This is a genomic window from Acinetobacter sp. UBA3106 (genome assembly GCA_002365595.1).
In the GTDB taxonomy this organism is placed as follows: Bacteria; Pseudomonadota; Gammaproteobacteria; order Pseudomonadales; family Moraxellaceae; genus Acinetobacter.
Map to the genome: position 1 here is coordinate 157,866 of DFAM01000015.1, position 55,031 is coordinate 212,896.

Here is a 55,031-nt window from a genome sequence, read left to right on the forward strand (position 1 = left end):
TGGTATTGCCTTTGCTGTTGTGGATCTTTGGCAAGATGAGTCCGATCACGTTCTTTAAAGGTACACGCGCTGCGCTGATTACCGCATTTGCGACCAGTTCCAGTTCGGCCACCATGCCCTTGTCGATGAAATGCGCGCAGGAAAATTTAAAGGTACGTCCACAAACCGCAGGCTTTGTGATTCCTTTGGGCACTCAGCTCAACATGGATGGTACGGCGTTGTATGAAGCTGCCGCGGCTTTGTTTATTGCCAACCTGATGGGGCTGGATTTAAGTATCGGTCAGCAACTGATTGTCTGTGCAACCGCCATGATTGCTTCTTTGGGTGCGCCAGGAATTCCAAGTGCAGGTATGGTGACCATGATTATGGTCTTGCAATCAGTCGGTCTGCCGGCGGAAGCGATTGCAATCTTGCTGCCGATTGACCGTTTGCTGGATACTGTCCGTACCGTGGTCAATGTTCAGGGAGATATGATGATTAGTGTGGTGGTGGATCGTTATAGCCGTGAACCGGAAGTGTCCTAATCCGTTTCCCAGCTGGGATTAAACACAATTTCCCAGACATGACCGTCGGGGTCTTGAAAATAACCCACATAGCCGCCGTAAAAGGTGGCCTGTGCGGGTTTAATGATTCTGGCGCCGGCATGTGCTGCCTGAGCCATGACCTGATCGACTTCCAGTGAGCTATAGACATTATGTCCCAAGATCATTTGCGTCGGACACATCGGGCTGGACTCCAGCCCGGTATCATGCTGAATGCTGCTTTGCGGCCATAACGCCAGTTTCAGACCTGATTGCAGTTCAATAAAGGCCACAGCGCCATATTCAAATTCCTGCCCCGTGATTCCTTCACTGGCGAAGCCCAAACCTTTACGATAAAAATGCAAAGATGCTTCCAGGTCACGCACGCCCAGAGTAATGACTGAAATCCGTGCTCGCATGCAGTTTCCTTGTAGTTGTTTACATCTGCTTTTATCTTAAAACAAATCAAAAATAGGGCATAAAGCCCTACTGTGTGGAAATTGTATATTGGCATTTAAGTGCCAAAGAATGGCTAGATAAATGACTAGACCACTTTGAGTTTGGCTGCACGTTTGGCAGCAGGGGAGCGGTTCAGGTAAGCAATGGCATCTTCAGTTTTGGCTTCGTGCAGTGGATCGTACCACGGCATCAAATAACCCAGTTGTTGTGAAACCAGCCAAAATGGACTTGGCATTAAATTGTTGTCACGCTGGGCAATGGCATACCATTCACGCCAGATCCATGGTTTGTATACCGCAGGGCGGATAGACTGAAAACGTGGATCCTGCTTGAGCAGATGAGCAGTCCCATCGACCCATAAACCAATCACCGCCACAATGACAATCACGCTTAAATAATAACGGGCAATATAGCCGCCACCTAAATGACGGTACAAATCAAAGGCAACCGTGCGATGTTCAATTTCTTCTGCGCCGTGCCATTTAATCAGATCCAGCATAGCCGGATCAGCGCCCAGTTTTTCCCACTCCTGGTTGTACAGCGCATATTTCCCCAGCACGCAGGTCATGTGTTCCACGGTGGCGATAATCCCAAGTCGGAACAGGTCCCATTGATGTTCAAGCAATTGAGGAACTTTTAAACCTAAAGGCTGATCGGCAAGTAATTTGGTGAACAGGAAATTCATTACATCCAGATTACGCTGGATATCAATGTTGCGTACGGTTAAATATTCTTTATTGGCCGAGTTGTGTGCCTGTGCATGCATGGCTTCCTGACGGACAAAGGCTTGTACATCCTGTTTCAGTTTTTCATCCTGAATTTTCGGCAAAACCTTGTTATATAAACGACAGAACCAGAATTCGCCCGCAGGCAAAATCATATTAATTTCATTAATGAAATAGCTGACATAAGGCTGATTGGGAATCCAGTCAATCGGAGTGTCTTGCCACTCGAATTTTACTTTACGCGGATGAATATGATAGGCAATGGATGAGCCGAGTCTGGAGCTTTTTAAACGGGAGAGAAGTTTCATCATACAGTCCTTATTGTTTTGCCATGCAATGCCGCAGGTTTGCTAAAGATCAGTATGAAAAAAATGTCCTGCATTGTGATTAGCAATACAGGACATGGAAATATCAATTGATGATGATCTTTGTCGGACAATCGATCTCAATCAGAACCGATCAATCGGCTTGTCGACTCTCATCGGTTGCATCTTCGGCAATTTCGGTTTCACACTCATCCTCTAATACTTCTAAAGATTCGAGAGGTTCATCCAGATCATTAAGTTCATCGGCAGTGGCTTCAGGAATGCTGTCCAGATCAAATTGTGCGGATTGCTCTAGGGTAAAGTTCAATCGGCCACCCATCACGCTGGCCAATTCTTCCAGACCTTGCTTGTTCAGTGAGGAGAACAATTGAATGGAGAAATCAAGCTTCATCTTTTTCAATGCCGCTTTTACTTCCTGTAAGGCTTTTGATGCCGGCCCACGATTCAGTTTGTCTGATTTGGTCAGCAATACATGTACGAACAATTTACGTGAATAAGCCCATTCCAGCATCATCACATCAAAATGTTGCAGCGGATGGCGGATATCCATCAGCAGCACCAGACCTTGCAAACTCTGACGATGAATCAGATAGTTTTCCAGCTCTTTTTGCCACACAATTTTCATGGATTCCGGTACAGCGGCATAACCATAACCTGGTAAATCGACCAGACGCTGGTCTGGATTACCGAGGCTAAAGAAGTTGATCATTTGGGTACGACCGGGTTTTTTAGAGGCACGTGCCAACTGCTTTTGGTTAGTTAAGGCATTAATGGCGCTAGATTTCCCGGCGTTTGAGCGTCCAGCAAATGCCACTTCATAGCCAGTGTCTTCAACACACAGGCTTAGCTTCGGTGCACTCATTAAAAATTCGGCTTTACGCAACCAGTTCAACGCGCGAACAGAGTACTCAGTAATGGCAGGATCAACTTTTTTCTCATAGCTGATCTTTTGCTTAGGCGCATTGGCTGTCTTACTGTTTTTGGATTTTCCTCTGCTGTGATGCATAACTCAACTTCAATAAATGATCTACAAGCACACATTATAAAGGAAGTCGTTCAGGCAAGCGAACTTTGCAAGCGAAAGACAGGGAATTAAAGATTGATCATCTGAATAGGAGAGTGGGTCGTGTACTTTGCAGCGGGTGCAGTATTTAACACTTGTCCCAGCGTATATTGGTCCAAACTAAGATAAAACTGCTCCAAAGCCTGATCTAGAATACCCTTTAGTCCACACTGACTGCGCAGTACGCAGGGTGGAGTATTACATTCTACAATCTGGTTTTCACCTTGCAGGATGCGTACGATCTGACCGAGGTTCAGTTCAAGCGCCTGCGGGTTGAGCCGGATGCCGCCACCTTTGCCGCGGGTCGTAATCAGCCAATCCTGTTTGCCCATAAAGTGCACAATTTTCACTAAATGATTTTGAGAAACATGCAGATCCTGAGCAATTTCCGCGATGGTATAAGGCATATCCCTAGGCTGGGAAATATACATTAAAACTCGCAGGGCATAATCAGTAAATTTATTAAGTTGCATGAAGTCTTTAAAGGGTGGAGAAAGATAGATAGAGTAACTTGAAAGTCCCCCGAAAGGAACTTTCAATAATACAAAATTAATTACTTATTAAGTGCTTAGCCTTTAACCGGTGCAGAAACCTGAACCACATCACCAGCTTTGTAATTTTCAAGCAAAATGTTGGCAACAGAATATTCTGTATGATTGACTTCAGGTTTTACATCAAAAACAAATTGATCTGCTGATTGGGTCTCAGCAAAAGTAAATTGTTGCGGCTGTTGAATATTATGTCCAGGCACTTGAACTTTAACTGAAATATAGCTACCTGTTTCAGCACCCACAACAGGCTGGCCATCTTGTGCTTTTAAAGTAAAGCGTTTGCCGCTGTCAGTTGCTTCAACTGCAGCAATTTCAAAGGCACGCCATCCAGCCCAACCGCCATTTTGTGCAGCCAAACTTTCATATTTTTGTTTTTCCACCCCAGCTAGAATGCCTGCCAATTGCATATAAGCTTCTTTCCAGGCCGCAATCAGATCAGAATCCATCGGCACATTTAAAACTTCACTAATCGAGTTCAGTAAGTTATCACCTACAATGGCATATTGTTCTGGCTGAATATCCAGGCTGACATGTTTAGTGGTGATGTGTTCAATCGCTTTCGCCAGTACGCCCGGATTTTCAATATGTTCTGCATAAGCCAATACTGCTGCAGCAAGAGCACGTGGCTGACGGCCAGTACTTTGATGATCCAGGTTAAAAACATTTTTAAGATCTGGATTGTTGGTCAACATGCGGTTATAGAAATAACTAGTCAGTGCAACGCCGTTTTCACGTAGTACAGGAACAGTTGATTTTACGAGTTCGATGTGTTGTGGAGTCATGTTGTAAGTTCTATCTGAGTTATAAGATGTATTTAAAATACATTTTATAAACTGCTTTGACAATAGGGTTACATGATAAAACCATAAAAAAATTATGGAATATAAGAATATCCCATAATTTGTTCATTGTTAATCAGATTATTAAATTATCGCTTACCAAACAGCGAACCCAGTAAACCGCGAACAATCTTTTGTCCTGTACTGCCACCCAGACTGCGTGCAGCACTTTTGGCGAAATTTCCCACAATATCCTGAGTGAATTTTTCACATTGTTTTGCTGCGCGTTCAGCCTCTTTTTGTTGCTCGCGTGCCAAGCGCTCTTGCTCACGGGCTTGCTGCTTGGCATAAGTTTCTGCTTCTTTGGCTTGTTGCTTGGCTAAGGTTTCTTGTTGTTTAGCCTGTAGTTTGGCTTGCTCATCAGTCATAGCCTGTTGCTGACGCTGCTCAACTTTCTGTTGCAACATTTCAAAGGCACTTTCACGATCCAGGTTCTGTTCATAAATGCCTGCAATCACACTGCTGCTGATCAGAACTTTGCGTTCTTCAGGAGTAATCGGGCTAAAGGAAGAGTGGGGTGGCATGACCCAGCCACGCTCGACCATTTGTGGCGTGCCTTGTTCATCCAGACAACTAATCAGCGCTTCACCGACGCCCAGTTCGGTAATCGCCTGATCGACTTTAAATTCAGGATTGGCACGGAAAGTATCTGCTGCAGTTTTGACTGCTTTTTGATCTTTGGGAGTAAAGGCGCGAAGGGCATGCTGCACCCGGTTGCCGAGTTGGCCCAATACGCTTTCCGGTAAATCCAGCGGATTTTGCGTGACAAAGTAAATGCCGACACCTTTGGAACGAATCAGGCGCACCACCTGTTCAATTTTCTCTTGGAGTGCAGCACTGGCATTATCAAACAGTAAATGCGCTTCATCAAAGAAGAACACCAGTTTCGGTTTATCCATATCACCGACTTCAGGCAGCTGTTCAAATAGTTCAGACAACATCCACAGCAGGAAAGTGGCGTACAGTTTGGGTGTGTTCATCAGTTGATCTGCAGCCAGTAAATTGATGTTGCCATGTCCCTGGCTATCGGTCTGGATAAAATCCATGATGTCTAATGCAGGTTCACCAAAGAATTTGTCACCGCCCTGATCGGCCAATGCCAGTAAAGTACGTTGAATGGCGCCTAAACTTGCCGGTGAAAGATTGCCATATTCCGCTTTAAATTCGGCTGCATGTTCACTGACATAAGTCAGCATCGACTTTAAGTCTTTGAAGTCAATCAGCAATAAACCCTGATCATCGGCAATACGGAACAATGCGGAAAGCACACCTTCCTGGGTATCATTCAGATTCAGCATTTGCGCCAGTAATAGCGGTCCAATTTCAGAAACTGTGGTGCGAATCGGGTGACCCTGCTCGCCGAACAAATCCCAAAACACCACGGGAGATGCGGCAAAGGGAATTGATTCAATATTTAAGCTTTTGATACGTGCATCAAATTTCGGGTTGCTTTCGCCTGCTTTGGCTAGGCTGGAAACATCACCTTTGGCATCGGCGAGAAAAACAGGTACACCGATACGGGAAAAACTTTCTGCCAATACCTTTAAGGTCACGGTTTTCCCGGTTCCAGTCGCTCCGGCAATCAAACCATGACGGTTGGCAAACTGTGAATGTAAAACAATGTCTTGTGTGGGATCGGCAGTTTTCTTTGCAATAACGATTGGTGTACCCATAGCTTTTCCTGTTATTTATTATTCATTTTTAAGTTTTTTCATTTGTTCTAGTGCATGCTGAATATCTTGAACTAAATCTTCCGGATGTTCCAGTCCGATACAGAAACGAACCAGCAAGCCGTCTTTTAAGTGTGAATGTTCCAGCACACGCATGTCTTTTAAGTTATATAGCATGACCAGACTGACCGGCCCACCCCAGCTAAAGCCCAGCTTAAACAGTTCCAGTGCATCGCAGAATCTTCGAATATCTTCTAAACTATATTCAGCTTTAAAAATCACGCTAACCAGACCGGCACTGTGTTCTTGCTTGCAAATTTCTTTCCAATGTTGATGTCCTGCGGATTCAGCATCGGCAGGATGTAACACCTGTACAAATTCAGCTTGCTGTTTTAACCAGGCCAATAAGGTTAGAGCACTTTGGGATTGATGCTGATAACGCAGTTGCATGGATGCCAGACTGCGCTGTACCTGTGCCACATCATCACCTGATACGCTAATGCCCTGAATGGCATGCATGCGGAATAACTGGTGATGCAGTTTTTTGTTACGGGTCACCACAGAACCCATCAAGATGTCACCGCCACCGCTTGGGTATTTGGTCAGCGCGTGCACAGTCATATCCACTGCCAAATGCTCATCGCCAAAATCAAAGGCATTAAAAGCCAACCCTGCACCCCAGGTATTGTCCAGAGCGGTCAGAATATTGTGCGCTTTGGCTTTTTTCACCAGCCCGGTTAAATCGGGAAATTCCAACGTGACGGAACCTGCTGCTTCTAACCAGATCAGTTTGGCTTTATCGGTAGGCTGGAAAGTCGTCGCATCAATTGAATTATAGACTTTTACTGTAATGCCATAACGCGTTTCCAGGTTACGTAGGTGTTCCATATTTGGTCCATAGATGTTATCTGCAACCCAGACTTCATCGTCCTGACTTAAGAAACAGGAATTCACCAGGTTAATTGCCGATAAACCGCTTGGCGCGAGCAGGCAATATTGTCCACCTTCGATCTGCGCAATGTTATCGCCTAAAGTAAAGGTGGTAGGCGTGCCATGCGTGCCATAACTATAGTCATAGTCATCGCTCCAATGGCGATTAAACAGTGCATCGGTGTTATTGAAAATAATGGTCGATGCACGAAACAAGGGAGGTTGAACAGTAGAAATATATTGGGGGGCTTTTCGTGGTGCATGAATCAGGGCGGTTTGAGGATTTTTTTTCAAGATGCAGCTCTAAGTTGTATCAAAATTGCTCTTAGCTTAAGAGAAACGCAGCAATTAGGCTATATAAATGCCGAAATGTATAGAAACGTTAATACGAACATAAAGTTGGCTTCATTCTTGCTAAACCTATAGCAGTGCTAGAACAATAGGCGGAGGCGCATGAAGTCGCATTTGAAAGTACATTATTTTCAGCATATTGCTGGTGAAGGGTTCGGCAGTTGTTATCAATTTTTAAAACAGCACCAAGCTAAAATTAGTGCAACGGAATTTTTTGCTTTACCCGTGGATCGACCGCTGGATATAGAAGCTTTACCACAAGTAGAAGATGTTGATTTACTCATCATCATGGGTGGGGCAATGAGTGTGAATGATGAAGCTAATTATCCCTGGTTAAAGGTGGAAAAACGCTGGATCAGACGTTACTTGTCAATGGGAAAGCCAGCCATTGGGTTGTGTCTAGGGGGGCAGTTGATTGCCAATGCTTTGGGGGCAGCGGTCAGACGCAATGAACAGCAAGAATTAGGGTTGACCGAGGTACGTAGGGTTCAGCATGTGCCTGACGAGTGCTTTGTGTTGCCGGAACAATTTAAAGTCATGCAATGGCATAGTGAAACGTTTGAAATTCCGAGAGGGGCGATTCATCTGGCTGAAAATGATATTTGTCGCAATCAAATGTATCAAATTGGAAAAAATGTTCTGGGATTTCAATTTCATCCTGAAATTACTCCAGAGGTACTGCAACTTTTTTTAGAAAATGATCAGGAGCTAGAGAGTTTTTCCGGTAAATATGTACAAACAGAACGTCAGTTAAAAAGTATGTCTAAAAATGACTTTATTAAAGGAAATCAAATACTAAACCAAGCAATCGAGTACGTTCTACAAAAAACAACCTGCTGACTTATTTTTAAACAAAAGGTTAAATTGATAAACGGAAAAAAACAGTAAAAAGTTGAAAAGAGATTTGCTTAAGCGTTAAACAATAGCTATAATGAGCGACCCTTTGATGAAAGGGGGTTGACTACGAATAAAGTAGTTAACATCGTGACAGTCGTGGCATCGATCATGACCTTAGTGATAATTCACTGCTCTTGACACTTGCCCACATTAAAGTGGGGTGAGATGCGTCAAGGGTGATTCTTTATATATTTGGCTTGGAGTTAACTGGTATGTCTAACCAGAGAATTCGTATCCGTCTTAAGTCTTTTGATCACCGTCTAATTGATCAATCAGCTCAAGAGATCGTAGAAACAGCAAAACGTACTGGCGCACAAGTTTGTGGTCCAATCCCGATGCCTACTCGCATCGAACGTTTTAACGTTTTAACATCACCACACGTTAACAAAGATGCGCGTGACCAATACGAGATCCGCACTTACAAACGTTTGATCGACATCGTTCAACCTACAGATAAAACTGTTGATGCATTGATGAAGTTAGATCTTGCAGCTGGTGTTGATGTTCAGATCGCTTTGGGTTAAGGCTTTCGGTTAATTAACGCTCTAAGTTAATTAGGCCGCTTTTTTAGAGGTTTATGCACATGGCTATTGGTTTAGTCGGTCGCAAGTGCGGTATGACTCGTATCTTTACAGATGCTGGTGTTTCTGTGCCTGTAACAGTGATTGAGGTTGATCCTAACCGCATCACTCAAATCAAAACGCTTGAAACTGATGGTTATCAAGCGATTCAAATCACTACTGGTGAACGTCGCGAATCTCGCGTAACTAACGCTCAGAAAGGTCACTTCGCTAAAGCGGGTGTTGCTGCTGGTCGTCTAGTTCAAGAATTCCGTGCTACAGAAGCTGATCTTGAAGGTCGTGAAGTTGGTGGTTCTCTTACTGTTGAATTGTTCTCGGTTGGTCAAGTTGTTGACGTAACTGGTCAATCTAAAGGTAAAGGTTTCCAAGGTGGTGTTAAGCGTTGGAATTTCCGTACGCAAGACGCAACTCACGGTAACTCACTTTCTCACCGTGTTCTAGGTTCTACTGGTCAAAACCAGACTCCTGGTCGCGTGTTCAAAGGCAAAAAAATGGCTGGCCATTTAGGTGCTGAACGCGTAACTGTACAGGGTCTTGAAATCGTTTCTATCGACACTGAACGTTCAGTTCTTGTTGTTAAAGGCGCGATTCCTGGTGCTACTGGTGGCGACGTTATCGTTCGTCCTACGATCAAGGCCTGAGGGGAAATATTGTGAATTTAAATACTGTTTCCGGCTCTGCTGTTGAATTATCTGAAGTTGCTTTCGGTCGTGAATTTAACGAAGCTCTTGTACACCAAGTTGTTACAGCTTACTTAGCTGGTGGTCGTCAAGGTTCGAAAGCTCAGAAATCACGTGCTGATGTATCTGGCGGTGGTAAAAAACCATTCCGTCAAAAAGGTACTGGCCGTGCGCGTGCTGGTTCTATTCGTAGCCCGATCTGGGTTGGTGGTGGTAAAACTTTTGCCGCTCGTCCACAAGATTGGTCTCAAAAAGTTAACCGTAAAATGTACCGCGGTGCTATGCAATGCATCCTAGCTGAACTTGTTCGTCAAGATCGCTTGATTTTAGTTGAAGAGTTTGCTGTTGCAGCTCCAAAAACTAAAGAATTGCTTGCAAAACTTAACGACTTGAATGCTACTCGTGCATTAATCGTTACTGATGCTGTTGATGAGAACTTGTATCTTGCTGCACGTAACATTCCACACGTTGATGTGGTTGATGCTGCTGCAATTGATCCTGTTAGCTTGATCGCGTTCGACAAAGTTGTTATGTCTGTAGCTGCTGCTAAGAAAATTGAGGTAGAACTCGGATGAACAACGAACGTATCTATCAAGTCCTACAAGGACCTGTATTCTCAGAAAAAGCACAAGTTTTAGGTGAAGCTGCTGGTGTTCAAGTTTTTAAAGTTGCACTTGATGCAAATAAACTTGAAATCAAAAAAGCAGTGGAACAACTCTTTGGTGTTCAAGTTGTTAAAGTTAACACTACGATCACTAAAGGTAAGACTAAACGCTTTGGTAAAACATTAGGACGTCGTTCTGATGTTAAAAAAGCATACGTCACCCTGAAAGCTGGCCAAGATGTTGAAATGGCTGACTTGGGCGATACCGCTGAAAGCGCAGCGGAATAAGGACGAGAATTATGCCTATTCAAAAATGTAAGCCAACGTCACCAGGACGTCGCTTTGTAGAGAAAGTCGTTCACGACCATCTTCACAAAGGCGCACCTTATGCTCCGTTGGTTGAAGCTAAAAAACGTACTGGTGGTCGTAATAATAACGGTCACATTACAACTCGTCACGTTGGTGGTGGTCATAAACAACACTACCGTCTTGTCGACTTCAAACGTAACAAAGACGGCATTCCAGCTGTAGTTGAACGTATTGAATACGATCCTAACCGTACAGCTCATATTGCTTTATTGAAATATGCTGACGGTGAACGTCGTTACATCATTGCGCCTAAAGGTTTGCGTGCTGGTGATAAAGTACAATCTGGTAACGATGCTCCAATTCGTCCAGGTAACTGCTTACCACTTCGTAACATGCCTATCGGTTCTACTCTTCACAACATCGAACTTAAAATCGGTAAAGGCGCGCAATTAGCTCGTTCAGCTGGTACTTCTGTTCAGTTGTTGGGTCGTGACGGTTCTTACGCTATCGTTCGTTTACGTTCTGGTGAAATGCGTAAAATTCACGTTGAATGCCGTGCTGTTTTGGGTGAAGTTTCTAACTCAGAAAGCAACCTTCGTTCACTAGGTAAAGCTGGTGCATCACGCTGGCGTGGTGTTCGTCCTACCGTTCGTGGTATGGCGATGAACCCGGTTGACCATCCACATGGTGGTGGTGAAGGGCGTAACAAAGGTATTCAACCTGTAAGCCCATGGGGTCAAAAAGCTAAAGGGTACAAGACACGTACCAATAAGCGTACGACTAAGATGATTATTCGCGACCGTCGCGTTAAGTAACAAGTAAAGGAATCTGACAATGCCTCGTTCTCTGAAAAAAGGCCCATTCGTCGATGCGCACTTGTTCGCTAAGGTTGAAGCGGCTATCGCGGCTAATAACCGCAAGCCGATCAAAACTTGGTCGCGTCGTTCGATGATTCTCCCAGATTTTGTTGGTTTAACAATTTCTGTTCATAATGGTCGTAACCATGTTCCAGTGATTGTATCTGAACACATGGTTGGTCATAAACTCGGTGAATTCGCGCCAACTCGTACCTATCGTGGTCACGGTGTTGACAAGAAATCTAAACGTTAAGGTGCGATGATGGAAGTTACTGCTAAATTACGCGGTGCCGCTATCTCGGCACAAAAAGCTCGTTTGGTTGCAGATCTAATCCGTGGCAAATCTGTTGCTCACGCTTTAAATATCTTGAACTTCAGCAACAAAAAAGCTGCAGTTTTAGTTAAAAAAGCGTTGGAATCTGCAATTGCAAACGCTGAACATAATAACAGTTTAGATGTAGACGACCTTAAAGTTGCTACGATTTACGTTGATGAGGGCATCAGCCTTAAACGTATTATGCCACGTGCTAAAGGCCGTGCAGATCGTATCACTAAGCGTACTTGTCACATCACCGTTAAGGTAGGGGTTTGATATGGGTCAGAAGGTTCATCCAATCGGTATCCGCCTAGGTGTTGTGAAACGTCATAACGCTAACTGGTATGCGAATCCGAAACAATACGCTGAATACTTGCTTAAAGATTTGCAAGTTCGTGAGTTTTTAATCAAAAAACTTAAGAATGCAATGATCAGCAATATTCTTATCGAACGTCCAACAGGCGCTGCTAAAATTACCATTAGCACTGCTCGTCCTGGTATCGTTATCGGTAAAAAAGGCGAAGATATTGAAAAATTACAACGCGAATTAACATCTATTATGGGTGTTCCTGCGCAAGTAAGCATCAACGAAATCGATCGCCCAGACTTAGACGCTCGTCTAGTTGCTGAAGCTATCGCTTCTCAATTAGAAAAACGTGTAATGTTCCGTCGTGCTATGAAGCGTGCGGTTCAAAACTCTATGCGTGCTGGTGCTAAAGGTATCAAAGTTGAAGTTTCTGGCCGTTTAGGTGGTGCTGAGATTGCCCGTACTGAATGGTATCGTGAAGGTCGTGTACCTTTGCATACTCTTCGTGCAGACATCGACTACGCTACTATGCGTGCTGAAACAACTTACGGTACGATTGGTGTTAAAGTTTGGATTTTCCGTGGCGAGATCTTAGGTGGCATGAAACAAGTCATGAACCCTGCTCCTGCTGAAGAACGTCCAGCTAAACGTGGTCGCGGTCGTGGTGAAGGTCAAGAGCGTCGTGGTCGTCGCAATGATCGTTCTGCTGAAAAAGGAGAATAATCCATGTTGCAACCTAAACGTACTAAGTTCCGTAAGGTTCAAAAGGGCCGTAACACTGGTCTAGCGCATCGTGGTAGCACTGTTTCTTTCGGTTCTATCGCACTTAAATCTATCGAGCGTGGTCAAATGACAGCTCGTCAAATTGAAGCTGCGCGTCGTACAATCAGCCGTCGTGTAAAACGTGGTGGTAAGATCTTTATCCGTGTATTCCCGGACAAACCAATTACTGAAAAACCATTAGAAGTTCGTATGGGTAAAGGTAAAGGTTCTGTAGAGTACTGGGTTTGCCAAATCAAACCAGGTAAGATCTTGTACGAAATGGAAGGTGTAAGCGAAGAATTGGCACGTGAAGCGTTTACGCTTGCGGCTGCTAAACTTCCGTTTAAAACCACTATCGTGACTCGGACGGTAATGTAATGAAAACTAAAGATCTACGTGAAAAATCGGTAGAAGAGTTGACAGCTTTGCTTGATGAGCAACAGCTTAACCAATTCCGTCTTCGTATGGCTAAAGCAACTGGTCAATTGGGTAAATCGCATGAAGTTGCGCTTACTCGTAAGACTATTGCTCGTATTAAGACACTCCTTACCGAAAAACAGGGGAACGGACAATGAGTGAACAAACAGTTCGCACGTTAACCGGCAAAGTCGTAAGCGACAAAATGGACAAGTCTATTGTTGTGCTTATTGAACGCCGCGTTCAACACCCGTTGTATGGCAAATCAATCCGCCGTTCAACTAAATTACACGCTCATGATGAGAACAATGTTGCTAAAACTGGCGACGTAGTGACCATTAAAGAAAGCCGCCCAATTTCTAAAACTAAAGCTTGGGCTTTAGTGGAAGTTATTGAAGCAGCTGCTGAGTAATTAGACGTTCTTGTTGCATCATTGGTCAATTTCGAGTACTCTTTGAGCCTTTCGAAATGTGACCGGTGATGCTCGGTTTTGGAGTAGGGCAATGATTCAAACCGAAAGTATGCTCGACGTAGCAGACAACAGTGGTGCTCGCCGCGTACAATGTATTAAAGTACTTGGTGGTTCACATCGTCGTTATGCTTCTGTTGGCGACATTATTAAAGTTACTGTAAAAGAAGCTATTCCACGCGCACGTGTTAAAAAAGGTGACGTGATGAATGCTGTAGTTGTACGTACAAAATTTGGTATCCGTCGTCCAGACGGTTCAGTAATTCGTTTCGACGATAACGCTGCTGTAATTTTGAACAACAACAAAGCGCCGATTGCAACTCGTATTTTCGGACCAGTGACTCGTGAACTTCGTACTGAACAGTTCATGAAAATCATTTCATTGGCTCCTGAAGTTCTATAAGAGGCACTCATGGCTAAGATTAAAAAAGGCGATCAAGTAATTGTGATCGCAGGTAAAGAAAAAGGCAAACAGGGTACTGTATTGTCAGTTTCTAATGACCGCGTTAAGGTTGAAGGCCTTAACTTGGTGAAGAAGCATCAAAAGCCGAATCGAGCTACTGGCGCTGAAGGCGGCATCGTAACTCAAGAAGCTGAGCTTCATATCTCTAACGTGGCAATTTTTAATGCTACAACCCAAAAGGCTGACCGTGTTGGTTACCAAACGATTGAAGGCGTGAAAACTCGCGTATTCAAATCTAACGGTGAATCAGTGGCGGTAGCGAAGTAATAGGTTGAAATAGGCAATGGCCAGACTTAAAACACGTTACAACGACGTACTTAAAGCTCAGTTACAAGAGCAATTGGGCGTTAAAAATGTGATGGAGATTCCTCGCATCACTAAAATCACCATTAACATGGGTGTTGGTGCAGCATCAGCTGACAAGAAATTGTTAGATGGCGCTCTTTCTGATATGCAAGCGATTGCTGGTCAAAAACCAGTTCTTACTCTAGCTCGTAAATCAATTGCTGGTTTCAAAATCCGTGATGGTTGGCCGATTGGTTGTAAAGTTACTTTACGCGGCGAACAAATGTACGAATTCTTAGACCGATTGATCTCTATCGCGATCCCTCGTATTCGTGACTTCCGCGGTTTTTCTGCGAAATCATTTGATGGTCGTGGTAACTATTCGATGGGTTTGAAGGAACAAATCATGTTCCCTGAAATCGATTTCGATAAGATTGATCGTATTCGTGGTATGGATATTACCGTTACTACGACTGCTCGCACCGATGACGAAGGCCGTGCGCTTATGCGTGCATTTGGCTTCCCGTTCAAATAAGAGGTCGATATGGCTAAGAAAGGTATGATTAATCGCGAATTGAAACGCGAAAAAACAGTTGCTAAATTTGCTGCAAAACGTGCTGAATTAAAAGCTATGATTGCAAATGTAAATGCGAGCGACGAAGAACGTTTCGATGCGATGATGAAGTTACAGGCATTACCACGTAATGCATCTCCAGTACGTCTTCGTAACCGTTGTGGTTTAACTGGTCGTCCTCATGGTTACTTCCGTAAGTTCGGTCTAAGCCGTAACAAATTACGCGATACAGTAATGCAAGGTGATGTACCGGGCGTTGTTAAGGCAAGCTGGTAAGGAGCACTATAAATGAGTATGCAAGATACCGTTGCCGACATGCTAACCCGTGTTCGTAACGCACAAATGGCAAAGAAACAAACTGTTTCTATGCCAAATTCTAAGTTGAAGGTTGCTATTGCAAACGTTCTTCAACAAGAAGGTTATATTTCAAACGTAGAAGTTGCAGATGCTGAAGGCAAACCAACTTTGACAATTACGTTAAAATATTTTGAAGGCAAACCAGTTATCGAAACTGTGAAACGCGTAAGCCGTCCAGGTCTACGTCAGTATCGCGGTAAAGATGCACTTCCTAGCGTTAAGCAAGGTTTAGGTATTGCAATTGTTTCTACAAGCAAAGGCATCATGACTGATCGCGCTGCACGTGCTGCGGGCATCGGTGGTGAAGTTATTGCTTTTGTTTCTTAATAGGTGATTCCTCATGTCTCGTGTGGCTAAAGCCCCAGTAACTGTACCTAACGGTGTAACAGTTACTCAGAACGGCCGGCAGGTCGAAGTGAAAGGCAGTAAAGGTACATTGTCTTTCAACCTGCATGCGCTGGTCGAGCTAAAACAGGAAGAAGGTCAACTTCAAATTGCTCCTAAAGCTGAGTCGAAAGACGCTTGGATGCAAGCTGGTACTGCTCGCGCTGTGTTAAACAACCTTGTAAAAGGTGTTAGCGAAGGTTTCGAACGCAAGTTACAACTTATCGGTGTTGGTTATAAAGCTGCGGTTAAAGGTAACGTTGTTAACCTTAACCTTGGTTTCTCTCACCCGATCGATTACAACCTTCCAGAAGGTGTAACTGCTGAAACTCCTACTGCAACTGAAATTATTCTTAAATCTGCTGATAAAGCAGCTTTAGGTCAAGTTGCTGCAGATATCCGTGGTTACCGTCCACCAGAGCCTTATAAAGGTAAAGGTGTTCGTTATTCTGACGAAGTTGTACTTCGTAAAGAAGCTAAGAAGAAATAAGGCGCGAGGTTCTTATGAACGAAAAGAAACAATCCCGTTTGCGTCGTGCGAAAAGCACACGCTTGCACATTCGTGCATTGGGTGCGACTCGTTTGTGTGTAAACCGCACACCGCGTCACATCTATGCTCAAGTTATCTCAGCAGATGGTGGCAAAGTTTTAGCGCAAGCTTCAACTTTAGATGCTACTTTACGTGCTGGTACAACTGGTAACGTTGATGCAGCGACTAAAGTAGGTGCTTTAATCGCAGAACGTGCTAAAGCAGCTGGCGTTACTAAAGTTGCATTTGACCGTTCTGGTTTCAAATATCATGGTCGTATCAAAGCCTTGGCTGATGCTGCTCGTGAAAACGGCTTGGAGTTCTAATCATGGCTAAAGTTGAACAAAACGAAGGTCTTGTTGAAAAGCTGGTTGCCGTTGATCGTGTAGCCAAAGTTGTTAAGGGTGGTCGTATCTTCTCTTTCACAGCATTAACTGTTGTGGGTGATGGGAATGGTCGCGTAGGTTTTGGTCGTGGTAAAGCACGTGAAGTTCCAGCTGCTATTTCTAAAGCACTTGAAGCTGCTCGTCGTAACATGATTACTGTTGAGCTTGTTAACGGTACTGTACAACACCCTATTAATGCTCGTCACGGTGCAAGCCGCGTTTACATGCAACCTGCTTCTGAAGGTACTGGTGTAATTGCTGGTGGTGCTATGCGTGCAGTTCTAGAAGCTGTTGGCGTACATAACGTATTGACAAAATGCTATGGTTCTACAAACGCTGCTAACGTAGTAAACGCAACATTCAAAGGTTTGCGTGACATGACTTCTCCTGAGAAAGTCGCTGCGAAACGTGGTCTTTCAGTAGAACAAATTCAAGGGTAATCAATCATGAAAACGATTAAAGTTACCCAGACTAAATCTTCTGCGCACCGCTTGAAAAATCACAAGCTTAGCCTTAAAGGTTTAGGTCTGCGTCGTATTGGTCATACTGTAGAAGTGCAAGATACGCCTTCTAACCGCGGTATGATCAACCAAGTCTACTATATGGTTAGTGTAGAGGAATAAGCCATGACTCTGCGTTTAAATACTATCGCACCTGCAGAAGGTGCTAAACGTGACAACCTTCGTTTAGGCCGTGGTATCGGTTCTGGCGTTGGCAAGACTGGTGGCCGTGGTGTCAAAGGTCAAAAATCACGTAAGAGCGGTGGCGTACGTCCAGGTTTCGAAGGTGGTCAAACTGCGTTATATCGTCGTTTACCTAAATTCGGCTTCACTAGCCAACTTGCTTTAAAAACTGCTGAAGTACGTTTATCAGAGCTTGCTAAAGTTGAAGGTGATATCATTTCACTTGAAACTTTAAAAGCTGCCAATGTTGTACGTAAAGATATGACTCGTGCTCGTATCGTACTTTCTGGTGATATTACTCGTGCATTCACTATCCAAGGTGTTGCTGTGACTAAAGGCGCTAAAGCTGCTGTAGAAGCTGCTGGCGGTAAAGTCGAGGAGTAATCGCTAGTGTCTATGTCTCCTAGTTCTTCAGGTCATGTCAACATGATGAAAGGCCAACCGTTTCATGTGAAATATCGTGAAATTATTCGTCGATTAATGTTTTTGGTTGGCGCATTATTGGTCTTTCGACTAGGGGCACATATTCCACTGCCGGGTATTGATAATGTCGCTTTAGAACGTTTTTTCAAAGCTAATGAAGGTACTTTCTTAGGTTTGTTTAATATGTTCTCTGGCGGAGCATTAGAGCGAATGTCAATTCTTGCGTTGGGGATCATGCCATATATCTCTGCTTCGATTATCGTGCAGTTGATGTCTACAGTGGTTCCTTCGCTGGAAGCTTTAAAGAAAGAAGGCGAGCAGGGTAAGCGTAAGATTAATCAATATACGCGTTACGGCACGTTATTACTTGCATTGGTTCAAGGTGTAGGTATGTGTGCTGGTCTCATTAGCCAAGGAATTACCTTGACTTCAGGACTAGCTTTTTACATTCCTGCCGTAACCTCGTTGGTTGCAGGCACCATGTTCTTAATGTGGTTGGGAGAGCAGATTACCGAACGCGGTGTTGGTAATGGTATCTCTATGATCATTTTTGCAGGTATCGTTGCTGGTTTGCCAAATATTGTAATTCAAGCATTCACTTCGGTGGATAACGGTCAATCAAGCTTAATTGGTTTGGCTGTATTTGGATTACTCTCAATTGCAGTTCTTGCTGCGATTGTATTTATTGAAAAGGCTCAACGTCGTATACCGGTTAACTATGCTCAAAAGCAACAAGGGCGTCGCGTATTCACTGCACAGCAGACACATTTGCCATTGAAATTGAATATGGCAGGGGTTATCCCAGCAATTTTCGCTAGTTCGTTATTGCTATTCCCTGCAAGTTTAGGTCAATGGTTGGGTAGTTCTGATCCAAATGCAGGAATCGTAAAGCGTAGCCTACAAGATTTGGCATTGGTATTATCGCCTGGACAACCTTTGTACTTGGTGCTCTTCGGTGCGTTAATTATCTTTTTCTGTTATTTCTATACTGCACTTGTGTTCAGTCCTAAAGAAGTATCAGAGAACTTGAAACGCAGCGGAGCTTATGTACCTGGTATTCGCCCAGGTGAGCAAACTGCTCGTTACTTAGATCATATTCTTAATCGTTTGACGTTTATTGGTGCAATTTATATTACGGTCATCTGTTTGATGCCAATGATTCTGCAAAGTTCTTTTGGTATTCCATTCCATTTGGGTGGGACATCTTTGCTGATCGTAGTGGTTGTTGTGATGGACTTTATGGCTCAGCTACAAGCTCATCTCACTTCGCACCAGTATGACAATCAAACGTTAATGAGAAAAACGACTGCTCATCCTAAAGGATAAGCGCACTTGAGGTTTCATCATGAAAGTACAAGCTTCTGTTAAAAAAATTTGTGGTAGCTGTAAAGTTATCCGTCGTAATGGGGTTATCCGCGTGATTTGTAGCGCTGAACCTCGTCATAAGCAGCGTCAAGGTTAATCTGATCAAGACCTGTTGATTTCAGTAGGCTAATTAGGTTATTATCCGCCCCTCAAGATATTTGTGGGGCGGTTGATTATCTCTACTGCCTTTTTGGAGAAAGTGAATGGCTCGTATTGCCGGTGTAAACATTCCGGATAACAAGCATGCTGTTATCTCCCTCACGTATATTTTTGGTATCGGTCGCCACACTGCTAAGAACATCTTAGCTGCTGCTGGTATTGCACCAACTACTAAGATCCGTGAATTGGATGATGCTCAGCTTGATGCGATTCGTGCAGAAATTACCAAGGTTCCGACCGAAGGTGATTTACGTCGCGAAATTTCCATGAACATTAAACGTTTAATGGATTTAGGCTGCTACCGCGGTCTTCGTCATCGTCGCAGCTTGCCTGTCCGTGGACAACGCACCAAAACTAACGCACGTACCCGTAAAGGTCCGCGCAAACCTATTAAGAAATAAGATTTCTGGAAGCTAAAAGATGGCTAAAGATACTCGCACACGCAAGAAGGTCACTCGTACCGTCTCTGAAGGTGTTGCACACATTCACGCTTCTTTTAATAACACCATTGTGACTATTACCGATCGTCAAGGTAATGCACTGGCTTGGGCCACTTCAGGTGGACAAGGCTTCCGTGGATCACGTAAATCAACTCCGTTTGCTGCTCAGGTAGCTGCTGAAGTTGCTGGTAAAGCAGCTTTAGATTACGGTTTGAAAAACTTGGACGTCCTTGTAAAAGGTCCTGGTCCTGGTCGTGAGTCTGCGGTTCGTGCTTTAGGTGCAGTGGGTTATAAAATTAACAGCATTACCGATGTGACGCCAATCCCGCACAACGGTTGTCGTCCACCTAAAAAACGTCGCGTGTAAGGAGAAACATTCATGGCTCGTTATATTGGTCCAAAATGCAAACTCTCTCGCCGCGAAGGGACAGACCTGCAACTTAAATCAGGCGTTAAACCGTTTGACGTTAAGACAAAAAAACATGCTAAAGCTCCTGGCCAACACGGTGGAGCTCGTGGCAGCAAACAATCTGAGTACTCACTACAATTACGTGAAAAACAAAAAGTACGTCGTATGTACGGTGTGTTAGAACGTCAATTTAGTAACTACTATAAAGAAGCTGCTCGTGTGAAAGGCGCAACAGGTGAAAACTTGTTGAAATTGCTTGAAAGCCGTCTTGATAACGTAGTTTATCGCATGGGTTTTGGTTCTACACGTGCAGAAGCTCGTCAGCTTGTATCTCACCGTAGCATTACTTTGAATGGTCGTCGTGTTAACATCGCGTCTATCCAAGTTAAAGCTGGTGATGTAATCGCGGTTCACGAAGGTGCTAAACAACAATTACGTATTAAAAGCGCAATTGAATTGGCTGCTCAACGTGGTATCCCTTCTTGGATGGAAGTTGACCATTCAAAACTAGAAGGTACGTTTAAAGCTGCACCGGATCGTTCTGATTTACCTGCTGAAATCAACGAAAGCTTGATTGTAGAATTGTATTCTAAATAATCCTTGAGGTAGCAATAATGACGCGTACTGCAAATGAGTTTCTAACTCCGCAAGCGATCAAGGTCGAAGCGGCTAGCGGGACCTCGGCAAAAGTGATTCTGGAACCATTAGAGCGTGGCTTTGGTCATACTCTAGGTAATGCTTTACGTCGTATCCTTCTTTCTTCTTTACCTGGCGCTGCTGTGGTAGAAGTTGAAATAGAAGGGGTTGAGCACGAGTACAGTACCTTAGAAGGCTTGCAGCAGGACATCGTCGAGCTCTTGCTGAACCTAAAAGGATTGTCGATTAAGCTGTTCGATCAAAACGAAGCATATTTGACATTAGAAAAACAAGGTCCAGGCGATGTAACTGCTGCTGATCTTCGTTTACCTCATAATGTTGAAGTGGTAAACCCTGAGCATTTGATTGGCACTTTAAGTGCCTCAGGCAATTTAAAAATGCGCCTGAAAGTTTCTCAAGGTCGCGGTTATGAAACTTCTGACTCACGTTTCCCAGAAGGCGAGACTCGCCCGGTGGGTCGTTTACAGTTAGATGCTTCTTATAGCCCAATCAAGCGCGTGTCTTACACAGTGGAAAACGCTCGTGTAGAACAACGTACTGACCTTGATAAATTGATCATTGATCTTGAAACTAACGGTACAGTTGATCCTGAAGAAGCAATCCGCAAAGCGGCAACAATCTTGCAACAACAAATTGCAATTTTTGTTGATCTTCAGAAAGATCAAGCTCCTGTTGCTCAAGAGCCTCGCGAAGAAGTGGATCCAATCTTGCTTCGTCCAGTAGATGATCTAGAGCTTACTGTTCGTTCTGCTAACTGTTTGAAAGCAGAAAATATTTACTACATCGGTGATTTGGTTCAACGTACTGAAGTGGAGTTGTTGAAAACTCCTAACTTAGGTAAAAAATCGTTAACTGAAATCAAAGATGTTCTGGCATCGAAAGGCTTGCAATTGGGCATGCGTTTAGAGAACTGGCCACCGGCTAGCCTCCGCATGGACGATCGCTTTGCTTATCGTAGTCGTTAATTAAGTAGGACTATCACCATGCGTCATCGTAATAGTGGTGTGAAATTAGGCCGTACAAGCAGTCATCGTAAAGCGATGTTCCAAAACATGGCTAACTCTTTGTTTGAGCACGAGTTGATTAAAACAACTGTGCCTAAAGCTAAAGAGTTACGTCGTGTAGCTGAGCCTTTAATCACTTTAGCTAAAAACGATACTGTTGCAAACCGTCGTTTAGCGTTTGCTCGTACTCGTTCAGCAGCAACTGTTGGTAAATTATTTACCGTTCTTGGCCCTCGTTACAAAGAACGTAACGGCGGTTATCTACGTGTTCTTAAAGCGGGCTTCCGTGCAGGTGATGCTGCACCGATGGCTTACGTTGAGCTAGTAGATCGCGAAGTTAACTAATTTCGCAAGAATAGCTTCAGTTGTTCTAAAAAAGACCGGTGTTTCACCGGTCTTTTTTATGTCTGATGATTTTATATTGTCAGAAAATTTAAGCTTTTGTCCCGAACTGATATATTTTTTATCACTTTTATATAAACTTGACATTGCGTATTGTCAGTTTTGTGGTTTAATAAAACAAAACTTAAACAGGTTATAAAAAGAACATGGAAAAACATATTGATATTTTGATTGTAGGTGCCGGTATTTCAGGTATTGGTCTTGCTGTTCATCTTTCTAAAAATTGCCCAAAACGCTCTTTCGACATTATTGAACGTCGTGAAAGTTTTGGTGGAACCTGGGATTTATTTAAGTATCCCGGTATTCGTTCCGATTCTGATATGTCCACTTTTGGCTTCAACTTTAAGCCTTGGCAAAAAGACAGTGTCTTGGCTGATGGACCGTCTATTAAGAATTATTTATCTGAAGTAATTGATGAGTATCAGCTCAAAAGTAAAATTCATTTTCAACATCGGGTTTTAGCTGCAAATTATGATTCGGCTCGTAAAAAGTGGCTGGTAGAAATTGAGGATGCAGCTAACAACAAGCAAACCTGGGTGGCTAATTTTGTTCTAGGATGTACAGGTTACTATAATTATGACCAGGGCTTTCAACCTGAATTCCCTAATCAGTCTGCATTTAAAGGTCAATTTATTCATCCGCAACATTGGCCTGAGCAGTTAGATTATTCTGGTAAAAAGGTGGTCATTATTGGAAGTGGAGCAACTGCGATTACCTTGGTGCCTGCGATGGCGAAAGGCGGGGCAGGGCATGTCACCATGTTGCAACGTTCTCCAACTTATATTGCCTCTGTTCCATCGATTGATATCCTTTACGACAAAATGCGCAAGTATTTGCCTGAAGATTTGGCTTATAAGTTAACGCGTGCGCGTAATATCGGTATGCAACGCGGTATTTATGCGCTGGCACAGAAACAGCCTAAATTACTGCGTAGCTTGTTGCTCAAATCGATTGAATTTCAGCTCAAGGGTAAAGTGGATATGAAGCATTTTACCCCGGATTATAATCCTTGGGATCAGCGTCTATGTGTGGTACCGGATGGAGATTTATTTAAGATTTTACGTGAAGGTCGTGCTTCAGTCGAAACGGATCAAATTGATAAATTCACCGCGAACGGCATTCAGTTAAAATCCGGCAAACATCTTGAGGCAGATATTATTGTCTCTGCAACCGGTTTGAATATTCAAATTTTAGGGGGAATTCAGGCGACCATTGATGGCAAGCCAATGAATACCTCTAAACACATGCTATATCAGGGCATTATGGTTAGTGATGTGCCGAATATGGCGATGATCATTGGTTATATCAATGCTTCATGGACACTGAAAGTGGATATTGCAGCGGACTATATTTGTCGTATGATCAATTATATGGACAAACATGGCTATGATGAAGTGATTCCACAAGGGGATGCGACCGAGTTAATGGAAGATACGGTGATGGGTAGTTTGACTTCAGGTTATATTGCCCGTGCTGCTGATGTCATGCCGAAACAGGGTAAACATGCACCGTGGAGTGTCTCTAATAATTATCTGGCTGACCGTAAACAATTAAAGCATGCGCGCTTTGATGACGGTGTGCTTAAATTTCATAAACGTGAACAACAAGATAAGAAAAGTGCGACACCGCGTTTAGTTTCATAATTGAATTTCATTATTTTTTTAAAGAAGGAGCATGAATGCTCCTTTTTTTATGCTTATTAAATCAGTAGTTCAAGTTATCAGCTTTTATTCTGTTGCAAGCTGGTACAAATAGAACTTCAAGAATTAAACCGGCATAGAAATAAATGTTGATTATAGCGAACGTGAAATCAGCTCTTTCATGATTTCATTGGTGCCGGCATAAATGCGATTGGCGCGGTTATCGATATAGGCACGTGCAATCGGGTATTCCATCATGTAGCCATAACCGCCATGCAGTTGCAGGCACTCATCTACGACCTTGGAAAACATCTCGGAAATTTTGTATTTCGCTGCTGCAGCTGCATCAATGCCCAGTTTTTCTTCAAGCTGTAATTCCATACAACGGTCTAAATAAGTACGACAGAAATCAATTTCAGTGCGTAATTCAGCCAGCTTAAAGCGGGTATTTTGAAAAGCACTGATCGGTTTGCCAAAGGCTTGACGCTGTTTGGTGTATTGAACGGTATGCGCGAATGCTGCTTCAGCTCCAGCCTGACAAATGATGGCGACTAGCATACGCTCCCAGGCCAATTCTTTCATCAGCATCATAAAACCCATACCTTCCATTCCTAAAAGGTTTTCTTTAGGCACACGGACATTATCAAAGAACAGTTCACAGGTATCTTGTCCTTTCATGCCAATCTTATTTAGTGGTTTTCCTTTGCTAAAACCGGCACGATCCGCTTCAACAATGAGTAATGACAAATTGGCAGACCCTTTATCGCCACTACCGGTTTTGCAGACCACAATTGCCATATCACACAGGTAACCATTGGTGATGAAAATTTTAGAACCATTGATCACATAATCATTGCCATCCAGCACAGCAGTGGTACGTACCGCTTGCAGATCAGAGCCGGTGCCAGGTTCGGTCATGGCAATCGCAGTCACTGTTTCACCCGAAGCCATTTTTAGGAGCCAATTTGACTTCTGCTCCTCATTGCCAAAATTGAAAATGTAATTGGCCACAATATCCGAATGCAGTGAAAAGCCAGTGGATGAATCCATGGCATAAGCCTGTTCTTCAATCAGGATCATGCTGTAAAGTCGGTCTACCCCCGAACCCCCGTATTGCTCTGGCATGGTGGCACAGAGTAAGCCCATGGCACCGGCCTTGTTCCATAAATCCCGGTCCACATGTTGTTGCTGTTCATATTTAGCAATATTGGGAACCACTTCCTTTTCATAAAATTTACGTACAGTTTCACGGAAAGCTTCATGCTCGGCATTAAATAAATGACGGGGTAACATATTGGCTAAAGGTCGAATCGCAGCTGCTTGCATTGTTATTGTGTCCATCTACAAAGTTATTATGAGATCAAAATTAAAAGATTGAACCGCAAGCGACAATGAGATGAATGCTCAAATGTTGCAATAAAATGATGAATTTGGTCAATTCAGGGAAATGGCTCGAAATAGAAGGGAGGGATAGGGTAAACTAGCAAAAATTTTCACACTGTTGGGGACAGCTAGCTATGAGCGAAGAAATCAGCTTGGAAGAACGTAAAGTTATTTACCGTGCTCGTCGTGGTTTAAAAGAGATTGATGTCTATTTTGACCCCTATGTAAAAAATCATTATTTACAGGCAGATGCAGCAGAGAAAAAAGTTTTTGCTGAATTGGTCGCGCAAGAAGACCCTGACCTATTAGACTGGTTTATGGAAGTGTCTGAACCACCGCGTCCGGAAATGAGAGCCCTGATTGTTAAGTTGAAACATTACGTCCATGGCTAATCGTTGTTTTCAGCTGAAACGCAGCCGTCTGGCATTGGTATTTCAGCTGATTATTTTTACTTTACTGATTGTACTTTTGCAGCAACTCTTGCCGGCATGGTTATGGTTGCTGTGCATTTTGTTGGGTGTAGTGACCTATGCCTATGGTTTGAAAGTACCTCAACCGATTCGTTTTGAACATTTGCATGCACGTGAATGGTCACTGTCACATTTAAAATCGCAACAGGTTAAGCGTGTTTCGATTAGTCATTTGATTGATCATCAGCTTTATATTGTGGTTTATTTCCAGCATTTTCACGAAAAGCCGCTATTGATCTGGGTCGATCAGCTTCCTTTACAACAATGGAAAGCACTAAAAAAACTGGCTAAATTGACCTGATTGTTAGACAGTTGTATAAAATTAACTTTAATTAAAATATTAATGATCAAATACATAGTTTTAATTTCGTATTTTTTGTAAGACAGTTTGATGTAAAAAATCACAAATATTTCAATTGTCGGACAATTTTTCTGCTGAATTATTTAAGCTAAATGTAAATTAAAACCACCAACAGCAAATGAGGAAATCATCATGGTGATTCCAACTTGGATGTTTCTGGTAATAGCAATTGTTTTGGCAATTGTTATTGGACGACTCGGAACAGTGCTGAAGGATCGATTTGCACAACATTAAAGCCGAAAGGCTTGACCCCTTGATAAGTAGCATGTGCCGAACCGTCGCAATGCTACTTTTTTTTGCCCAAAATTTTTAACTTGATGGAATACAGTCAATTTTCCGTACGTCATTTCGTGGCAAAGTATCAAACCTAATTAGAGTGAATACTCTTTTATTCAGATTTCGCATCTGATATGTTTAGGTGCTATGGACATAAACACAATTATAGAGGACAGGAAAATGTCGCAAGTCCAAAAAATATGCCAGGGTATGGCAGTTGTCATCGTTACAAGTTCTTTATTATCAGGTTGTTCTCAAGTGGTTAAATCAGGGGCAAATATTGCGCTGGGTTTCAGTGAGAAACATATTGTACCGCCTATCTTAGCCATGGATGATGCGGATATGGCGTGTAATTCAGGCAATGCCTTAACGCCAGCCATTATGTCGACCAAAGATATGGGGGCAGATCCAACCCGTATTGCGGTACTTTTATATGCTTCATCGGGAATCTGTGCTGAAAACCAGGCTTTGGAAGCAGAATTACATTATTTGCGCGCTTCTAAAGCCGGACAGGTTTCAGAAGCACAAGATGCACGTATCCAGCAAAAACGCTGGGCTGCTATTGCTGCACAGCGTCAGTACGCGGGTTATCAGCTTTTAGAAAAGCGTTGGGAAGCAAAATATAATAAGGCCTTGGGTGATGGATGCCCGAAAATGAAAAGCGACCTTGATCAAACTGTATATTTAATGGGGATGATCAGTGGTTTACAGGCCATGACCAATGACATTAATTCTGGCGGTGCAGTCAATGTACCAAAAGATATTGCTGCGGTGGTAGAACGCGGCATGGTGTGTCTGGACAATACTAAATTCTGGGGTGCGCCAGAAGCGGCGCGTGCAGTCATTTGGACTTTGCTGCCGGGTGCAGGGGATGGTAAGCCAGATCCTTATCAGACTTTAAAACAGTCGGTGCAACTGGGTGAGCAAAAAGGCGTACGCCTGTCACATGCCTTATATGCAGTGGCAGCTCAAGCCAGCGGGGACGATGGCAAAATTCGTGATGCTTTAAAAGCATTTGCCAATGCCCGTTCTGAAGAAAAACCGGTCAATCCGCAATTCAGACTGGTAGATAGCATGGCGCAAAATATGGTGCAGGGTATTTCAGACCGTTACTGGACTGAACATACCGGCATCCGTTCAAGTGATGATGGCATGCAGCGTTTTTGGGATGATCAGGACAATTCCGCAGAGCTGGATGACTTATTTACTGAAAATGAGAGTGCTGCATCTTCTTAAGTTAAACTGGGTGAAAGAGAATACAAGAAAGATTGGCTGGAATGATGTTCTATTTTTAATCCATCATTTCTAGCCGAGGGCATGCCAATGAAAGACCAGTTTCTGATGCAAAAAATTATTTTTATTGCATTTGTAATGTCTTTTTCGGCATGCCTTCAAGTTTTTGCAGATTCATTTATCTATTGGCAAGTTGATTTATTCAAAGAATTCTGGCGTTTATGGACAGCCCATTGGGTACATGTGGGCTGGATCCATTATCTGCTGAATATGCTGGCATTTGCATGCTTACCTTTTATTTTTCCCCGCGTCAAAATCTGGCATTTCGTGGCTCTGCTGTTATTGCTTCCACCGTTTATTAGCCTGTGTTTTTATTATTTCTTTCCCGATATAGAAGCCTATGCCGGCTTGTCCGGAGTTTTGCATGGGGCTTATGTCGCCGTTGCCTGTGTGCATTTGCTGTACAGGAAAGAACGCAATTTTGCTGCCTTGGTGCTGTGCCTGATTCTGGGGAAATTGCTTTGGGAAAATACAGTCGGCAGTGTCGGTACAGCGGAACTGATTGGTAGTCCAGTGCTGGTCGAAGCACATTTATTGGGGGTTATTGGGGGAGTAGGCATCGCCTTGGCTTATGTTTTATGGGAGTATTTCGTGGAATAGTGGCGAGATTGACATTTAAAACAGAAAAGAAAATACATATTGTCATTTTCATTGGTATCGAGTTAATGCAAATTTGTTCATAAGAATAAAGAGATTGAATAGAGAAAGGATATTGTCTATTCAGAAAAGGAAAGTTGGCATTGCTGAAGCGGTGGCAATGATCAAAATAAGAAATAGGAAGGCACATGCAAAATGATGAAAACAACAGATCAGGATTAGGTCTGTTACGTTATATATGGACAGAGTGGATCTCGACTTTTGTCATTCTATTACTACTTTTGCTCACACTCATCATTGGTACCGGTGAGATGATTCATGGTCAGCTATTACGTGTGGGTGAACGTTTATATGGTAATGAACAAATTGGCATGCAATATTCTTTCTTACGTGCAGAACCGACCAAGCCAAGCTGTGATCTACATCCGGATATTGATGCACAAGTACAAAAGCAAATGAAAGCCAATGCCAATGATGAGTTCGCCGATATTTTCGGGACCACATCGGAAGCAGATGTACGGGCTTCAGTCATGGCAGGGCAGCAACAGTGCCAGGAAAAGTATCAGTTCTATGACAAAGCCATTAAATATATGGATGAGCATCCAACGATAAGAACTTATCGTACCTTGGAAACATCATTCTTTGGAATCTTTAAGTTTGGTACTGAAAACCGGGTCATCATTTTATTGCTGATGGTTGTGGTTGCTGCAATTACCGCTTCAGTGAAATTTCATCATATTGGTTTACGTGCGCCAACCACCAAACTGGATTATCGCGTTTATGCCCTGTTTATGGTATTAGGTAATGGTTTGCTCACGGCATCGGTACTCAGTCAATATCACTCGATTATCAATTCAGGTGTGGCTTCAACTTATGAAACCCTGACGGTTTACTGGCTGTGGATTTTCCTCTTTATTACCTTGACCCTGATCAGTCTGTTACAACTGTTTAAACCCCCTGTAGCCAAGCAGGAAGGTAAGGGCAATCTGGGGCTGGCTTTACTGAGTGTGCCTTTATATGCCTACATGGCATTGGTGACCGGGTTGGTTTTTACCTTTGTCATGGATTATCCAATGGGGCAAGGGATTTACCTCGGAATTCTGGTGGAATTCTCAGGCATTTTCTTAAACCTTGCACTGTTTATCTGGGCCGGTATGTTACTGACTCAAACCCGGGTGATGGATTTATTCCTCGGTATTTTACGTCCTTGGAACTTGGCACCTGAAACCCTGACCTGGTTGATTTTGATTGCTGCAGCGATTCCAACTGCTTATACCGGTGCTTCTGGTATTTTCGTTGTTGCCGCAGGTGCGATCATTTATAAGGAAGTATGGAACTCGGGTTCACGCCGTCAATATGCTTTGGCTGTTTCAGCCATGTCAGGCTCGCTGGGGGTAGTGATTCGTCCATGCTTGCTGGTGATTCTGATTTCGATGCTCGACAGCCGCCATGTGACTTCAGATGAACTGTTTGATCACGGGATCTATGTATTCTGGCTTACGGCCTTGATTTTCCTGGGGGTATCACTTTACCTTGCAGAAACACGTTTCCGTGTGAACTCACCTAAAGTGGCCGTACCGGGCATGTTGAAAGCCATTGTGCCGGTGATTCCTTATATCGTGATTACCATTGTTGTCATTTTGATGTACACCGTGGGTCTGGATACCCAAATGGATGAATTCACTGCACCGGTGATTCTGCCAATTATTCTGATTGCTTATATTATGTTTGATAAATGGTGGGGTGATCGTTTTGTGACACCACCAGACCGTCATGCTGCTTTAGCTTTGGAGCATGAAAAACAGTCGACCTTTATGCGTGACCATACGCCACATGGCGGAGAAAAATCACGCGGCTTTGCCCATTCAATGTGGTTTGCTTCGGCAGAAACCGTTGGACATATTGGTGCATTGATTATCTTGATGGCCTTGTCTGCAAGTGTAGGCGGTTTGATTGAACGTAGTGAAGTGGTAGAATTGTTGCCAACACATTTGGGCAATATCTATATTTCACTAGCCTTTATTGCATTGTTGCTGGCAATTGTCGGGATGACTACCGATCCGTTTGGCGCCGTGATTCTGGTGGCTGCAACCATTGCACCGGTGGCTTATGAAAATGGTATCCATCCAATCCATTTCTGGATGATTGTATTGGTCGCATTTGAGCTGGGCTATGTATCTCCGCCAGTGGCGCTGAATCATCTCCTGACCCGAATGTCGGTTGGTGATGATGAGGTTCGTGCAGCTGATGCGGAAGCGAAAGCCAAATACACCAAGTTCTATTACCGTTATGAACGCTGGTTGCTGCCGATTATGGTGCTGTTCCCATCCTTGCTGATTGTGACCTATGCGCCGTATATTTTTAAAATGTTCGGTTGGTATCATTAATTCATCATGCTAAAAAAGCACCTTCGGGTGCTTTTTTTATGACAGGAAGAACTGGCTGAATGATTAGGCTGAACGTTTTTGAATAAGCGGACTACACAGGATAATCGCACTCAGAATAAGCCCGAAACCCATTAAACTATAATGATCGGGTGTTTCCTGCCAGAATATAAAGCCCCAGATTCCGGCGAAAATAATGGCAATATAATTCACTGGGCCAATTTGTCCGGCTGGTGCAAGTTTATAGGCATTAGACATAAAAATTTGACTGATATTGGCCAGCAGTCCCGCGCCAATCAAGAAACCCAGTTCAGTCCAGCTATAAGGACGCCATAGCCAGAACATCGGAATCATGGAAATGAGGGTGCCGATAAAACAGAAATAAAACACGATTTTTTCTGGCGATTCGGTACGGGTAAGCGCACGAACCGTTACAAATGCCATGGCAGCGAGGAAGCTGGCCCCCAGACCAATGACCGACATCTGGTTAAACATGCCGGCATCCGGCTTGGCCACAAGTATTACCCCGGCCAGACCAATGGCAGCTGCGATCAGCATGGATCGGGTGATTTTTTCTTTCAGAAATAGCCAGGCAATCAGTGGAATAAAAATCGGGGAAGAATAGGTAAACACCATGGCATTGGACAGCTTTAAATGGGCAATCGCATAAAAGAAGCCATACATGGCAATCAGCCCGATCACGGCACGCCAGCTATGCATCCAGATTTTTTCTGTCTTAAAAAAATCGATACCTTTAGTGAAAATCAGCGGTAGAAAAATAAATAGACCAACAAAATTGCGAAAAAATACAATGGTAGGATTATCGACTGTTTGTGAGGCATAGCGAATACAAACGCCCATCAGAGAAAACAGAAAAGCAGAGCAGGTGAGAAAGCTAAGTGCCTTGATTAAATTAATATTGCTTTTTGGGATGGGCATTAAACAAATTCAGCTCAAATATGTACGGATATTTTAGCTGAATTTTCACGCATTATAAGGGTTGTTTTTGAGCCAACTGAGCTTCAAGTAATTTAATCTGTTCTTCTTTTAAGGCAATCAGTTGATCTGCATCGGCATGTTGAGCTTTCAGCAAGGTTTCTTGCTCATTTAACTGGTTTTGAATATCGTCCAGTTTGGCCACTTCTTCTTTGGCTAAAGATTCATTTTCTGAAACTGGTGCTTGCAGCATTTTTTTATCTACAAGCTGAATAGTTTTCTGATCAGTTTCGGCAGCCGATTCTGCTGGTTTAACCTCGGCAGTAGGCGCCGGTTTTGCAGGTGCCGTTAAACTGGCACCTTCATGTTCAGGCAGTGTTTCATTTGAAGTTGCAAAAAACCATTGATAGGCCAAAAAAAGCACAATGATTGCAACTAATCCCCCCGTGATGCCCAATAAAAGTTTTGGGCTATTTCTTTGATCTAATGTCATATTGAACCTGTTTTTATTTAGGCTGACGCGGTTTGAACTGAATGACACCAATCTCATCCGGGACTTCCGGCATCTGTGGTTCATCGACATGCGTTGGCCGATTTTCGTTATAGCCGCAGTCGACACATTCAATCCATTCATCGTCGCCAGAAGTTAGCATGACAATCCGATCTAGCGCTTCACATTTTGGACATTTAGCACCTGCAATGAAACGACGTTTGATAGTCATCATCCTAACCTTCCGAACAATCTTAGATCCTTATTTTAAGCGTTTTTAGAGGGCTTCGTCCAACCTTGATGACGTAATAACGCATCTATTTTTGGCTCGCGTCCGCGGAAATTGATAAACGCGTCAAGTGCTGTATCTTTTCCGCCAACTGCTAGAATAAACTGACGAAATTCTTTTCCGGTCTGAACATTAAAAATTCCTTCTTGTTCAAAGCGATCGAAAGCATCACTGGCCAAAACTTCGGCCCATTTATAAGAGTAATAACCCGCAGCATAGCCTCCGGCAAAAATATGGCTAAAGCTATGCTGGAAACGGTTATAACTTGCCGTTGGTGCGACCGCGTATTTTTGACGGATTTCATCTAAAGTGGCTTGTACCTGCTCGGCATTTAAAGCGGAACTGTGCTTGTGTATAGACAGGTCAAACAGGGCAAATTCGATTTGACGCAAGGTTTGCATACCGGACTGGAAGAAACGAGCATCTAGCAAGGATTTAAGCAAATCTTCCGGTAAATGCTGTTTGGTTTCGATGTGTTCGCTGAGCAGATCGAGGCTGTCAGTATCCCAGGTCCAGAATTCCATAAACTGGCTTGGTAGCTCAACCGCATCCCAATCCACGCCGTGGGTACCTGCAACAGCAATATGGTCGACTTCGGTCAGCATATGATGCAGGCCATGACCAAACTCATGGAACAGGGTATTCACTTCATCATGTGTGAGCAGCGCAGGTTGATCGCCGACTGCAGGGGTGAAGTTGCAGACCATATAGCAAATCGGTTTTTGCAGGCCTTGTCGGGTTTGCATGCGCGAGCGGAAACCACTCATCCATGCGCCGCCACGTTTGCCGCTACGTGCATAGAGATCGAAATAAAAACCGCCGACCACCTTGCCTTGATCTTCCAGTTCAAAATAGCGTGCATCGGGATGCCAGACTGGCGCTTTACGTTCCACAATGTTGATGCCGTAAAGACGATTCACAATGCTGAACAGGCCTTGCAAAATTTTGGGTGCAGGGAAATACGGTTTCAGGGATTCCTGAGATAAATTGAACTGTTGCAGTTTCAGTTTTTCAGAATAGTAACCGGTATCCCAAGGCTGTAACTCGAGTATGCCATCCTGAATGGCAATCGTTTTTAATTCGGCAATTTCTTTACTTGCAGGTGTACGTGCATGTTCAGCCAGATCCACCAGGAACTTATCTACAGTTTCGACATCCGGTGCCATTTTGCTGGCCAGCGATAACTCGGCAAAATTAGCAAAACCTAATAGCTGTGCCATTTCATGACGCAGACTCAGGATTTCTTCCATCACCTGAGTATTGTCAAACTCAGGATGCTCAGACAGGTCGGAAGCACGTGTAGTATAAGCCTTGTATAATTCTTCACGTAAGCCCCGGTCATCGGCATAGGTCATGATGGCCAGATAAGCCGGAATGTCTAAAGTCGCAACTGGCTGATCCAGTTCACGTTGCTGACCATATTGTTTGAGCAGATCGATACTGCTTTGCGGTAAACCTTTGAGTTGTTCTTCGGTCAGAGGCTTGAAATAGATTTGGGTAGCATCTAATACATGATTCGAGAAGTCAGATGACAGCTGCGACAAACGAGAAGAAATTTCAGCATAACGTTTTTTCGCTTCACCTTCCAAAGCTACACCTGAAAGTTTGAAATCGCGCAGTGCCAGTTTAATAGCACTTTGATGGGCTGCTGGAAGCGTATTAAACACCGTTGCATCATGCACATGTTGATAGGTTTGATACAGCACCGTGTGTTGACCCAGCTGAGTGTAGTATTCGCTTAGTGCTGGCAGTAAAGACTGGTACAGTTCACGTGTTTCCGCATTATTCATCACGGCATTGAGATGTGAAAGCACACCCCAAGCTTCACTCATGTTGTTTTCCAGCGTATCGACCTGTTCCAGAACATTGAGCTGTGCCTGAGCATCTTCTGGAACTGCGGTTAAATCTTTTAAAAAACTTTGTCCTTGTTGAATGGCTTGTTCAATCTGTTGTTTTAAATCGGCCAGTTGAATCTGGTCAAATTGTGGAACGGGCAAAGTCGCCTTTTCTAAAGTCATTTCTAATACGCCATATCATTTATAAAGTTAATAATAGATGTAGGGCTTAGAGAGAGGGAAATCAAGGCTTATTGTTCTTTTGCTAAATAAATACTGATGAAGCATAGCTTTGAATAAAAAAGCCCTACCGAAGTAGGGCTTTTATCAGAAAATTATTCGATCTTGGTTTTCGCATTCGACTTTTTCTTTTTCGGCTTAGATTTTTTCTTCAGCTTGTCTTTGGGTTTTGCATCCGATTTGGCTGAAGATTTTTTATCTGATTTTTTAGCCAATGAAGTCGTTTTGGCTTTTGGCTTTTTCTTTCGAATCGGCTGTTCACCATCTTCACTCACTACAGCTTTCGCACGCGGGCTAAATACTTCTTCTGTTGTTGTCTTAGCCACACGTGGCGCTCGGCTACGAATAGCACGGCCGGCATGGGTCATTTGTTGCAACAGTTCAAAGTCAATCTTGCGATCTTCCAGATTTACCGCAGCCACTTTAATCTTGACTTCATCACCCAGACTAAAGGTTTGACCGCGTGCCTGACCGATCAGGCTTTGGCTTGGCTGGTCATAGACAAAATAGTCATCGCCCAGTTGGCTGACGTGGATCATGCCATCGACATATAAATCTTTTAAGGTCACAAACAGACCAAATTCAGCGACTGCACTGATGATACCGACAAATTCCTCACCAAGATGCTGCTGCATATAGTGACATTTCAACCATGTAGTGACGGAACGGGAAGCCTCATCGGCACGGCGCTCAGTTTGCGAGAAATGTTCACCAGCATCATCCAGAGCAGCACCAGAAAGCGCGAAAGGCTTTTGTTTTAAATGAGCCTTGATAGCACGGTGCAATAACAAGTCCGGGTAACGGCGAATCGGGGAGGTGAAATGCGTATACGCTTCATAAGCCAAACCAAAATGCCCAGCGTTGTTGGCGCCGTAATAAGCCTGCATCATCGAGCGTAACAACACCGCGTGAATGCTTGGCGCATCAATACGGTCTTTGGTGGCTTCAATCACCGCCTGATAATCTTTTTGTGTTGGCTGTTCCGGGAAAGGCAGGCCTAGCAATTTCACATATTCACGCACTTTTTGGATACGTGAAAATTCAGGTGGCTCATGCACACGGTACAACATTGGAATGTCATTTTCCAAGGCGTATTCTGCAGCGGCTACATTGGCCAGCAACATACATTCTTCAATCAGTTTATGCGCTTCATTACGTGAACGCGGCAGAATTTCATTAATGCCACCGAGCTCATCAAAGGTCATGTAGGTTTCGACTGTTTCGAATTCCATGGCATGACGCTCTGCACGCAAACCTTTCAAGATCTGATACAGCTGGAACAGGGTATTCAGCGATTTACGCACATCGCGATTTTCAGGAATCGCTTTGCTGTCACCATCAAAATACTGCGCGACCTGGGTATAGGTTAGGCGTGCTTTAGAATGCATTACAGAAGGGTAGAATTCAAAACCTGTAACACGACCGGCGCGTGACAGTTTTAAATCACAGACCATACAGAGACGGTCGACATGCGGATTCAGCGAGCATAAGCCATTAGATAAGGCTTCCGGCAACATCGGCAAGACAAAATGCGGGAAATAGACTGAAGTGCCACGTTCTTTGGCTTCATCATCCAAAGGTTTATCGTTGCGCACATAATGGCTGACATCGGCAATGGCAACCACCACACGGTAACCACCACCTGGACGTTTTTCTGCATATACGGCATCGTCAAAGTCACGGGCATCTTCACCATCAATGGTGACCAGCGCTAAATCACGTAAATCGATACGACCCTGACGATCCTGTTCATTCGGCTCTTTAAAGCTTTCTGCGTCGCGAACCACTTCTTCCGGGAACTCATAGGGCAAGCCAAATTCCAGAATGGTCTGCGGAATAATGATTTCAGTATCGGCTTTGTCTGCCATCGATTGTACGATATGACCGGTCGCCAGTTCTTCACGGGTCGGGTAGTCATCAATCGCGACACGAACTGAATCACCCACTTTCACCTGGGCATGTTCAATCAGTTCTTTTTCCAGGGTAATCGGTTGATGGGCATTCGGATTGCCGGGCTGAATAAAGTATTCGCCATCGTGAACCGCCACTTTACCAATAATTTGCTTAACCCGATATTGCACAACTTCGGTGATAAAACCCCAGGCTTTACCTTTGCGGTCCACAGAGGTTTGACGGACCTTGACGCGGTCGCCATTAAACACCAGACGCAGCTCGCGTTCAGGCAGTAAAATGTCATCATGGTTGGCAATGGAAGCACTGCCTAAACCTTTGGAATTGATATAGACAGTGGCTTCATGAGTCGGCTGGCTGGCTGCAAGCTGGAACTTGTATCCATCTTTCATTAACTGGCCATCTCGGACCATGGCAATCAGGCGATGACTGAGTGCATCAATACTTTTTTGATCTGCAATTTCAAAATGTTCCACTAAATCTGCATGCGATTGTGGAGCTTGTAATTTTTCAATCGTTTCAGAAATCAGAATACGGCTGGGAATAGGATTTTCATAGCGTTCAGCTTCAGCTTTAGCTTCAGGATCGACCCAATTTTTCATAATGTCTTTGGCTTCATGTCAGAAGATAGGATTAGCATAAGTCATGCTGCCACATACTGCACGTAAATGATTGCAATATTGTGTTTTTCAGTTCAAATTTTGGGGCGGAGTTGAATATTTCACCATCCGCTAGCTTAAAAAACAGTGAAAAGGGCAGAAGAATGTTGGAAATTGTTTAAAAAATAGATGATTGATTAAAAATATCAGAATTTTTTGAAATCTGACTTGAAGAAATGAAGTTTAATTTGTATTATGGCGGCTCGTTACGGTGAGGTGGCCGAGTGGCTGAAGGTACTCCCCTGCTAAGGGAGCGTGGGTCTTAAAGCCCACCGAGGGTTCGAATCCCTCTCTCACCGCCACGAATAACTTGAAATGCGCTCATAGCTCAGCTGGATAGAGCACTTGGCTACGAACTAAGGGGTCGGGAGTTCGAATCTCTCTGAGCGCACCAATCAAGTTAAATGTGGTAATTTTTTAGTAACGAATGCTGGAAAGCAATTCAAGTACGCGCTCATAGCTCAGCTGGATAGAGCACTTGGCTACGAACTAAGGGGTCGGGAGTTCGAATCTCTCTGAGCGCACCAACTTGAACACATCGACGGATGTAAAACTGGAAGAAACCGCACATGTTGCGGTTTTTTTGTGTCTGAAATTTATAGAATTAAAATAAACGGAATGCTAAAAATAAGGGCTAGGCCACAGAATAAATAAAATTAAGGACCAATATGAGAAAAAAACATGAGAAAAATCATTGTTCAGGAATTTATCACCTTAGATGGGGTGATTCAGGCACCCGGCGGACCGGAAGAAGATCTATCAGGCGGCTTTAACTATGGTGGCTGGGTTGCGCCTTATTTTGCGCATACCGATCCCGTGTTCGATAAGATCATGCAGCAATGGATGCGCTCCACCGATATTCTGTTGGGAAAAAATACCTTTAAAATTTGGGAGCATTACTGGCCCAAGCATGCCGAGATGTGGACAGGAATTAATGAGATTACCAAGTATGTTCTGTCTAATAGCATAGATCATTCGAACTGGCAAAATACGGTCTTTTTGAAGAATGTAGATGAAGTGAAAAAGCTCAAAGCTTCAGAGGGCGGGGATATCAAGGTTCATGGTAGTGCCCATATGGCACAGACGCTTTTTCAGCATGATCTGGTGGATGAACTGTGTTTGATGACTTTTCCAATCATTCTGGGCGCAGGTAAGCGTTTATTTGCTGAAGGCTCGGCTCCTGCGGCTTTTGAATTAACCGATAGCCTGAGTACCTCAAATGGTGTGCTGTACACGTATTACAAATGGGCAGGAAAAGTGACAACTGCTAGGGCGGATTAAAGGCTAATGATGCAATGATTGTTTAAAAAATAGATGAAAAATCCAATTTCGTCCAATAACTGTCCACTTGAGTGTGGATTTGTTAAAAAGCCCTTAACAGAATGTTAAAAACGCGTATAATGCACCACATCAAGACGTCGCGCTCATAGCTCAGCTGGATAGAGCACTTGGCTACGAACTAAGGGGTCGGGAGTTCGAATCTCTCTGAGCGCACCAACTTGATCGCATCGACAGATGTAAAACTGGAAAAAACCGCATTTAATGCGGTTTTTTTGTGCCTAGAATAAATCAAATGTATTAAAAAATTATTTCATCTTCTGTTTAATCTTTAAGGCCAGTACGGTATTGCCGCCTATGGCTGGTAACATGTCATGATAAGGCATACTCCGCATCGCTCTGAGTAAAAATGGCGCCTGGTCATGGATTTTCATGGCACTGGTGACATTTAATAAGGTACCGTTCCCTTGTGGAATAAGCTGCATTCCCCCTTTGACAAACTGCAAATCACCACCGACCGCATCAAACTGATTTTCCAAACTGTTGGGATAATCAAAGCGCAGTTTGAAATCGAATGGAATATTGATCACCCCCAATCCGACTGAAATTTTGTAGTCCGCATCTAAAGTGTTGGGGTCAATTTTTTTAATGTCGATGTCTTTAATCTGGCGGGGAAAGAGTTCCTGATAGGCAGGAGCATTCAGCCAGCGCTGCATATGGTGCGGGTTTTTTGCAAAATATTGATAGCTGCTACTAAAACGCAAGCTTTCCAAACCGTGTGGATAGGGCACTTTATTGGATGGCAAGATAAAAGAAACCGGTTCCTGGGACAGTTGGCTCAGGGCGGCAATTTTTTGCACCTGGCTTGAGCTTAACGGGGGTTTAGGGAGTTCTCCAGCTTTTAAGGTTTGGTAACTCGGTGCTTTAAAGTGTTGTTGCAAGGCTTCTAATAAAAAAGCGTTGGTGCCTGAGGGAATGCCGAGTTTGGCTTCAGGTAGGGCATTCAAAATGCTGCTGAATAAAAAGCCTTTGGGATGGTTCAGGTCACCCCATTGGGTCACGGTAATTAAAGTCTTATTATTGCCTAAATCAAACCATTCAATTTTGCCTGCGCCATAAGGAATGGGTGCATCCAGCACAATGGTGGAAATACTGTTGGCCGCTAAATGATGCTGCATCACTACATTTTCTTTAAAGTTCAAGATCGGAATGGGAGTAGGGATAGACACCTGATATTTCATCTGGGTAATGTTGTCTTGTTGCTGCACCACCTTTGCAGACTTTAAGGTAGGAAATAGCCCGTTGTACCCGCTATAGTTACCTAGAAGCCGTGCTACATTTTGGCTGTTGGTCGGTACAACCACGGCACCGGTATAAAACTTGCCAATCATACTTTGCGGATGTTTAAAGGTCGGTAAGGTAATGGCCTGTGCGGGATGAGCGTAAATTAAAATACGGTTTGCAGTTAAGTCAGCTAAAGGTTGAGCTTTGCCCTGAAATACACTCAGGCTACTTGGGATCTGTTCTTTCCATGGAATAATTTTAGCCGAAACCTGTGAACCCATCAGGCAACAGAGTATTAGCAGACTCCATTTCTTGTTGTTTTGCATATCACATCCTGTTTATGCGTTTTTAAGTCAATGATGATGTTTTAATCAATTTTCAAAGCCTTGGGAAGCAAACTTATGTAATTTTGCTGGTAATGGGGGCGAGTAAAAACAATAAGGAAAAGGTCGAATCTGGTGTAATATCTAGCACAATTGTTCGAATAATTTGATGATGCATTATGTCAGAGACCAAGCCTGCTGTATCGGTACGCTATTTCTTAAGTATGGAAGAATCACAAGACGGTTTTGCACTTGCGACTTTTGGTAAAAAGCAGATAACCCGTTTTATTACGCCATTGGTGAGTATCGGCATTATTATCTGGGGATTTTATCTCGGTTTTAATGGCGTGGGTCGCTATTATGTGGCGCTCGGTGCTTTCTTCTTGATTCTGCAATTGATTATGCGTTACTGGTTTTTACCGATGATGTTCAAACGCCAGTTTGTGAAATACCAGTTTGGTAAAAGTGAACAGGGCATCGAACTATTTCAGGATTATGCAGAAATTTATGCCAATGGCCGGAAGCAAATCTTCAATTATAGCGAAGTGCAAAATTTTGCTGTCGGTAAGTTGACCTATATGATTGAATTGAAGAATCGTACCGTGGTGATTGTACCGAAACGCGCCTTTGAGCAAGCGGCTGATCAAACCGTATTTGAAAATACATTTAAAAAGTAAGTTTGAAACAACCTGAAGTGCAATGAAAAAAGGAAGATCATGAATACACGTCCATCTAAAATTGTCTGTGTCGGTCGTAGCTATGCAGACCATGCCAAAGAATTAGGCAATGCCATTCCTGATCGTCCGGTTTTGTTCATCAAGCCGCCAAGCAGTCTAGTCAGTTTAGAACAGGGCATTTCATGGAACCCGGCGTGGGGTAACTGCCATTATGAATGTGAACTCAGTCTGCGGATTGACCGTACTTTAAAGGCTGAAACCGATCCGGCCAAAGCCTTGCAAGCAGTCGGCGCAGTGACTTTAGGTCTGGACTTGACCTTGCGTGATTTACAAGATGACTTGAAAAAGAAAGGTCAGCCTTGGGAGCGTGCCAAAGCCTTTGACGGTTCATGTGTTCTTGCAGACTGGGTGGATACTGCTGAAGTCAAAGACTGGAAAGAGGTGCATTACTCTTTTCATGTGAATGATGAGCTACGTCAAACAGGCGATACCTCGTTGCTGATTTTTGATATTGCGACTTTGCTTGCCGACATCAGCCAGGTTTTTACTTTAGAACCGGGTGACGTGGTGATGACGGGTACACCTGCGGGTGTGGCTGCATTGCAAGCAGGTGATCAGTTGAAAATGACCTTGCAAGGTCAAACTCAGGAGTTTGTCTGGACCACTTTTGTGAAATAAGTTTTACAATTTCTGATAAGGCTGCGTGATGCAGCCTTTTTTATGACCTATTATGCTTGATGCTCAGAATCAGCAGGAGGTTCATTTGGCTGTAAAGGACCCGTGTTTTTCCACGCATCATCACTGTCTGCCATTCGTCGAGAATCTGCATCACCGGGCACATTTTGCCTTGGTATACCACTGTCGAGCCATTTCTGCATCACCAGGGTTATACTGATAATCATGCCATTTTCATGGCAGCATCTGCATTTTGACCTTTTCCGCGGCATAGGTTAAATATTCCGTTGCCTTTTCATTAGTGGAGAGTTCCATCTCACTAAAATAATGCTGATTATCAAGAACTTTAATGGCTAACACATTATTTTACCTTGCCGTTTTTTCATCCCAGATTCGAGCTTGGCGTGGGGCTTTGATTAAGCCTTTACCGGTGTCATACATCCAGTATGGTGCATTGGGGCCATTGGTCTGTTTGGCAGACTCTAAAATTGAATGAGCAAGAAAGATATTGCCTTCATTTTGCATATCATGAATAACTTTGGCAGCAGCTTGATTGCCATGGCAGGCTTGTTCCACAATTCAGGAAAAGACCAGATTATTCGCCTGTTGGGCAGCTGTGCTATTCATTGGACCGCAATTGCGATCAGCAGCATGATTTCCATGTATTGCTCATATTGTTTTTTAGCCTGAAGCTTTGGTTCTGGCTATTACGAAAGTACTTAGCCAATAGTGTGGGCGTATTTTCCTTTCTGGTCCCTATTTTTGGGATGATTTCTGGGGTGATTTTTCTGCATGAGCAGATTGAGCTGAATTTTATGCTGGGAACCGGTCTGGTTTTAATCGGAGTGGTGACAGTCAGTTTGCCTGGCTGGATCAGCAAGTTCTTTTCAATCCCTAAATCTGTATCGTTATTAAAAAAGCCTTCTTGTTAGAAGGCTTTTTTAATACTGGGGGATCAGTCAGCTTTATTTTTTTTCGAAAATAGTCGACAAGGGAATAGACAGTTTTGCCGCCAGATAGTCATCGGATTCGACCAGGGCAGGACCAAGTCTTTGCATCCATTCATCATCAGCACGAATATTGGCAACGTCATTGCGTCGCGGAAGTGGATAGGGGAGCTGGGTATAAAAATTCCAGAAGTCGACCTGAGACAGATTGCGGGCGAGTACATATTCATTGTCATCAGTACGTTTCACCAGATTCTGTTTTTCCAGCATCAGCACATACGTTGGCCAGCGTCCAATTTCGTCACGCCCCAAGACCACCAGTGCTTCTTCATCCGAGACACTTTCGCCTCGTTGCTGTTTGTTATAAAACAGCTCCAGCAAGTCTAAAAACATGATAATAGGATGGCGTTTCGGTTCTTTGCCCGAATTAAATGCAGTCAGTGCATAACTGATTTCCACTCCTAACAGCACAATATTCCAGGATAAAAAAATCCATAACAGGAAAATGGGAACTGCCGCAAAGGCGCCATAGACAATTTCATAACTGGTGAAATTGGACATGATAAAGCCAAATAAGTTCTTCAGTAATTCAAAGACTACGGCACTAAATGTCCCGGCAATCAACGCTGCCTTGATGGGAACACTGCGGTTGGGAATGGTCCAGTTCAGAATGAAAAAGCCCAAAATGGTGAGCGCAAAGGAAATGCCCCAAAAAATAAATTCACCATCGACTTCATAACCGGCAAAGTTATTGCTGAGTATATTTAATGAAGCTACAGTCGAGGAGATCACAAAGGCACTGCCTAATAGAATCGGCCCAAGTGAAATAATGGTCCAATAACGCATAAAGCCAATAATGCCACCACGGGTTTCCTGTACTCGCCAAATCCGGTTAAATACAGTTTCAATGCTGGTCAGCATCATTACGGTGGTGATAAACAGAAATAGAATACCAATTACAGTCAGATTGCTGGATTTGTCGGTAAAAGCATTTAATGCCTTATCAAAAGCAATCGTGGTTCTGGGTAAGAAATTGCTATAAATCAGATGTTGTAATTGTTGCCTTGCGGGCTCTAGTGCCTTGATTGAGGAGATGATCACCAAAAAAACGGTCAGCATCGGCACCACTGCAAATAGCGTGGTATAGGTTAAGGAACCTGCTTGTTCACGACAACGGTCTGATTCAAAACGTCTTATTACAAATAAAACAAACTGAAACCAAGTCTTGTCATAAAAGGGAAGTTTTTTTAAATACTTTTCTAACATAGCTATAAAGTCTCAATTTTTTTAATCATGTTTATGAATTTTCATGACCAAGCTTAACCAAAAAAAGGGAAAAATACCGTATAGTTTTCTTTTTTAGCTTCGTTTATAAAAATTATGCAGCCTTATGTCCTTGTTTTATATTACAGCAAATATGGTTCAACCAAAGAAATGGCGCATTTGATTGCCAATGGTATTGAGTCTACTGGTGTGGCAGTAAAAATTCGTACGGTACCCAATCTCTCGACTGTGGTGAAACAAGCAGAAGCGAGCATTCCGGATGAAGGGGATATTTATTGTACCCTGGATGATTTGGCGCAGTGTTCAGGTCTGGCTTTAGGTTCGCCAACCCGTTTTGGCAATATGGCCAGTGAGATGAAGTATTTTTGGGATCAGACCACCAGTCTTTGGCTGAATGGTGCCTTACATCAAAAACCGGCCTGTGTCTTTACCTCTTCAGGTTCGATGCACGGCGGGCAGGAAAGCACCTTGCTGACTATGCTGCCACCCTTGTTCCATCATGGCATGCTGATCATGGGCTTGCCGAATGCCAACCCGGCATTATCCAATACCAAGTCAGGCGGTACGCCTTATGGTGCCAGCCATGTTAGCGGTCCACGCCATGATTTGGGTCTCAGCCAAGATGAAAAAGTGTTGTGTGAAGAGCAGGGCAAACGCCTGGGTGATGTGGTTAAGAAATTACAGGCAAACTGATTTTTGATTGAGAAATTAAGTTCAAGTCATAATATTCTTAAAAAATACGGTTATAAAAAAGACCATTCCAAACATGAATGGTCTTTTTTATTGCAATTGAACGTTTAAGCGTTTAGCTGCTTATTCAGGTTGTTTAAAGCGATGATTGCATTTCAAGCATTTGTAATCCAGAAATACATTTTTATCGATAATGACTCCGGCTTTTTTACCGAAGATATTCCCTAACACCCCTCCGGTCACACCTGCGGCGATCGCACCGACAAAAGTGCCCACGGTTCCGCCGAAAATGACGCCTAAGGGACCGGCGACTGCGCCAATCGCAGCTCCTGTTGATGCGCCTGTTGCGGCACCACCTACTGTTCCTGCGGTGGCTCCGGCCGAGGTCATTAAAATTCCACTAATGGTTTTCAGGTTTTTTTCGTGATCGCGTTTTTCTACTTCGGAGGATCCGCATTTAGGACATTGCATAGAATTTTCCATCAAATATTTACCTTTTATTTATCTTGAAACAAGGTTGATCTATTTATCAAGACAAGCAGTCATAACAATGCATAACGACAGTATGTATCTTTCGCTGTATGAAGTCAGGGACATTTCATGCCAAGTTGATTCTAGCTGAAGCCAGTTCATAGAAGTTTATCTAAGTTGTAAATACATCAATGCTTTATGGAATGAGAAAGGTCAGGGTTTCTTTTCAGGAAATCATCCCTCATAAAAGCACGAAATGACTTGGTTTTGAATGATTTATCATTTAAGGCATGGATATGGGCTTGGTTATTTCCTTGGACCGCAGGGTGCCAGATATAGAAGGTATCAAAGCTTTCCAGGTTTGAAGCAGAGCTGTAGTCTAAATTCCTTTGCTCTATTATTTCGTCAAAATTCGCTGTTATATCAAAATTTGTTTATAAGAAAGCCTGAACTGTGATTGGTTTATTGTATTTTTAATTAAGTATGATTTAAATCACATTGGTAAAGAAGTCTAAACAAAACCAAAATTTACCATTTTATAAAATAACCTCGAGCCATTATTCGGTTCTGTCTTAGTGAAATTATTAATTATTTATAATATAAAAAATATATTACTTTAATCCAGTTTTTTATGTGAATTTTATATTCAAAAAAATTCATATAATGATTTATTACAATTCACAAATAAATAATAAATTAAAAATTTATTATATAAAACAATTAAATAAGTTTTTAATAAAAATAAAAAATATGTGAAAGCGAATAATTTTTACTTTTTATTTTTTTATGTGATTTAATATTTTTAATATAAATTAAAGCTTATTTAGGTTGAAAATAAATACACATTCTGGGTCAGAGGGTATTAAAGATTATGAGAATATTAATGATCAATATGGGTTTATTTTGTTTATGTTTTCTAAATAATGCTCACGCTACCTCGGATGAGTGGAGCCAGCGCTGGAAATCGTCAAGTAACCGTTCCCATGAGAATCTGGTTCAGGCCAACCTGATTGAGCTCAAGGATTCTGATTATTATGAGGGCTTGGGCAAGACCACCATCAACAGTACATCGACAAGTTCCATCGGTACGGTGAATACTCCGACCAACAATATCAATATTAGTGGCTCAAACAACGGTGTAGGCATTTCCAGTGAGTTGCAGAATGATGGCACGGTCAGTTCGAATACCACTCAAAATAATCAGCAATGTCCTAATTTAAGCACCCAGCCGGGAGCATCGTTATGCTGAATTTACCGTTCACCCCAAGAAGCAGCTCTTCTTTGGAGATTGCTGTGCCGTTTGGTTATCTTCTGTCAGGCTGCTCCGGCTTGGCACCCTCAAACAGGAAGCCGGTCAGCCCGGGGCAGCCTGCCCTGTTTCAGGCTGGGGTCAGCCTAATGAACCGGCGCGATCCACGGATTATCGAAAGTGAAGCCAAGTGGGGCATCCGAGATCCAAAACAGATCCAGGTCTCTGATTATTATGTGACCGGCAGCATTAACAGTTTGGATTTATCCCTGAGCGATACCCGCAGCAGTAAAGTGGTGGCCAATGTTTCCCTGCAACAGCAGATTGCCGCGCAGGATTATGGTCTGAGTGCAGGCGGGTTTGCGGGTCATACTTTATTGAACATTCAGACTGGCAAAGGAGAGCGGGAAGCGACTAATAAGGACAATAAGGACAAGGACGATAAAGAACAGGAAAAGAGTTCGATGCTATGGGATGCCAATCCTGAGGTGGTGGAAAACTATTGGTCAAGCACGCAGCGCGATTAGAAGAGAGATAAAAATGGGCTCGCTCCCATGATCAGAAGAAGTACTGAGCGAGCAGTACTTCAAAACTCGAAAAGGAAGAACAACTATGAAGAAGACTGTTAAAACAATCGCCTTATCCGTCGCCTTCCTGACCGGTGCCGGCATGGCTAATGCTCAAGATGCTGAAGTCGCTGTTGATACAGGTCTGGAAACGGCCTTGGCTACTTTATCTCAGCAGGTCACAAATGGCTCTGCACTTAACCTTGCAGTCAATACCGCTGATATTAATGCAAGCGTCAACACAGAGGGAGGTTTTGATACCGTTAATAATTTTGAAAATACCATAGAAACATCAGCACTGGGTGCGGTAAATACAGGTGATCTCAGCGTAGAGCAAGGTAGCTTGAGTGTTCTAAGTACCGGAACCCTCAGTGCAACGCTTGAAGATCAACAAAGTCAATTGGAGTCGTTGACTGATACCGAAACGGATACCTCTTCAGAGATTGAAAATACGCTCAGTCAAAGCCTGGATGGGGACTTTAATGAGGAGTTGACTCAAACGCTCAGCAATTACAGTGTAGCCAATGTCGCCTTTAACTCCGGCGCTATTGATGCATCTGTAAATACAATCACAGAAGGAACCGAGAATAACATCAACGGTATCAAAACTTCTGCAATCGGTGCTGTAAACACAGGCAGCATTACAGTAACCGTAAAGTAACTTCACTCTTGACATGAACAAGGTCTAACTATTGGCAAATAGTTAGGCTTATTTTTTTTAAGTTATTGATTTTAATATTTAAGCAAGAAGTATGGGTTTGTTCTATCTTGATATTTAATGTGCTTTATCCGGTACTTTGTTTTTGATTAATCGATTGAATCGACCAAAGCAAAGTGGCTTCAACCTTCGCCTGAAAATTATCCGTTACAGGAGTTTCAAGGCTTGAGTAGCGGTGCTTTTTGAACAGGTAACCGTATTTCTAAAGAAAATGCTTTTCTCTCAGAATTACTTTATAAATATTCTTAACTGTGATTGGTTAATTATATTTTAATAAAAAATAGAGCTTCATCACATTTAAATGAAAGTCCTAATAAAATCAAAGTTTACCAGTTTATAAAATTAAAAAGCTTGGATAAGTTGAATCCTTGTTTATAAAATTCAGCGTTTATTGATATAAAAAATATATTAATTTAATTGGTTTTTTGATGTAAATTTTAATTTTAAAGATTTATGACATAATGATTTCTTACAATTCACAAATAAATAACAAATTAAAAATTATTATGTAATACAAATAAGTATATTTTTATTGAGAATAAAAAATGTGTGCAAGCTAATAAATTTTGCTTTTTATTTTTTTTATGTGATTTAATATTTTTAATATAAATTAAACCTTACTAAATAAAAAATAAATAAACATCCTGCTTTAAAGGACGGGTAATGATTATGAAAATATTAGTGATCAATGTGGGTTTATTTTTTTTGTGTGGGCTGAGCAATGCTTATGCCACCTCGGATGAATGGAGCCAGCGCTGGAAATCGTCAAGTAACCGTTCCAATGAGAATCTGGTCCAGGCCAACCTGATTGAGCTCAAGGATTCTGATTATTATTCTGGACTAGGCAAGACCACCATCAACAGCACATCGACAAGTTCCATCGGTACAGTGAATTCCGCTACGAGCAATGTGAATATAAATGGTTCAAACAATGGCGTAGACATTTCGAATGACACTGCAAATGATGGGGCGGTAAATTCGACCACAACTCAAAATAATCAGCAATGTCCTAATTTAAGCACCCAGCCGGGAGCATCGTTATGCTGAATTTTCCGCTAAATAGCAGAAAACTATCTTCTGTGAGTGCTGTGATTTTTTTGAGTCAACTTCTGTGCAGCTGCACTGGTATGGCACCCTCAAACAAGAAGCCGGTCAGCCTGGTGCAGGGGCCACCGATTACCGATATTTTTACCCCTTTTGATATGGCCTTGTCCTGCCTGAAAGGGCAGCTGCGCAATGATGTCAGCTTTTCGGTGGGTGCAATTCTGGACCAGACCGGCAAAGATGTGGTGACCAATGGCGGTAGTGGCAAAATGGTCACCCAGGGTGCGGGAGATATGGTGCAGTCTGCCCTGTTTCAGGCCGGGGTCAGCTTATTGAACCGACGCGATCCGCGAATTATTGAAAGTGAAGCCAAGTGGGGGATTCGTGATCCGCGACAAATCAAAGCCTCTGATTATTATGTGACCGGAAGTATTAACAGTCTGGACTTTATTCCAGGCGGTGGTGTAGATATGCAGATCGGCGGAGTTGGACCCAATTACAGCCAGACCCGCATTATGGTCGGTCTGGATTTATCCCTGACCGATACCCGCACCAGTAAAGTCGTGGCCAATGTTTCGCTGCAAAAGCAGATTGCCGCGCAGGATTATGGCCTGAGTGCAGGGCGGTTTGCGGGCCGAACCTTGTTAAATATTCAAATCGGCAAAGGAGAGCGTGAAGCGACTAATTTTGCCTTGCGTCAGATGTTGAATCTGGCCACCTTTGAATTGCTCAGTCAAGTGATCCCACCCGCAACATTTGAAAGTTGTCGTGCGCAAATTCCGCCAGAGGTTGGCCAATTGAGTTTAACGCGCAGTTCGGTTGCGCTGTACAAATACAAACAAAATCAGAAGCAAAACCAGAATCAAAACAACGCAAACTCCCCGAGCGCTATTTTGGAATCATCTTCGGATAATGGTTATTCCTCCGATGAGAAGAATAAATCGACTAACTCACCAAATAAAGACATCCAGCCGCCTAAGAAAAAAGAATCCGAGGTGATTCAAAATCCTGAACAGGAGCCTGAAATGAGCAAACAGGAGCTGATTAAATACATCAGCAGGAAGCAGGGTTCATCTTCTCCAGGCAAGGTAAATAAAGAGAAAAATAGTAAAGACCAGGGAAATAATCACAAAGAAGAGGAAAAAACTTCAATGCTGGGAGATGCCAATCCTGAGGTGGTGGAAAACTACTGGTCAAGCACACAGCGCGATTAAAAATATATAAAAATGGGCTCGCTCCCATTATCAAAAGAAGTATTTAGCGAGAAGTACTTCAAAACTTAAAAAAAGGAAAATAACCATGAATAAAACTATCAAAACCATTGCCTTATCCGTTGCCTTGCTGTCTGGAGGAGCCATGGCAAATGCTCAAGAGGTCACTGTCAATACTGGTTTACAATCAACCCTGGCTGTTTTAGCCAATCAGGCTGCAAATGGTACGGCACTTAACCTTGCTATCAATACCAATAATATTGATGCAACCGTTAACACAGCGGGGCGTTATAATGAACTTGAAAGTGTGGGAGACGCCATTGCTATAGAAACGTCAGCACTGGGTGCCGTGAACACAGGTAGTATCAATTTGCAGCAAGGTAATCTGAGTGCGCTGAATACGGGTACATTCGATACAACTCTTGATGCTGAAAGAAGTGCGGCGCGTAGTTTAGAAGAATGGCGTTCTGAGGGTTCATCAGAGATTGAAAACTCTATCAGTACAGCGCTGAATATTGACACTTATGATCAATTCTCTGAAACCTTGAGTAATTACACCGCTGCAAATATAGCCTTCAATTCTGCGGCTATTGATGCATCTGTGAATACAGCTGGATTTGAGAATCATATTGAAGGTATCAAAACTTCTGCAATTGGTGCTGTGAACACCGGTAGCATTACTGTGACCGTAAAGTAAATCTACCTTTCAATATGATCCAAGGTCTAACTATTTGAGGATAGTTAGGCCTTCTTTGATCTTACAATAATATAATTATAAATTGTTGATTTATTCCTTTTGTAAATTCTTTGGCACTTTTATTATCTGAAATAATTGCCAACTTTTAAAAATAACTTAAGATAAAAATAAGCAAATAGATAATAAAGAATTTATACTGAATGAACTAATACGAAAAACCTCGAGAGGAGGTCAGAGCAATAAAAAATCAGGTTATTAAGAGGCTTTTATGCAAGTGTGGTTAAGTAGTGAATCAAGTAAAGAAGTATTAAATGAAGAACAATTAACACAATTGAACGTTGCCCGTAATTATGTGCAGAATATTCTTAAGAATAAGCTTGAGCATGAAACTTACGATATTCCTTTAAATAGTTGGGACTGTATTACAATAATGATGGGTCTAGGAGGCTTTGAAGAACGAGTTATGTATTCATTTAAGAAAAAGACTATGGATTTTCGATTAAAAATCAATTATGAAGAATTTAATTCAACAGATGATTTAGGACGCCAAAAACTTATTTTTGAAATGATGCTCAGAAGTTTAGATTTGCTTAAAATGAAATTTGAAAAAGTTAAACCTAAACTTGATCAAAAAGTCTATGAAGAACTTGAAAGACTTAAAAATGACTTTTTAGAGATTGCAAAAATTAAATAGTCAGTGATTGGGTAGACACAGATCAGGCGATCTATCTCACATACAGTTTTTATGACAAGAACCAAATACAAAAAAAGAGCACCTTAGCGCTCTTTTTTAAATTTAGCTGACGTTCTTAGTCACGAACAAATTCAACAGTGCCATTTTCCAAAGATTTAACACGTGCTAAAGATTCAACACGGTAACCTTTATCTAGTAATAATTGGCGACCAGGTTGGAAAGATTTTTCAATCACAATACCAATACCTACAACTTCAGCTTTTGCCTGATGGATTAAATCAGCAAGGCCTAAAGCTGCCTGACCATTTGCCAGGAAGTCATCAATCACTAAAGCTTTGTCGCTAGAGCTAATATGCTTGTTTGAAATGGCAATCGTGCTTTCAATTTGTTTGGTGAAAGAGAATACTTTAGAGCGGTATAAATCATCTTTTAAAGTTAAAGATTGATATTTACGCGCAAAGATTACAGGCACACCAAGTTCTAAACCGGCCATTACTGCTGGGGCAATACCAGAAGCTTCAATGGTGATAATTTTAGTGATTCCTGCATCTTTAAAACGAGCAGCAAACTCTTTACCAATTTGCTGCATTAATACAGGATCAATTTGATGATTCAAGAAAGCATCAACTTTCAGAACTTGATCAGATAGAACGATACCTTCGCTTAAGATTTTCTGTTCTAGTGCGTGCACGGGAGAATTCCTCTAGGGGGCAGATGCTTTTTCAAGCAAAAGCGTATTTTAAAAAGGCTCTCAGAAAATGCAAGCGAAATTGATCAAATCGATTAATTCGTTGTGCCTTTATAACCTGTTAACAGTAAACCATAGGAGGTTTTACCATCTTGATGGGTCACTTTCACTGGTGCGTAGTCCAGTTTAGGTGCTAACCAGAAAATGGTATCGCGATTCGGCTTACTATGCTTGAGTACCACTTTAATGGTGTCGAAAGTACCATAAGAGGTTTTTACTGTTTCATTGCCTTGTTTAATAAAGTGACGTGATTCCACTTCTTTGGCATCGGCAATTAAGTAATTCGATTTTAACCCTGAAGATTTTAAATCTTCACGCAATTGCAATTCGGCATTCAGCTCATCCAGAACACCAGCTTTCCAGTCAAAAGAATAGGTTTTTTTATCTTTTTTGCCAGAAATGGTTTTAGCATTCGGATTGAAATCAATACTCATTGTATTGTTGTGAACCAGAATTTTGCTGTGACGATTAAAGCTGTTAGAAACAATATCGCCGCTATTATTTAAGCTGAAATGACTGGTTTCAGTTGCAGAGGCCATAGCGCCTGCTTTTGCCGCGAAGACATAGGTCCAGTTGTTTCCCGACTTGCTTAAAGTCCGTGTTGCCGAGCCCATGTTCTTGCCATTGTAGTTAAATTGATAACTTGCCTGGAATGGACTCATGGCAAATGCCGGGTTGACCCCAGCGAACAACAGTGTAGTTGTTAGACCAGATGCCAAGGCAACTGTTTTCAATACATTGTGAGCCATAAGTAGAGTGTTCCTATGCAGTTCTTTAAAATGTAAACTTCTGTGCAAACGTTATTATGCCTGTTGAATATAGAGATAAAATTCGAAAGTTTATGCAATCTGTATCTTTAATGTAGTTTTTTTAGTTAAAACCACAGACTTACATTCGCAAAACCTATTTAAACTATTTTTGCTTAATCGGGCTGACTGTAGTTTCCTCTAGCTCTTCATCAACTGCCCAAACGTCCATTGGTTCTTCGGACATTTTTCTGAATAATGCAGTCAGATTGACATTGCCTATCACCACCAGTTCAGCTTCACGCAAAACCGCATGGTTGACGTGAACTTTAGCTAAGGTATCAATGATAGAGCGTTTTTTGCCTAACCAGCGGTTTAAATCCAGATGCAATAAGTCATCTTTGACTTTAATCACATTCAGTTTCTCAAGGATCATGCCCAAAGGGTCTTTATCGAGTACTTTTTGATAGAAAAATAAAGCAAATTTTACGGCAAGCTTTTGGAATATATTTTTGAATTTGGCTTCAATTACCTTGGTATCGCTAATCTGTTCAAACACAATCAGCTGGGTATCTTTGTTCAGTTCCATCTGTACCAGTTTCAAATCGACTGAAAGGGTAATGTATAAACCCTTGACATCAAGCGTTGCGTATAAGCGTAACCAGTCTTCATGCAAGTCGGCATGCAGGTCCTTCAGCATGGAAACATTGTCAGTGACAAAGCGCTGAAAAGTTGCATTTAAAAAAACTTGAGAAAGGGGAAATTCACGCTCATCTTCAATAAACCCTTCAGCCTTTTGATACACTTGGCGTATACGTTTAGAGATATTGGATAGTAGCGTTTGCATATAAGGCATCCCAGCGAATTAATCTTCTTAAACTTCAATAGATTTTGTCGAAAGTATTAAAAATACAGATATTCCACCTTGCAGTTTAGCAAAATTAATTGCACCATTTTCATGATTTTAATTGTCTACAGCCTGCTTATTGATTGAGTTCTCATTTTTTCATTCAAAAGTAGATGCTGTGTTTATTTTATACTGCTTTTATGCAGTTTGGGGACCAGACTTTTTGTCGGTTTAATGTGATGCTTAAGAAAATCAGTTTTGCACCTTTAATGCATGCATGGTGGAAAGATCCTATTTTCACAAGCGCAGTGATTTTAGCTGCTCTTTTGCATTTGATTATTTTGACCTTGCAATTTGCCATGCCTGAAGAAAGTGATGCAGCGGTCAAAGAAATCGCCGTCACTTTGCGTCCCAGCCAGGACAAGATAGAACATGCGGATTTTCTGGCACAGGCAGATCAGCAAGGTTCAGGCACTTTTCGTGAAGCGCACCGTATGTCGAGCGATATGCCGGCAGCGATGATTGAACAAATGACCGGGGAGCAGCAACAGGAAACCTTGGAGCGTTTACAGCAAAAGAGTGAACTCAGCTTTGAAGAAAAAGTGCTGATGACCACATTAAGCTGGAAGAAAGAAGCAGAACAGAATCAACGCAAAAAAGCCATGCAGGAACTAAATAGCCAGTTTCAGGCCAAAGCAGCCATGGTAGCAAGTTTAGAAGCACAATATTTACAACGTCAGCAAAATTTCAGCCGTCAGCAAAAAATTAAAACGGTGGATGGTATACAAGCCAAGCAGGATATTTCAGCAGCTTATCTGGAAAAATTCCGCCAAAAAGTTGAATTTTACGGTAACCGTTATTATCCCGATGCTGCCAAAGTACAACGCCTCGCCGGGGAAGTCCGTTTAATGGTGATCCTGAATAAAAGCGGCGGCATTCGTGCCATTCGCCTGATTGAGAGTTCAGGTCATGCTTTATTAGATGAGGCTGCAAAAACTTCAGTGCGTAAAGCGGCACCTTTTGGCGGTTTTGACCAAGGCATGAAAGATATTTCAGAGCTGCGCATTGTCCGGACTTGGCGTTTTGACCCGGCAGAAGCAGAGTTTGAAGTGCATTAATTCTTCTTTATGTAGTAATACTGCCTATCCTTTTGAAAGAATGAAGGTTCCCAATCTTTATTAATAAGTACAATTCCTTCTCCCTTTGGGAGGAGGGATATAGAAAATTATTTGAACTATTGTGAAATATTTAATAGTTTAAGTCTGCATAGCTTTTCTGAATTTCACAAATTTAAACCCTAAAACTTTTATACCATTTCTCTTTCCCTAAGTGCTGCGCAACTTGATGTTCTGCATCTCTATGCCACGTTTGAATATCTTCTAAACTATTCCAGTAGGACAGGGCAATCTCAAAATCATTTTCGCTGATCGCTTCAAATCTTTAGCAGTTGAATTGTGTAAGGGCTTTTTCACGTAACAGTTGGGCTGTTCTGGAATATTCATGACCTAAAATATTTATTTTTGCTTTAAAAATGACAACGTATTTCATTCAGTATGATTTTTATTTTATTGAGCTCACTCTTTTATAAGGGATGCGATGTTTCTTTTGCAAGAAAAGAATAGTGAATCGGGTTTGAAATAGGATGAATAAAAAGAAGGTTTTTCTAAGTTTTTAAAAAAATATTTGGATAAGCATAATGAAGATTTTATTAGTTTTATCCTTATCCTCTTACGGTAATATATTCCTCATCTTATAGGAAGGAGGAACTACCGGTTTTAAATGAATATTGAAAAGTTCCCTTTCCTTTAAGGAGAAGTTTAGGGTGAGGTCAAGCTTTAATATGGAGCATAAAAAAGCGAGCCTAAGCTCGCTTTTTAAGGTTTATAGATTTTAAACTTGCTCAATATAAGGGTTTTCAAATCCAAGTTTGGCCAGAATCTGAATTTCCAAAGCTTCCATTTCCT

69 protein-coding genes, 4 tRNA genes and 3 pseudogenes (2 of these 76 cut by a window edge) are annotated in these 55,031 nt (G+C 42.6%); 53 read left to right on the top strand and 23 right to left on the bottom strand.

Going from position 1 to position 55,031, the window contains the following annotated elements; all coding sequences use genetic code 11:
• On the top strand, positions 1-524 hold the end of the coding sequence (locus B4C48_RS07495; protein ID WP_291355096.1) for a dicarboxylate/amino acid:cation symporter. It extends 712 nt beyond the left edge of the window; only the last 524 of its 1,236 coding nucleotides appear in the window; its start codon lies beyond the left edge, outside the window; it ends in the stop codon at positions 522-524.
• Here the strand turns inward: B4C48_RS07495 and B4C48_RS07500 are convergent.
• The 7 genes from B4C48_RS07500 to B4C48_RS07530 form a co-directional block, all read right to left on the bottom strand.
• On the bottom strand, positions 521-940 hold the full coding sequence (locus B4C48_RS07500; protein ID WP_291355098.1) for a VOC family protein: 420 nt from the start codon (positions 938-940) through the stop codon (positions 521-523). The genes B4C48_RS07495 and B4C48_RS07500 overlap by 4 nt on opposite strands.
• 125 nt (positions 941-1,065) lie before the next feature.
• Positions 1,066-2,013, bottom strand: coding sequence for a metal-dependent hydrolase (locus B4C48_RS07505; protein WP_291355100.1), 948 nt, complete (start codon positions 2,011-2,013; stop codon positions 1,066-1,068).
• Positions 2,014-2,164: 151 nt separating this feature from the next.
• Positions 2,165-3,037: a ribosome biogenesis GTP-binding protein YihA/YsxC gene (gene yihA / locus B4C48_RS07510; RefSeq protein ID WP_291355102.1), complete on the bottom strand. Its 873-nt coding sequence runs from the start codon at positions 3,035-3,037 to the stop codon at positions 2,165-2,167.
• A gap of 86 nt (positions 3,038-3,123) precedes the next feature.
• Entirely contained in the window at positions 3,124-3,567 is a 444-nt protein-coding gene (locus B4C48_RS07515) for an RrF2 family transcriptional regulator (protein ID WP_291355104.1), read from the bottom strand.
• 95 nt (positions 3,568-3,662) lie between these two features.
• A complete protein-coding gene (locus tag B4C48_RS07520; protein WP_291355106.1) occupies positions 3,663-4,427 on the bottom strand; it encodes a globin domain-containing protein in 765 nt (254 codons plus the stop codon).
• A gap of 146 nt (positions 4,428-4,573) precedes the next feature.
• Positions 4,574-6,157, bottom strand: coding sequence for a helicase HerA-like domain-containing protein (locus B4C48_RS07525; protein ID WP_291355108.1), 1,584 nt, complete (start codon positions 6,155-6,157; stop codon positions 4,574-4,576).
• Positions 6,158-6,175: 18 nt separating this feature from the next.
• Complete coding sequence (locus B4C48_RS07530) at positions 6,176-7,378, bottom strand: PLP-dependent transferase (protein ID WP_291355110.1); 1,203 nt, start codon at positions 7,376-7,378, stop codon at positions 6,176-6,178.
• 159 nt (positions 7,379-7,537) lie between these two features.
• On the opposite strand from B4C48_RS07530, the gene B4C48_RS07535 reads away from it, so the two are divergent.
• The 30 genes and pseudogenes from B4C48_RS07535 to B4C48_RS07680 all read left to right on the top strand — a co-directional run bounded on the left by B4C48_RS07535 (position 7,538) and on the right by B4C48_RS07680 (position 23,797).
• Positions 7,538-8,275 (top strand): type 1 glutamine amidotransferase, encoded by a 738-nt coding sequence (locus B4C48_RS07535; RefSeq protein WP_291355112.1) that lies wholly within the window; start codon positions 7,538-7,540, stop codon positions 8,273-8,275.
• A 269-nt stretch (positions 8,276-8,544) separates the two neighbouring features.
• Complete coding sequence (gene rpsJ / locus B4C48_RS07540) at positions 8,545-8,856, top strand: 30S ribosomal protein S10 (RefSeq protein WP_000070912.1); 312 nt, start codon at positions 8,545-8,547, stop codon at positions 8,854-8,856.
• A 59-nt stretch (positions 8,857-8,915) separates the two neighbouring features.
• Complete coding sequence (gene rplC / locus B4C48_RS07545) at positions 8,916-9,554, top strand: 50S ribosomal protein L3 (RefSeq protein ID WP_291355114.1); 639 nt, start codon at positions 8,916-8,918, stop codon at positions 9,552-9,554.
• A gap of 11 nt (positions 9,555-9,565) precedes the next feature.
• Positions 9,566-10,168 carry a 50S ribosomal protein L4 gene (rplD, locus tag B4C48_RS07550; protein ID WP_291355116.1) on the top strand — a complete coding sequence of 201 codons (603 nt, stop codon included), beginning with the start codon at positions 9,566-9,568 and terminating at the stop codon, positions 10,166-10,168.
• A complete protein-coding gene (gene rplW, locus B4C48_RS07555) occupies positions 10,165-10,485 on the top strand; it encodes a 50S ribosomal protein L23 (RefSeq protein ID WP_086174459.1) in 321 nt (106 codons plus the stop codon). Before rplD ends, rplW begins: the two co-directional genes overlap by 4 nt.
• Before the next feature lie 11 nt (positions 10,486-10,496).
• Positions 10,497-11,321 (top strand): 50S ribosomal protein L2, encoded by an 825-nt coding sequence (gene rplB / locus B4C48_RS07560; RefSeq protein ID WP_291355119.1) that lies wholly within the window; start codon positions 10,497-10,499, stop codon positions 11,319-11,321.
• Between the two features lie 19 nt (positions 11,322-11,340).
• A complete protein-coding gene (gene rpsS, locus B4C48_RS07565) occupies positions 11,341-11,616 on the top strand; it encodes a 30S ribosomal protein S19 (RefSeq protein WP_004281508.1) in 276 nt (91 codons plus the stop codon).
• A gap of 9 nt (positions 11,617-11,625) precedes the next feature.
• A complete protein-coding gene (rplV, locus tag B4C48_RS07570) occupies positions 11,626-11,955 on the top strand; it encodes a 50S ribosomal protein L22 (RefSeq protein WP_291355126.1) in 330 nt (109 codons plus the stop codon).
• Between the two features lies 1 nt (position 11,956).
• A pseudogene (gene rpsC, locus B4C48_RS07575) lies at positions 11,957-12,773 on the top strand (30S ribosomal protein S3).
• On the top strand, positions 12,713-13,126 hold the full coding sequence (gene rplP, locus B4C48_RS07580; RefSeq protein WP_291355128.1) for a 50S ribosomal protein L16: 414 nt from the start codon (positions 12,713-12,715) through the stop codon (positions 13,124-13,126). Before rpsC ends, rplP begins: the two are co-directional and overlap by 61 nt.
• A complete protein-coding gene (rpmC, locus tag B4C48_RS07585) occupies positions 13,126-13,323 on the top strand; it encodes a 50S ribosomal protein L29 (protein ID WP_004650482.1) in 198 nt (65 codons plus the stop codon). The genes rplP and rpmC overlap by 1 nt, the downstream gene beginning before the upstream one ends.
• A complete protein-coding gene (gene rpsQ, locus B4C48_RS07590) occupies positions 13,320-13,577 on the top strand; it encodes a 30S ribosomal protein S17 (RefSeq protein WP_004650481.1) in 258 nt (85 codons plus the stop codon). The genes rpmC and rpsQ overlap by 4 nt, the downstream gene beginning before the upstream one ends.
• A gap of 91 nt (positions 13,578-13,668) precedes the next feature.
• Positions 13,669-14,037, top strand: a complete 369-nt coding sequence (gene rplN, locus B4C48_RS07595) for a 50S ribosomal protein L14 (RefSeq protein ID WP_004657680.1) — start codon at positions 13,669-13,671, stop codon at positions 14,035-14,037.
• A 9-nt stretch (positions 14,038-14,046) separates the two neighbouring features.
• Complete coding sequence (gene rplX / locus B4C48_RS07600; protein ID WP_291355131.1) at positions 14,047-14,364, top strand: 50S ribosomal protein L24; 318 nt, start codon at positions 14,047-14,049, stop codon at positions 14,362-14,364.
• Positions 14,365-14,380: 16 nt separating this feature from the next.
• Entirely contained in the window at positions 14,381-14,917 is a 537-nt protein-coding gene (rplE, locus tag B4C48_RS07605) for a 50S ribosomal protein L5 (protein ID WP_086174453.1), read from the top strand.
• A 9-nt stretch (positions 14,918-14,926) separates the two neighbouring features.
• Positions 14,927-15,232, top strand: a complete 306-nt coding sequence (gene rpsN / locus B4C48_RS07610; RefSeq protein ID WP_291355134.1) for a 30S ribosomal protein S14 — start codon at positions 14,927-14,929, stop codon at positions 15,230-15,232.
• 12 nt (positions 15,233-15,244) lie between these two features.
• Positions 15,245-15,640, top strand: coding sequence for a 30S ribosomal protein S8 (gene rpsH, locus B4C48_RS07615; protein WP_086174451.1), 396 nt, complete (start codon positions 15,245-15,247; stop codon positions 15,638-15,640).
• Between the two features lie 13 nt (positions 15,641-15,653).
• Complete coding sequence (rplF, locus tag B4C48_RS07620; RefSeq protein ID WP_086195765.1) at positions 15,654-16,187, top strand: 50S ribosomal protein L6; 534 nt, start codon at positions 15,654-15,656, stop codon at positions 16,185-16,187.
• A gap of 14 nt (positions 16,188-16,201) precedes the next feature.
• Entirely contained in the window at positions 16,202-16,552 is a 351-nt protein-coding gene (gene rplR / locus B4C48_RS07625) for a 50S ribosomal protein L18 (RefSeq protein ID WP_053579516.1), read from the top strand.
• A 2-nt stretch (positions 16,553-16,554) separates the two neighbouring features.
• On the top strand, positions 16,555-17,052 hold the full coding sequence (rpsE, locus tag B4C48_RS07630) for a 30S ribosomal protein S5 (protein ID WP_086195763.1): 498 nt from the start codon (positions 16,555-16,557) through the stop codon (positions 17,050-17,052).
• 6 nt (positions 17,053-17,058) lie between these two features.
• Positions 17,059-17,235, top strand: coding sequence for a 50S ribosomal protein L30 (rpmD, locus tag B4C48_RS07635; protein ID WP_067762901.1), 177 nt, complete (start codon positions 17,059-17,061; stop codon positions 17,233-17,235).
• Positions 17,236-17,238: 3 nt separating this feature from the next.
• On the top strand, positions 17,239-17,679 hold the full coding sequence (rplO, locus tag B4C48_RS07640) for a 50S ribosomal protein L15 (protein ID WP_291355143.1): 441 nt from the start codon (positions 17,239-17,241) through the stop codon (positions 17,677-17,679).
• 45 nt (positions 17,680-17,724) lie between these two features.
• Complete coding sequence (secY, locus tag B4C48_RS07645) at positions 17,725-19,044, top strand: preprotein translocase subunit SecY (RefSeq protein WP_291355261.1); 1,320 nt, start codon at positions 17,725-17,727, stop codon at positions 19,042-19,044.
• A 19-nt stretch (positions 19,045-19,063) separates the two neighbouring features.
• Positions 19,064-19,180: a 50S ribosomal protein L36 gene (gene rpmJ, locus B4C48_RS07650; RefSeq protein WP_000867907.1), complete on the top strand. Its 117-nt coding sequence runs from the start codon at positions 19,064-19,066 to the stop codon at positions 19,178-19,180.
• 106 nt (positions 19,181-19,286) lie between these two features.
• A complete protein-coding gene (rpsM, locus tag B4C48_RS07655) occupies positions 19,287-19,643 on the top strand; it encodes a 30S ribosomal protein S13 (protein ID WP_086174447.1) in 357 nt (118 codons plus the stop codon).
• A gap of 19 nt (positions 19,644-19,662) precedes the next feature.
• Positions 19,663-20,049, top strand: coding sequence for a 30S ribosomal protein S11 (gene rpsK, locus B4C48_RS07660; protein ID WP_001040166.1), 387 nt, complete (start codon positions 19,663-19,665; stop codon positions 20,047-20,049).
• 12 nt (positions 20,050-20,061) lie between these two features.
• Entirely contained in the window at positions 20,062-20,688 is a 627-nt protein-coding gene (gene rpsD / locus B4C48_RS07665) for a 30S ribosomal protein S4 (RefSeq protein WP_291355164.1), read from the top strand.
• A 17-nt stretch (positions 20,689-20,705) separates the two neighbouring features.
• The gene (locus B4C48_RS07670) at positions 20,706-21,713 is read left to right on the top strand and encodes a DNA-directed RNA polymerase subunit alpha (protein WP_004869497.1); all 1,008 of its coding nucleotides are present in this window, start codon (positions 20,706-20,708) and stop codon (positions 21,711-21,713) included.
• Between the two features lie 18 nt (positions 21,714-21,731).
• Positions 21,732-22,097 carry a 50S ribosomal protein L17 gene (rplQ, locus tag B4C48_RS07675; RefSeq protein WP_004281488.1) on the top strand — a complete coding sequence of 122 codons (366 nt, stop codon included), beginning with the start codon at positions 21,732-21,734 and terminating at the stop codon, positions 22,095-22,097.
• A gap of 203 nt (positions 22,098-22,300) precedes the next feature.
• A complete protein-coding gene (locus tag B4C48_RS07680) occupies positions 22,301-23,797 on the top strand; it encodes a flavin-containing monooxygenase (protein WP_291355168.1) in 1,497 nt (498 codons plus the stop codon).
• Positions 23,798-23,947: 150 nt separating this feature from the next.
• On the opposite strand, the gene B4C48_RS07685 is transcribed toward B4C48_RS07680, so the two are convergent.
• Positions 23,948-25,120, bottom strand: a complete 1,173-nt coding sequence (locus B4C48_RS07685; protein WP_291355170.1) for an acyl-CoA dehydrogenase family protein — start codon at positions 25,118-25,120, stop codon at positions 23,948-23,950.
• 191 nt (positions 25,121-25,311) lie between these two features.
• Here B4C48_RS07685 and B4C48_RS07690 point away from each other — a divergent pair, with 191 nt between their 5' ends.
• The 5 genes from B4C48_RS07690 to B4C48_RS07710 all read left to right on the top strand — a co-directional run bounded on the left by B4C48_RS07690 (position 25,312) and on the right by B4C48_RS07710 (position 30,561).
• A complete protein-coding gene (locus tag B4C48_RS07690; RefSeq protein WP_291355172.1) occupies positions 25,312-25,569 on the top strand; it encodes a succinate dehydrogenase assembly factor 2 in 258 nt (85 codons plus the stop codon).
• On the top strand, positions 25,562-25,948 hold the full coding sequence (locus B4C48_RS07695; protein ID WP_291355174.1) for a hypothetical protein: 387 nt from the start codon (positions 25,562-25,564) through the stop codon (positions 25,946-25,948). The genes B4C48_RS07690 and B4C48_RS07695 overlap by 8 nt, the downstream gene beginning before the upstream one ends.
• Before the next feature lie 516 nt (positions 25,949-26,464).
• Positions 26,465-27,520: a hypothetical protein gene (locus B4C48_RS07700; RefSeq protein WP_291355176.1), complete on the top strand. Its 1,056-nt coding sequence runs from the start codon at positions 26,465-26,467 to the stop codon at positions 27,518-27,520.
• Between the two features lie 87 nt (positions 27,521-27,607).
• Positions 27,608-28,177: a rhombosortase gene (rrtA, locus tag B4C48_RS07705; RefSeq protein ID WP_291355178.1), complete on the top strand. Its 570-nt coding sequence runs from the start codon at positions 27,608-27,610 to the stop codon at positions 28,175-28,177.
• A 185-nt stretch (positions 28,178-28,362) separates the two neighbouring features.
• Complete coding sequence (locus B4C48_RS07710) at positions 28,363-30,561, top strand: TRAP transporter large permease subunit (protein ID WP_291355180.1); 2,199 nt, start codon at positions 28,363-28,365, stop codon at positions 30,559-30,561.
• A gap of 63 nt (positions 30,562-30,624) precedes the next feature.
• Here B4C48_RS07710 and B4C48_RS07715 read toward each other — a convergent pair whose 3' ends face one another.
• From B4C48_RS07715 to rnr, 5 genes are all read right to left on the bottom strand, one after another.
• Positions 30,625-31,497: a DMT family transporter gene (locus B4C48_RS07715; protein ID WP_291355182.1), complete on the bottom strand. Its 873-nt coding sequence runs from the start codon at positions 31,495-31,497 to the stop codon at positions 30,625-30,627.
• Between the two features lie 52 nt (positions 31,498-31,549).
• The gene (locus tag B4C48_RS07720; RefSeq protein WP_291355184.1) at positions 31,550-31,987 is read right to left on the bottom strand and encodes a hypothetical protein; all 438 of its coding nucleotides are present in this window, start codon (positions 31,985-31,987) and stop codon (positions 31,550-31,552) included.
• A 13-nt stretch (positions 31,988-32,000) separates the two neighbouring features.
• Entirely contained in the window at positions 32,001-32,210 is a 210-nt protein-coding gene (locus B4C48_RS07725; protein WP_291355263.1) for a YheV family putative zinc ribbon protein, read from the bottom strand.
• Between the two features lie 41 nt (positions 32,211-32,251).
• A complete protein-coding gene (locus B4C48_RS07730) occupies positions 32,252-34,291 on the bottom strand; it encodes a M3 family metallopeptidase (RefSeq protein ID WP_291355186.1) in 2,040 nt (679 codons plus the stop codon).
• A gap of 152 nt (positions 34,292-34,443) precedes the next feature.
• Positions 34,444-36,864 (bottom strand): ribonuclease R, encoded by a 2,421-nt coding sequence (rnr, locus tag B4C48_RS07735; RefSeq protein WP_291355265.1) that lies wholly within the window; start codon positions 36,862-36,864, stop codon positions 34,444-34,446.
• Positions 36,865-37,128: 264 nt separating this feature from the next.
• Between rnr and B4C48_RS07740 the strand changes: the two genes are divergently transcribed.
• The 5 genes from B4C48_RS07740 (at position 37,129) to B4C48_RS07760 (ending at position 38,415) form a co-directional block, all read left to right on the top strand.
• Positions 37,129-37,220, top strand: a tRNA-Ser gene (locus B4C48_RS07740).
• A gap of 15 nt (positions 37,221-37,235) precedes the next feature.
• Positions 37,236-37,312, top strand: a tRNA-Arg gene (locus tag B4C48_RS07745).
• Positions 37,313-37,368: 56 nt separating this feature from the next.
• Positions 37,369-37,445, top strand: a tRNA-Arg gene (locus tag B4C48_RS07750).
• A gap of 154 nt (positions 37,446-37,599) precedes the next feature.
• Positions 37,600-38,199, top strand: a complete 600-nt coding sequence (locus tag B4C48_RS07755) for a dihydrofolate reductase family protein (RefSeq protein ID WP_291355188.1) — start codon at positions 37,600-37,602, stop codon at positions 38,197-38,199.
• A gap of 139 nt (positions 38,200-38,338) precedes the next feature.
• Positions 38,339-38,415 (top strand) — tRNA-Arg (locus tag B4C48_RS07760).
• Positions 38,416-38,504: 89 nt separating this feature from the next.
• On the opposite strand, the gene B4C48_RS07765 is transcribed toward B4C48_RS07760, so the two are convergent.
• A complete protein-coding gene (locus tag B4C48_RS07765; protein WP_291355190.1) occupies positions 38,505-39,806 on the bottom strand; it encodes an SRPBCC family protein in 1,302 nt (433 codons plus the stop codon).
• A gap of 176 nt (positions 39,807-39,982) precedes the next feature.
• Here B4C48_RS07765 and B4C48_RS07770 point away from each other — a divergent pair, with 176 nt between their 5' ends.
• Positions 39,983-40,480, top strand: coding sequence for a YcxB family protein (locus B4C48_RS07770; RefSeq protein WP_291355192.1), 498 nt, complete (start codon positions 39,983-39,985; stop codon positions 40,478-40,480).
• Between the two features lie 39 nt (positions 40,481-40,519).
• Positions 40,520-41,158, top strand: coding sequence for a fumarylacetoacetate hydrolase family protein (locus tag B4C48_RS07775; RefSeq protein ID WP_291355194.1), 639 nt, complete (start codon positions 40,520-40,522; stop codon positions 41,156-41,158).
• Between the two features lie 50 nt (positions 41,159-41,208).
• Here B4C48_RS07775 and B4C48_RS07780 read toward each other — a convergent pair whose 3' ends face one another.
• Positions 41,209-41,382 (bottom strand): hypothetical protein, encoded by a 174-nt coding sequence (locus B4C48_RS07780; protein WP_291355196.1) that lies wholly within the window; start codon positions 41,380-41,382, stop codon positions 41,209-41,211.
• 139 nt (positions 41,383-41,521) lie between these two features.
• On the bottom strand, positions 41,522-41,731 hold the full coding sequence (locus B4C48_RS07785; RefSeq protein ID WP_291355198.1) for a hypothetical protein: 210 nt from the start codon (positions 41,729-41,731) through the stop codon (positions 41,522-41,524).
• A 50-nt stretch (positions 41,732-41,781) separates the two neighbouring features.
• Here B4C48_RS07785 and B4C48_RS07790 point away from each other — a divergent pair, with 50 nt between their 5' ends.
• Positions 41,782-42,087 (top strand): EamA family transporter, encoded by a 306-nt coding sequence (locus tag B4C48_RS07790; RefSeq protein ID WP_291355200.1) that lies wholly within the window; start codon positions 41,782-41,784, stop codon positions 42,085-42,087.
• A 33-nt stretch (positions 42,088-42,120) separates the two neighbouring features.
• Here the strand turns inward: B4C48_RS07790 and B4C48_RS07795 are convergent, their stop codons facing one another.
• Positions 42,121-43,368, bottom strand: a complete 1,248-nt coding sequence (locus B4C48_RS07795; RefSeq protein ID WP_291355202.1) for a YihY family inner membrane protein — start codon at positions 43,366-43,368, stop codon at positions 42,121-42,123.
• Positions 43,369-43,482: 114 nt separating this feature from the next.
• Here B4C48_RS07795 and wrbA point away from each other — a divergent pair, with 114 nt between their 5' ends.
• Positions 43,483-44,079, top strand: coding sequence for an NAD(P)H:quinone oxidoreductase (gene wrbA / locus B4C48_RS07800; protein WP_291355204.1), 597 nt, complete (start codon positions 43,483-43,485; stop codon positions 44,077-44,079).
• Between the two features lie 120 nt (positions 44,080-44,199).
• Here the strand turns inward: wrbA and B4C48_RS07805 are convergent, their stop codons facing one another.
• A complete protein-coding gene (locus B4C48_RS07805; RefSeq protein ID WP_291355267.1) occupies positions 44,200-44,559 on the bottom strand; it encodes a hypothetical protein in 360 nt (119 codons plus the stop codon).
• 859 nt (positions 44,560-45,418) lie between these two features.
• On the opposite strand from B4C48_RS07805, the gene B4C48_RS07810 reads away from it, so the two are divergent.
• The 7 genes and pseudogenes from B4C48_RS07810 to B4C48_RS07840 all read left to right on the top strand — a co-directional run bounded on the left by B4C48_RS07810 (position 45,419) and on the right by B4C48_RS07840 (position 50,726).
• The gene (locus tag B4C48_RS07810) at positions 45,419-45,796 is read left to right on the top strand and encodes a hypothetical protein (RefSeq protein ID WP_291355206.1); all 378 of its coding nucleotides are present in this window, start codon (positions 45,419-45,421) and stop codon (positions 45,794-45,796) included.
• Positions 45,790-46,215: pseudogene (locus B4C48_RS07815) on the top strand (HfaB protein); the annotation flags it as partial. The gene B4C48_RS07810 and the pseudogene B4C48_RS07815, both read left to right, overlap by 7 nt.
• 193 nt (positions 46,216-46,408) lie before the next feature.
• Positions 46,409-47,023, top strand: coding sequence for a hypothetical protein (locus B4C48_RS07820; RefSeq protein WP_291355210.1), 615 nt, complete (start codon positions 46,409-46,411; stop codon positions 47,021-47,023).
• A gap of 726 nt (positions 47,024-47,749) precedes the next feature.
• Positions 47,750-48,127 carry a hypothetical protein gene (locus B4C48_RS07825; protein ID WP_291355212.1) on the top strand — a complete coding sequence of 126 codons (378 nt, stop codon included), beginning with the start codon at positions 47,750-47,752 and terminating at the stop codon, positions 48,125-48,127.
• Positions 48,121-49,338: a CsgG/HfaB family protein gene (locus B4C48_RS07830; protein ID WP_291355214.1), complete on the top strand. Its 1,218-nt coding sequence runs from the start codon at positions 48,121-48,123 to the stop codon at positions 49,336-49,338. The genes B4C48_RS07825 and B4C48_RS07830 overlap by 7 nt, the downstream gene beginning before the upstream one ends.
• An 85-nt stretch (positions 49,339-49,423) precedes the next feature.
• Entirely contained in the window at positions 49,424-50,032 is a 609-nt protein-coding gene (locus B4C48_RS07835; protein WP_291355216.1) for a hypothetical protein, read from the top strand.
• 268 nt (positions 50,033-50,300) lie between these two features.
• Positions 50,301-50,726: an Imm44 family immunity protein gene (locus B4C48_RS07840; protein ID WP_291355217.1), complete on the top strand. Its 426-nt coding sequence runs from the start codon at positions 50,301-50,303 to the stop codon at positions 50,724-50,726.
• Positions 50,727-50,841: 115 nt separating this feature from the next.
• On the opposite strand, the gene B4C48_RS07845 is transcribed toward B4C48_RS07840, so the two are convergent.
• The 3 genes from B4C48_RS07845 to B4C48_RS07855 form a co-directional block, all read right to left on the bottom strand.
• The gene (locus tag B4C48_RS07845) at positions 50,842-51,417 is read right to left on the bottom strand and encodes a xanthine phosphoribosyltransferase (protein ID WP_291355219.1); all 576 of its coding nucleotides are present in this window, start codon (positions 51,415-51,417) and stop codon (positions 50,842-50,844) included.
• A 92-nt stretch (positions 51,418-51,509) separates the two neighbouring features.
• Positions 51,510-52,223, bottom strand: coding sequence for a DUF3108 domain-containing protein (locus B4C48_RS07850; protein WP_291355221.1), 714 nt, complete (start codon positions 52,221-52,223; stop codon positions 51,510-51,512).
• Between the two features lie 163 nt (positions 52,224-52,386).
• On the bottom strand, positions 52,387-53,067 hold the full coding sequence (locus tag B4C48_RS07855) for a hypothetical protein (protein ID WP_291355222.1): 681 nt from the start codon (positions 53,065-53,067) through the stop codon (positions 52,387-52,389).
• A gap of 239 nt (positions 53,068-53,306) precedes the next feature.
• On the opposite strand from B4C48_RS07855, the gene B4C48_RS07860 reads away from it, so the two are divergent.
• Positions 53,307-54,185, top strand: coding sequence for an energy transducer TonB (locus B4C48_RS07860; protein WP_291355224.1), 879 nt, complete (start codon positions 53,307-53,309; stop codon positions 54,183-54,185).
• Positions 54,186-54,357: 172 nt separating this feature from the next.
• Here the strand turns inward: B4C48_RS07860 and B4C48_RS07865 are convergent.
• Positions 54,358-54,615, bottom strand: a pseudogene (locus B4C48_RS07865) (antibiotic biosynthesis monooxygenase family protein).
• A 342-nt stretch (positions 54,616-54,957) separates the two neighbouring features.
• Positions 54,958-55,031: the final stretch of an rRNA maturation RNase YbeY gene (ybeY, locus tag B4C48_RS07870; protein ID WP_291355227.1), read on the bottom strand. It continues 409 nt past the right edge of the window; only the last 74 of its 483 coding nucleotides appear in the window; its start codon lies beyond the right edge, outside the window; its stop codon occupies positions 54,958-54,960.

Coding starts and splice junctions, on each gene's coding strand:
- rplX (WP_291355131.1), top strand. CDS start 14,047: ATGGCTAAGATTAAAAAAGGCGATCAAGTAATTGTGATCGCAGGTAAA.
- B4C48_RS07730 (WP_291355186.1), bottom strand. CDS start 34,291: ATGACTTTAGAAAAGGCGACTTTGCCCGTTCCACAATTTGACCAGATT.
- B4C48_RS07525 (WP_291355108.1), bottom strand. CDS start 6,157: ATGGGTACACCAATCGTTATTGCAAAGAAAACTGCCGATCCCACACAA.
- rplP (WP_291355128.1), top strand. CDS start 12,713: ATGTTGCAACCTAAACGTACTAAGTTCCGTAAGGTTCAAAAGGGCCGT.
- rpsN (WP_291355134.1), top strand. CDS start 14,927: ATGGCTAAGAAAGGTATGATTAATCGCGAATTGAAACGCGAAAAAACA.
- B4C48_RS07835 (WP_291355216.1), top strand. CDS start 49,424: ATGAATAAAACTATCAAAACCATTGCCTTATCCGTTGCCTTGCTGTCT.
- rplB (WP_291355119.1), top strand. CDS start 10,497: ATGCCTATTCAAAAATGTAAGCCAACGTCACCAGGACGTCGCTTTGTA.
- B4C48_RS07535 (WP_291355112.1), top strand. CDS start 7,538: ATGAAGTCGCATTTGAAAGTACATTATTTTCAGCATATTGCTGGTGAA.
- B4C48_RS07700 (WP_291355176.1), top strand. CDS start 26,465: ATGTCGCAAGTCCAAAAAATATGCCAGGGTATGGCAGTTGTCATCGTT.
- rpsJ (WP_000070912.1), top strand. CDS start 8,545: ATGTCTAACCAGAGAATTCGTATCCGTCTTAAGTCTTTTGATCACCGT.
- rpmD (WP_067762901.1), top strand. CDS start 17,059: ATGAAAACGATTAAAGTTACCCAGACTAAATCTTCTGCGCACCGCTTG.
- rpsQ (WP_004650481.1), top strand. CDS start 13,320: ATGAGTGAACAAACAGTTCGCACGTTAACCGGCAAAGTCGTAAGCGAC.
- rplO (WP_291355143.1), top strand. CDS start 17,239: ATGACTCTGCGTTTAAATACTATCGCACCTGCAGAAGGTGCTAAACGT.
- B4C48_RS07500 (WP_291355098.1), bottom strand. CDS start 940: ATGCGAGCACGGATTTCAGTCATTACTCTGGGCGTGCGTGACCTGGAA.
- B4C48_RS07795 (WP_291355202.1), bottom strand. CDS start 43,368: ATGTTAGAAAAGTATTTAAAAAAACTTCCCTTTTATGACAAGACTTGG.
- rplE (WP_086174453.1), top strand. CDS start 14,381: ATGGCCAGACTTAAAACACGTTACAACGACGTACTTAAAGCTCAGTTA.
- B4C48_RS07830 (WP_291355214.1), top strand. CDS start 48,121: ATGCTGAATTTTCCGCTAAATAGCAGAAAACTATCTTCTGTGAGTGCT.
- rpsK (WP_001040166.1), top strand. CDS start 19,663: ATGGCTAAAGATACTCGCACACGCAAGAAGGTCACTCGTACCGTCTCT.
- secY (WP_291355261.1), top strand. CDS start 17,725: ATGAAAGGCCAACCGTTTCATGTGAAATATCGTGAAATTATTCGTCGA.
- B4C48_RS07820 (WP_291355210.1), top strand. CDS start 46,409: ATGAAGAAGACTGTTAAAACAATCGCCTTATCCGTCGCCTTCCTGACC.
- B4C48_RS07860 (WP_291355224.1), top strand. CDS start 53,307: ATGCTTAAGAAAATCAGTTTTGCACCTTTAATGCATGCATGGTGGAAA.
- B4C48_RS07805 (WP_291355267.1), bottom strand. CDS start 44,559: ATGGAAAATTCTATGCAATGTCCTAAATGCGGATCCTCCGAAGTAGAA.
- rpsH (WP_086174451.1), top strand. CDS start 15,245: ATGAGTATGCAAGATACCGTTGCCGACATGCTAACCCGTGTTCGTAAC.
- rpsM (WP_086174447.1), top strand. CDS start 19,287: ATGGCTCGTATTGCCGGTGTAAACATTCCGGATAACAAGCATGCTGTT.
- rplW (WP_086174459.1), top strand. CDS start 10,165: ATGAACAACGAACGTATCTATCAAGTCCTACAAGGACCTGTATTCTCA.
- B4C48_RS07690 (WP_291355172.1), top strand. CDS start 25,312: ATGAGCGAAGAAATCAGCTTGGAAGAACGTAAAGTTATTTACCGTGCT.
- B4C48_RS07515 (WP_291355104.1), bottom strand. CDS start 3,567: ATGCAACTTAATAAATTTACTGATTATGCCCTGCGAGTTTTAATGTAT.
- B4C48_RS07520 (WP_291355106.1), bottom strand. CDS start 4,427: ATGACTCCACAACACATCGAACTCGTAAAATCAACTGTTCCTGTACTA.
- rplN (WP_004657680.1), top strand. CDS start 13,669: ATGATTCAAACCGAAAGTATGCTCGACGTAGCAGACAACAGTGGTGCT.
- B4C48_RS07720 (WP_291355184.1), bottom strand. CDS start 31,987: ATGACATTAGATCAAAGAAATAGCCCAAAACTTTTATTGGGCATCACG.
- B4C48_RS07825 (WP_291355212.1), top strand. CDS start 47,750: ATGAAAATATTAGTGATCAATGTGGGTTTATTTTTTTTGTGTGGGCTG.
- B4C48_RS07695 (WP_291355174.1), top strand. CDS start 25,562: ATGGCTAATCGTTGTTTTCAGCTGAAACGCAGCCGTCTGGCATTGGTA.
- B4C48_RS07505 (WP_291355100.1), bottom strand. CDS start 2,013: ATGAAACTTCTCTCCCGTTTAAAAAGCTCCAGACTCGGCTCATCCATT.
- B4C48_RS07755 (WP_291355188.1), top strand. CDS start 37,600: ATGAGAAAAATCATTGTTCAGGAATTTATCACCTTAGATGGGGTGATT.
- B4C48_RS07780 (WP_291355196.1), bottom strand. CDS start 41,382: ATGATTATCAGTATAACCCTGGTGATGCAGAAATGGCTCGACAGTGGT.
- B4C48_RS07670 (WP_004869497.1), top strand. CDS start 20,706: ATGACGCGTACTGCAAATGAGTTTCTAACTCCGCAAGCGATCAAGGTC.
- B4C48_RS07770 (WP_291355192.1), top strand. CDS start 39,983: ATGTCAGAGACCAAGCCTGCTGTATCGGTACGCTATTTCTTAAGTATG.
- B4C48_RS07680 (WP_291355168.1), top strand. CDS start 22,301: ATGGAAAAACATATTGATATTTTGATTGTAGGTGCCGGTATTTCAGGT.
- rpmJ (WP_000867907.1), top strand. CDS start 19,064: ATGAAAGTACAAGCTTCTGTTAAAAAAATTTGTGGTAGCTGTAAAGTT.
- B4C48_RS07855 (WP_291355222.1), bottom strand. CDS start 53,067: ATGCAAACGCTACTATCCAATATCTCTAAACGTATACGCCAAGTGTAT.
- rplC (WP_291355114.1), top strand. CDS start 8,916: ATGGCTATTGGTTTAGTCGGTCGCAAGTGCGGTATGACTCGTATCTTT.
- B4C48_RS07765 (WP_291355190.1), bottom strand. CDS start 39,806: ATGCAAAACAACAAGAAATGGAGTCTGCTAATACTCTGTTGCCTGATG.
- yihA (WP_291355102.1), bottom strand. CDS start 3,037: ATGCATCACAGCAGAGGAAAATCCAAAAACAGTAAGACAGCCAATGCG.
- rrtA (WP_291355178.1), top strand. CDS start 27,608: ATGAAAGACCAGTTTCTGATGCAAAAAATTATTTTTATTGCATTTGTA.
- B4C48_RS07685 (WP_291355170.1), bottom strand. CDS start 25,120: ATGCAAGCAGCTGCGATTCGACCTTTAGCCAATATGTTACCCCGTCAT.
- rplR (WP_053579516.1), top strand. CDS start 16,202: ATGAACGAAAAGAAACAATCCCGTTTGCGTCGTGCGAAAAGCACACGC.
- B4C48_RS07840 (WP_291355217.1), top strand. CDS start 50,301: ATGCAAGTGTGGTTAAGTAGTGAATCAAGTAAAGAAGTATTAAATGAA.
- rpsS (WP_004281508.1), top strand. CDS start 11,341: ATGCCTCGTTCTCTGAAAAAAGGCCCATTCGTCGATGCGCACTTGTTC.
- rpsE (WP_086195763.1), top strand. CDS start 16,555: ATGGCTAAAGTTGAACAAAACGAAGGTCTTGTTGAAAAGCTGGTTGCC.
- rplV (WP_291355126.1), top strand. CDS start 11,626: ATGGAAGTTACTGCTAAATTACGCGGTGCCGCTATCTCGGCACAAAAA.
- rpmC (WP_004650482.1), top strand. CDS start 13,126: ATGAAAACTAAAGATCTACGTGAAAAATCGGTAGAAGAGTTGACAGCT.
- B4C48_RS07850 (WP_291355221.1), bottom strand. CDS start 52,223: ATGGCTCACAATGTATTGAAAACAGTTGCCTTGGCATCTGGTCTAACA.
- B4C48_RS07710 (WP_291355180.1), top strand. CDS start 28,363: ATGCAAAATGATGAAAACAACAGATCAGGATTAGGTCTGTTACGTTAT.
- rplF (WP_086195765.1), top strand. CDS start 15,654: ATGTCTCGTGTGGCTAAAGCCCCAGTAACTGTACCTAACGGTGTAACA.
- rplQ (WP_004281488.1), top strand. CDS start 21,732: ATGCGTCATCGTAATAGTGGTGTGAAATTAGGCCGTACAAGCAGTCAT.
- B4C48_RS07715 (WP_291355182.1), bottom strand. CDS start 31,497: ATGCCCATCCCAAAAAGCAATATTAATTTAATCAAGGCACTTAGCTTT.
- B4C48_RS07810 (WP_291355206.1), top strand. CDS start 45,419: ATGAGAATATTAATGATCAATATGGGTTTATTTTGTTTATGTTTTCTA.
- rpsD (WP_291355164.1), top strand. CDS start 20,062: ATGGCTCGTTATATTGGTCCAAAATGCAAACTCTCTCGCCGCGAAGGG.
- wrbA (WP_291355204.1), top strand. CDS start 43,483: ATGCAGCCTTATGTCCTTGTTTTATATTACAGCAAATATGGTTCAACC.
- B4C48_RS07775 (WP_291355194.1), top strand. CDS start 40,520: ATGAATACACGTCCATCTAAAATTGTCTGTGTCGGTCGTAGCTATGCA.